The sequence below is a fragment of the Vibrio azureus genome (assembly GCF_002849855.1).
Lineage (GTDB): Bacteria > Pseudomonadota > Gammaproteobacteria > Enterobacterales > Vibrionaceae > Vibrio > Vibrio azureus.
The window spans coordinates 402,309-459,979 of the sequence record NZ_CP018616.1 but is presented as its reverse complement, the minus strand read 5'-3'; the positions used below and the strand labels follow the sequence as shown (position 1 = coordinate 459,979).

At 44.6% G+C, this 57,671-nt stretch carries 49 protein-coding genes and 1 other RNA gene (2 of these 50 cut by a window edge); 12 read left to right on the top strand and 38 right to left on the bottom strand.

The features are described 5' to 3' along the window. The 3 genes from BS333_RS02255 to BS333_RS02245 all read left to right on the top strand — a co-directional run. On the top strand, nt 1-769 hold the 3' portion of the coding sequence (locus BS333_RS02255; protein ID WP_021709908.1) for a cobalamin biosynthesis family protein. 185 nt of this gene lie to the left of the window's left edge; only the last 769 of its 954 coding nucleotides appear in the window; its start codon lies beyond the left edge, outside the window; its stop codon occupies nt 767-769. Then, entirely contained in the window at nt 769-1,602 is an 834-nt protein-coding gene (btuF, locus tag BS333_RS02250; RefSeq protein WP_021709907.1) for a vitamin B12 ABC transporter substrate-binding protein BtuF, read from the top strand. Before BS333_RS02255 ends, btuF begins: the two co-directional genes overlap by 1 nt. Nucleotides 1,603-1,670: 68 nt before the next feature. Continuing rightward, nucleotides 1,671-2,291, top strand: a complete 621-nt coding sequence (locus BS333_RS02245) for a TRIC cation channel family protein (protein WP_021709906.1) — start codon at nt 1,671-1,673, stop codon at nt 2,289-2,291. A gap of 52 nt (nt 2,292-2,343) precedes the next feature. On the opposite strand, the gene BS333_RS02240 is transcribed toward BS333_RS02245, so the two are convergent. From BS333_RS02240 to secA, 6 genes are all read right to left on the bottom strand, one after another. Beyond that, nucleotides 2,344-3,123, bottom strand: a complete 780-nt coding sequence (locus BS333_RS02240; protein WP_021709905.1) for a TSUP family transporter — start codon at nt 3,121-3,123, stop codon at nt 2,344-2,346. Between the two features lie 237 nt (nt 3,124-3,360). Further along, entirely contained in the window at nt 3,361-6,594 is a 3,234-nt protein-coding gene (carB, locus tag BS333_RS02235; protein WP_021709904.1) for a carbamoyl-phosphate synthase large subunit, read from the bottom strand. Nucleotides 6,595-6,610: 16 nt separating this feature from the next. Further along, nucleotides 6,611-7,750 carry a glutamine-hydrolyzing carbamoyl-phosphate synthase small subunit gene (carA, locus tag BS333_RS02230; protein ID WP_021709903.1) on the bottom strand — a complete coding sequence of 380 codons (1,140 nt, stop codon included), beginning with the start codon at nt 7,748-7,750 and terminating at the stop codon, nt 6,611-6,613. Between the two features lie 480 nt (nt 7,751-8,230). Next, nucleotides 8,231-9,040 carry a 4-hydroxy-tetrahydrodipicolinate reductase gene (dapB, locus tag BS333_RS02220; RefSeq protein WP_021709902.1) on the bottom strand — a complete coding sequence of 270 codons (810 nt, stop codon included), beginning with the start codon at nt 9,038-9,040 and terminating at the stop codon, nt 8,231-8,233. Between the two features lie 111 nt (nt 9,041-9,151). Further along, complete coding sequence (gene mutT / locus BS333_RS02215) at nt 9,152-9,550, bottom strand: 8-oxo-dGTP diphosphatase MutT (protein WP_021709901.1); 399 nt, start codon at nt 9,548-9,550, stop codon at nt 9,152-9,154. A 72-nt stretch (nt 9,551-9,622) separates the two neighbouring features. Beyond that, nucleotides 9,623-12,349: a preprotein translocase subunit SecA gene (gene secA / locus BS333_RS02210; RefSeq protein ID WP_021709900.1), complete on the bottom strand. Its 2,727-nt coding sequence runs from the start codon at nt 12,347-12,349 to the stop codon at nt 9,623-9,625. Nucleotides 12,350-12,988: 639 nt separating this feature from the next. On the opposite strand from secA, the gene BS333_RS02205 reads away from it, so the two are divergent. Beyond that, entirely contained in the window at nt 12,989-13,456 is a 468-nt protein-coding gene (locus BS333_RS02205; RefSeq protein WP_021709899.1) for a DUF721 domain-containing protein, read from the top strand. 54 nt (nt 13,457-13,510) lie between these two features. Here BS333_RS02205 and lpxC read toward each other — a convergent pair whose 3' ends face one another. From lpxC to rsmI, 16 genes are all read right to left on the bottom strand, one after another. Continuing rightward, complete coding sequence (gene lpxC / locus BS333_RS02200; protein ID WP_021709898.1) at nt 13,511-14,428, bottom strand: UDP-3-O-acyl-N-acetylglucosamine deacetylase; 918 nt, start codon at nt 14,426-14,428, stop codon at nt 13,511-13,513. 100 nt (nt 14,429-14,528) lie between these two features. After that, nucleotides 14,529-15,755 carry a cell division protein FtsZ gene (gene ftsZ, locus BS333_RS02195; RefSeq protein ID WP_021709897.1) on the bottom strand — a complete coding sequence of 409 codons (1,227 nt, stop codon included), beginning with the start codon at nt 15,753-15,755 and terminating at the stop codon, nt 14,529-14,531. Between the two features lie 30 nt (nt 15,756-15,785). After that, complete coding sequence (gene ftsA / locus BS333_RS02190; protein WP_021709896.1) at nt 15,786-17,048, bottom strand: cell division protein FtsA; 1,263 nt, start codon at nt 17,046-17,048, stop codon at nt 15,786-15,788. Next, complete coding sequence (locus tag BS333_RS02185) at nt 17,041-17,826, bottom strand: cell division protein FtsQ/DivIB (protein WP_021709895.1); 786 nt, start codon at nt 17,824-17,826, stop codon at nt 17,041-17,043. The genes ftsA and BS333_RS02185 overlap by 8 nt, the downstream gene beginning before the upstream one ends. Before the next feature lie 194 nt (nt 17,827-18,020). Then, nucleotides 18,021-19,484: a UDP-N-acetylmuramate--L-alanine ligase gene (murC, locus tag BS333_RS02180; protein WP_021709894.1), complete on the bottom strand. Its 1,464-nt coding sequence runs from the start codon at nt 19,482-19,484 to the stop codon at nt 18,021-18,023. Nucleotides 19,485-19,505: 21 nt separating this feature from the next. After that, entirely contained in the window at nt 19,506-20,573 is a 1,068-nt protein-coding gene (murG, locus tag BS333_RS02175; protein ID WP_021709893.1) for an undecaprenyldiphospho-muramoylpentapeptide beta-N-acetylglucosaminyltransferase, read from the bottom strand. Next, nucleotides 20,560-21,756: a cell division protein FtsW gene (gene ftsW / locus BS333_RS02170; protein ID WP_021709892.1), complete on the bottom strand. Its 1,197-nt coding sequence runs from the start codon at nt 21,754-21,756 to the stop codon at nt 20,560-20,562. Before ftsW ends, murG begins: the two co-directional genes overlap by 14 nt. A 17-nt stretch (nt 21,757-21,773) precedes the next feature. Next, nucleotides 21,774-23,087, bottom strand: a complete 1,314-nt coding sequence (murD, locus tag BS333_RS02165; protein WP_021709891.1) for a UDP-N-acetylmuramoyl-L-alanine--D-glutamate ligase — start codon at nt 23,085-23,087, stop codon at nt 21,774-21,776. 37 nt (nt 23,088-23,124) lie between these two features. Then, on the bottom strand, nt 23,125-24,207 hold the full coding sequence (mraY, locus tag BS333_RS02160) for a phospho-N-acetylmuramoyl-pentapeptide-transferase (protein ID WP_021709890.1): 1,083 nt from the start codon (nt 24,205-24,207) through the stop codon (nt 23,125-23,127). Next, nucleotides 24,207-25,571: a UDP-N-acetylmuramoyl-tripeptide--D-alanyl-D-alanine ligase gene (locus BS333_RS02155; protein WP_021709889.1), complete on the bottom strand. Its 1,365-nt coding sequence runs from the start codon at nt 25,569-25,571 to the stop codon at nt 24,207-24,209. Before BS333_RS02155 ends, mraY begins: the two co-directional genes overlap by 1 nt. Continuing rightward, entirely contained in the window at nt 25,568-27,049 is a 1,482-nt protein-coding gene (gene murE, locus BS333_RS02150) for a UDP-N-acetylmuramoyl-L-alanyl-D-glutamate--2,6-diaminopimelate ligase (RefSeq protein ID WP_021709888.1), read from the bottom strand. Before murE ends, BS333_RS02155 begins: the two co-directional genes overlap by 4 nt. Nucleotides 27,050-27,219: 170 nt before the next feature. After that, nucleotides 27,220-29,028 carry a penicillin-binding transpeptidase domain-containing protein gene (locus tag BS333_RS02145; RefSeq protein ID WP_021709887.1) on the bottom strand — a complete coding sequence of 603 codons (1,809 nt, stop codon included), beginning with the start codon at nt 29,026-29,028 and terminating at the stop codon, nt 27,220-27,222. Then, nucleotides 29,025-29,342, bottom strand: a complete 318-nt coding sequence (gene ftsL / locus BS333_RS02140; protein WP_021709886.1) for a cell division protein FtsL — start codon at nt 29,340-29,342, stop codon at nt 29,025-29,027. Before ftsL ends, BS333_RS02145 begins: the two co-directional genes overlap by 4 nt. A 5-nt stretch (nt 29,343-29,347) precedes the next feature. Further along, nucleotides 29,348-30,298, bottom strand: coding sequence for a 16S rRNA (cytosine(1402)-N(4))-methyltransferase RsmH (gene rsmH, locus BS333_RS02135; protein ID WP_021709885.1), 951 nt, complete (start codon nt 30,296-30,298; stop codon nt 29,348-29,350). Nucleotides 30,299-30,474: 176 nt separating this feature from the next. Next, an RNA gene (gene rnpB, locus BS333_RS02130) (RNase P RNA component class A) lies at nt 30,475-30,917 on the bottom strand. A gap of 202 nt (nt 30,918-31,119) precedes the next feature. Continuing rightward, on the bottom strand, nt 31,120-31,983 hold the full coding sequence (gene rsmI, locus BS333_RS02125; RefSeq protein ID WP_021709883.1) for a 16S rRNA (cytidine(1402)-2'-O)-methyltransferase: 864 nt from the start codon (nt 31,981-31,983) through the stop codon (nt 31,120-31,122). 69 nt (nt 31,984-32,052) lie between these two features. Here rsmI and BS333_RS02120 point away from each other — a divergent pair, with 69 nt between their 5' ends. From BS333_RS02120 to BS333_RS02105, 4 genes are read left to right on the top strand one after another with little or no spacing between them, the layout of a single operon-like run. Continuing rightward, the gene (locus tag BS333_RS02120; protein ID WP_021709882.1) at nt 32,053-33,864 is read left to right on the top strand and encodes a penicillin-binding protein activator; all 1,812 of its coding nucleotides are present in this window, start codon (nt 32,053-32,055) and stop codon (nt 33,862-33,864) included. Next, complete coding sequence (locus BS333_RS02115) at nt 33,851-34,219, top strand: YraN family protein (RefSeq protein ID WP_021709881.1); 369 nt, start codon at nt 33,851-33,853, stop codon at nt 34,217-34,219. The genes BS333_RS02120 and BS333_RS02115 overlap by 14 nt, the downstream gene beginning before the upstream one ends. A gap of 3 nt (nt 34,220-34,222) precedes the next feature. Beyond that, nucleotides 34,223-34,813 carry a phosphoheptose isomerase gene (locus BS333_RS02110; protein ID WP_021709880.1) on the top strand — a complete coding sequence of 197 codons (591 nt, stop codon included), beginning with the start codon at nt 34,223-34,225 and terminating at the stop codon, nt 34,811-34,813. A gap of 20 nt (nt 34,814-34,833) precedes the next feature. Further along, nucleotides 34,834-35,448 (top strand): BON domain-containing protein, encoded by a 615-nt coding sequence (locus BS333_RS02105; RefSeq protein ID WP_021709879.1) that lies wholly within the window; start codon nt 34,834-34,836, stop codon nt 35,446-35,448. A 93-nt stretch (nt 35,449-35,541) separates the two neighbouring features. On the opposite strand, the gene sspB is transcribed toward BS333_RS02105, so the two are convergent. The 8 genes from sspB to zapE all read right to left on the bottom strand — a co-directional run bounded on the left by sspB (nt 35,542) and on the right by zapE (nt 42,101). Next, complete coding sequence (gene sspB / locus BS333_RS02100; protein WP_021709878.1) at nt 35,542-36,021, bottom strand: ClpXP protease specificity-enhancing factor; 480 nt, start codon at nt 36,019-36,021, stop codon at nt 35,542-35,544. 21 nt (nt 36,022-36,042) lie between these two features. Then, entirely contained in the window at nt 36,043-36,678 is a 636-nt protein-coding gene (sspA, locus tag BS333_RS02095; protein WP_021709877.1) for a stringent starvation protein SspA, read from the bottom strand. Between the two features lie 95 nt (nt 36,679-36,773). Further along, entirely contained in the window at nt 36,774-37,511 is a 738-nt protein-coding gene (locus BS333_RS02090; RefSeq protein ID WP_021709876.1) for a cytochrome c1, read from the bottom strand. Further along, entirely contained in the window at nt 37,508-38,773 is a 1,266-nt protein-coding gene (locus BS333_RS02085; RefSeq protein ID WP_021709875.1) for a cytochrome b, read from the bottom strand. Before BS333_RS02085 ends, BS333_RS02090 begins: the two co-directional genes overlap by 4 nt. Continuing rightward, on the bottom strand, nt 38,773-39,363 hold the full coding sequence (gene petA, locus BS333_RS02080) for a ubiquinol-cytochrome c reductase iron-sulfur subunit (RefSeq protein WP_021709874.1): 591 nt from the start codon (nt 39,361-39,363) through the stop codon (nt 38,773-38,775). Before petA ends, BS333_RS02085 begins: the two co-directional genes overlap by 1 nt. A 553-nt stretch (nt 39,364-39,916) precedes the next feature. Then, the gene (gene rpsI, locus BS333_RS02075) at nt 39,917-40,309 is read right to left on the bottom strand and encodes a 30S ribosomal protein S9 (RefSeq protein ID WP_005436094.1); all 393 of its coding nucleotides are present in this window, start codon (nt 40,307-40,309) and stop codon (nt 39,917-39,919) included. 15 nt (nt 40,310-40,324) lie between these two features. Further along, a complete protein-coding gene (gene rplM, locus BS333_RS02070; protein ID WP_005372872.1) occupies nt 40,325-40,753 on the bottom strand; it encodes a 50S ribosomal protein L13 in 429 nt (142 codons plus the stop codon). 244 nt (nt 40,754-40,997) lie between these two features. Next, entirely contained in the window at nt 40,998-42,101 is a 1,104-nt protein-coding gene (gene zapE, locus BS333_RS02060; protein WP_021709873.1) for a cell division protein ZapE, read from the bottom strand. A gap of 465 nt (nt 42,102-42,566) precedes the next feature. Here zapE and zapG point away from each other — a divergent pair, with 465 nt between their 5' ends. The 3 genes from zapG (at nt 42,567) to degS (ending at nt 45,928) form a co-directional block, all read left to right on the top strand. After that, complete coding sequence (gene zapG, locus BS333_RS02055) at nt 42,567-43,010, top strand: Z-ring associated protein ZapG (RefSeq protein ID WP_021709332.1); 444 nt, start codon at nt 42,567-42,569, stop codon at nt 43,008-43,010. A gap of 327 nt (nt 43,011-43,337) precedes the next feature. Then, nucleotides 43,338-44,705: a Do family serine endopeptidase gene (locus BS333_RS02050; protein ID WP_021709333.1), complete on the top strand. Its 1,368-nt coding sequence runs from the start codon at nt 43,338-43,340 to the stop codon at nt 44,703-44,705. Between the two features lie 155 nt (nt 44,706-44,860). Next, nucleotides 44,861-45,928, top strand: coding sequence for an outer membrane-stress sensor serine endopeptidase DegS (degS, locus tag BS333_RS02045; protein WP_021709334.1), 1,068 nt, complete (start codon nt 44,861-44,863; stop codon nt 45,926-45,928). Nucleotides 45,929-45,969: 41 nt separating this feature from the next. Here degS and parC read toward each other — a convergent pair whose 3' ends face one another. From parC to nudF, 6 genes are all read right to left on the bottom strand, one after another. Next, a complete protein-coding gene (parC, locus tag BS333_RS02040; protein WP_021709335.1) occupies nt 45,970-48,258 on the bottom strand; it encodes a DNA topoisomerase IV subunit A in 2,289 nt (762 codons plus the stop codon). Between the two features lie 3 nt (nt 48,259-48,261). After that, nucleotides 48,262-50,142 (bottom strand): DNA topoisomerase IV subunit B, encoded by a 1,881-nt coding sequence (gene parE / locus BS333_RS02035; protein WP_021709336.1) that lies wholly within the window; start codon nt 50,140-50,142, stop codon nt 48,262-48,264. A 241-nt stretch (nt 50,143-50,383) separates the two neighbouring features. Beyond that, nucleotides 50,384-50,968 (bottom strand): esterase YqiA, encoded by a 585-nt coding sequence (gene yqiA, locus BS333_RS02030; protein ID WP_021709337.1) that lies wholly within the window; start codon nt 50,966-50,968, stop codon nt 50,384-50,386. Nucleotides 50,969-51,022: 54 nt separating this feature from the next. Further along, nucleotides 51,023-51,829, bottom strand: a complete 807-nt coding sequence (gene cpdA, locus BS333_RS02025; RefSeq protein WP_021709338.1) for a 3',5'-cyclic-AMP phosphodiesterase — start codon at nt 51,827-51,829, stop codon at nt 51,023-51,025. Nucleotides 51,830-51,891: 62 nt separating this feature from the next. Further along, nucleotides 51,892-52,335, bottom strand: coding sequence for a DUF1249 family protein (locus BS333_RS02020; RefSeq protein WP_021709339.1), 444 nt, complete (start codon nt 52,333-52,335; stop codon nt 51,892-51,894). A gap of 1 nt (nt 52,336) precedes the next feature. Continuing rightward, entirely contained in the window at nt 52,337-52,984 is a 648-nt protein-coding gene (gene nudF, locus BS333_RS02015) for an ADP-ribose diphosphatase (protein ID WP_021709340.1), read from the bottom strand. A gap of 429 nt (nt 52,985-53,413) precedes the next feature. Here nudF and tolC point away from each other — a divergent pair, with 429 nt between their 5' ends. Continuing rightward, the gene (gene tolC, locus BS333_RS02010; protein ID WP_033003624.1) at nt 53,414-54,751 is read left to right on the top strand and encodes an outer membrane channel protein TolC; all 1,338 of its coding nucleotides are present in this window, start codon (nt 53,414-53,416) and stop codon (nt 54,749-54,751) included. A 179-nt stretch (nt 54,752-54,930) separates the two neighbouring features. Here tolC and hldE read toward each other — a convergent pair whose 3' ends face one another. Both hldE and glnE read right to left on the bottom strand, forming a co-directional pair. Next, nucleotides 54,931-56,361, bottom strand: a complete 1,431-nt coding sequence (gene hldE, locus BS333_RS02005; protein WP_021709342.1) for a bifunctional D-glycero-beta-D-manno-heptose-7-phosphate kinase/D-glycero-beta-D-manno-heptose 1-phosphate adenylyltransferase HldE — start codon at nt 56,359-56,361, stop codon at nt 54,931-54,933. 73 nt (nt 56,362-56,434) lie between these two features. Then, nucleotides 56,435-57,671 carry the 3' end of a bifunctional [glutamate--ammonia ligase]-adenylyl-L-tyrosine phosphorylase/[glutamate--ammonia-ligase] adenylyltransferase gene (gene glnE / locus BS333_RS02000; RefSeq protein WP_021709343.1) on the bottom strand. 1,616 nt of this gene lie beyond the right edge of the window, so 1,237 of the gene's 2,853 nt are visible here — the last part of the coding sequence; the start codon falls outside the window, past its right edge; it ends in the stop codon at nt 56,435-56,437.

The following is a 57,671-nucleotide window of genomic DNA, read 5'->3' as shown; positions in this document are numbered from 1 at the left end:
TGGCAGTCTTGCCCTGCTGCTTATGCTACTTCCTTGTCTCATTTTGTTGATCGCAATGAAGCCATTAGTGTGGCAAGCCCCTTTATTTGAACTGGCTTTACTGCTAATTGCTCTCGATTGGCGTAAGAACGAAACATTGACCAAAAAGCTTATTAACGAATTAGCCAATCAAGACAAGGTTCGAGCCAGAACACTCTTAAAACCATACCTCAATCGTGACACCGATACGTTGTCTTTATTAGGTCTAGGTAAAGCTGGCGCAGAAACCATCATAATGGGCTACGGACGAAACGTCGTGTGCGTTTTGTTTTGGTATGGCCTGACTGGTGGCATTGGTGCAATTCTGTACCGTCTCACGGCAGAACTTGCCCGAGCTTGGTCACCCAGTCGCCGTCAATATAACCCATTTGGCAAACCCGCTATCCAAGTGACAGCGGCCCTCGAGCTTGTCCCTTTGCGCCTATTTGCCTTGCTGATTATGGTTGGTAAAAATGGCTTATATGTACTAAAAAACGTGCTCCAACAAGCAAAATCATGGCCTTTACCCGGTCCAAGCTGGCTACTCTGTTCAATTGGAATTAAGCTGCAATTGTCATTGGGAGGGCCGGCATTATATCAAGGTCATCGCTCAGAACGTGCTAAAATTGGCGGCAGAATTGCTCCTTCAGCGATTCACCTTGCACAAATACAAACGTTACTCGTGTGGCGTATTTTTACTTGGATTGTCATCCAAAGCGTATTACTTGGCCTCATTTATCAGGGACTATAATGAACCCACTTTTGTTAGCTTTGCCTGCTATTATCATGTTGTTTTCAGCTCAACCATACGCTCACACAGAAGTGCAAAAAGTGATTAGCCTTTCTCCACACGCAACCGAACTTGCCTATGCTGCGGGATTAGGTGACAAACTGATTGCCGTGAGTGAAATGAGCGATTATCCACAACAAGCCAAACAACTGGAAACCGTCTCCAATTACCAAGGGATTAAACTCGAACGTATTCTTACTCTTAAGCCTGACCTTGTACTTGCTTGGCCGGAAGGTAATCCGACAAAAGAACTGGAGAAATTGGCTCAATTTGGGATACCGATATATGATACCACTGCACATTCTCTAGAAGATATTGCTAAACATATTGAGCAATTGAGTGTTTACACTGAGAAGCCTGAAGTGGGTCAAAAAGCCGCCGCAAATTTTCGAGCCCAATTAGAGTTATTACAAACCAAATACCAGACAAACAACAAAGTTCGCTACTTTTACCAAATAAGCGACAAACCTCTTATGACCGTCACAGGACACCATTGGCCCAGTGAAGTGTTTCACTTTTGTGGTGGCGAGAATATTTTCGAGAGTTCTCTTGCCCCTTATCCACAAGTCAACCTTGAGCAGGTCATTCTCCGCCAACCGGAAGCGCTTTTTGTTTCTCGACAATCCGTCGGACAACAAGGGATCTGGAACAAATGGAAACCTGACCTTATCGCTTTTCAAAATGGCCATGTCTGGTCTCCTAACCGTGACTGGCTTAATCGCCAAACTCCCAGAACCTTACAAGCAGTAAAAGAAGTGTGCGAATATTTTGAGCGTGTTCGGCAAAAACGCTAACGTTTTCGTGGCAAATCTCGTACAATTCCCGTCCATTTTCCACAAGTTGTTTAAAGGTACCAAGTAACATGGACTCCATGCTGCTTTATATGATCGATTTATTCGGTACTGCTATTTTTGCTATTTCAGGTGTATTGCTCGCTGGTCGCCTAAAAATGGATCCTTTCGGTGTGGTCGTTCTTGGCAGCGTCACCGCGATCGGTGGTGGCACAATAAGAGACATGACACTCGGCGCAACCCCCGTTTTTTGGGTCATTAACAATACTTACCTATGGGTCATTTTGATCACCTGTGTCGTCACTATGCTTCTGGTACGCCGCCCTAAACGTTTAGCTTGGTGGGTCTTACCAGTATGTGACGCGATAGGCTTAGCGGTATTTGTTGGGATTGGTGTCGAAAAAGCGCTGGCCTATAACGCTTCCAGCATGGTAGCGGTCATTATGGGAGTCATTACCGGCTGTGGCGGCGGCATAATCCGTGATGTTCTCGCACGTGAAGTCCCCATGGTATTACGTAGCGAAGTATACGCAACAGCCTGCATTTTAGGTGGCGTTTGTCACACAGTCGTGCTGCACTTTACTCAAGACCACTCTGCTGCCTTACTCAGCGGTATCGTCTCTACTTTGCTTATCAGGCTGGCTGCGATTCGTTGGCATTTGTCTTTGCCTATTTTTGCTATTAATCGATAAGATAAAAGGCCTTATCACCTCTTTGAGCAACAGAGATGATAAGGTGAATGGATTAAAATACTGATAAAAACCATTGCTGATGTTGTTGCCAAAGAAGTTTTAATGCCATCAGCATAGACATAATAATCACAATGGGTTTGATCCACTTTTGCCCTTTGGTGACCACGACTTTTGCGCCAAATTGTGCGCCAATAAAGCCACCTATTGCCATCGTCAATCCGATCTCCCAAACCGGCAGGCCTGCCAAAATAAAAAACAGTAACGCAGCAAGATTAGAGGTAAAGTTTAAAACTTTTGTCCGTGCTGTCGCCTCAATTAAAGAACAGTTAGCAAGCACAACAAAGCACACGGTAAATATCGATCCTGTTCCTGGACCAAAAAAGCCATCATAGAAACCAACCCCGCCACCAATAGACAATGCAAACATCGCTTCAGATAGCTTAGCCTTTGTGTCTGTTTGAGTGGTAGCTGGTGCGAGCAAAAAATACAGAGAGATGGCAATTAGTAACGCAGGAATCAAGCTCGTGAGTATACTCGCATCGATATATTGCACCACTTCTGCCCCGATCGCCGATCCGATAAACGTACAGAAAATAGCAAGTCGCATCTGTTTTAGACTGACAACCCCATTGCGTACAAAAAACCAACTCGCAGAAAAACTGCCAAATGAACTTTGCAGCTTATTGGTGGCTAATGCTTGAGTAGGAGTTAAACCTGAGGCTAATAATGCAGGTAATGTGATTAATCCACCGCCCCCAGCCATGGCATCGATAAATCCAGCCACTGATGCCACAAAAAATAACATCGTAAGAATCTCAAAGCTCAATTCCATCTAACCACTCACTAATTATAAAAGTAACAATTGCGAGTACATTAACACTGATTGAGTTAGGAGAAAATGGAAAGTCTAGACACTGATCTATTCCTTTTTTTCATGACTGAACCGAGTCTCGGTTAACTGAAGCGAACAGATTAGAGCAATGATTTAAGACAAAAAAAGCCCGCTCAACTGAGCGGGCAACGAGGTTGTCTATAAGCCCTACTTTACAGGCTTACTGATTTTTATCTATTACGCTTCTAAGCTCGCTTTCACTTTTGCGTGTAGCTCTTGAACCGAAGTTACTGTGCTCTTCGCGTCTGCCGTGTGCGCCATGCATGTTGCGAATGCCGCGTTTAACGTTGTCGTGTAGTTCACTTTCTCAGCAAGCGCACCACGACGTAGAACTTTTGAGTCCTCAATCGCTTGACGGCCAGCGGCAGTATTCACGATGTAGGTGTACTCGTTGTTCTTGATACGGTCAAGAATGTGAGGACGACCTTCGTGTACTTTGTTTACTAGACGTGGGTTAATACCCGCTTCGCCGAGAATAACTGCTGTACCGTGTGTTGCATCCAGCTGGTAACCAAGCTTAGATAGCTTAGACGCAAGGTCAACAACGCGCTCTTTGTCGCCTTCACGAACAGACAGTAGTGCACGACCACCTTCTGGGTAAATGTTGCCACAACCCAGTTCTGCTTTCGCGTAAGCTTCTGCAAACGTTGCACCTACACCCATCACTTCACCAGTAGAGCGCATTTCTGGGCCTAATAGTGGGTCAACACCAGGGAACTTGTTAAAAGGCAGTACGACTTCTTTTACTGAGTAGTACGGTGGGATGATTTCTTTCGTAAAGCCTTGAGCTTCAAGAGATTGACCCGCCATTACACGCGCGGCAATCTTAGCGATTGGCGCACCCGTAGCTTTCGATACGAACGGTACCGTACGCGCTGCACGAGGGTTTACCTCGATTAGGTATACTTGGTTGTTCTTAACCGCAAACTGCGTATTCATCAGACCACGAACACCCAACTCGAACGCCAGCTTTTCAACTTGCTCACGCATTACATCTTGGATTTCTTGGCTTAGCGTGTATGCAGGAAGAGAACATGCCGAGTCACCTGAGTGAACACCTGCTTGTTCGATGTGCTCCATGATACCGCCGATAACCACACGCTCACCGTCACAGATAGCATCGATATCCACTTCAACAGCGTCGTCTAGGAAGCTATCAAGCAGAACTGGCGATTCGTTCGATACGCTTACTGCTTCGTTGAAGTAGCGACGTAGGTCTTGCTCGTCGTATACGATTTCCATCGCTCGACCACCAAGTACGTAAGAAGGGCGTACAACCAGTGGGTAACCGATTTCACGAGATTTCTCTACCGCTTGTTCCATCGTAGTGACTGTTGCGTTCTCTGGCTGTAGAAGGCCTAGACGGTCAACAGCAACTTGGAAACGCTCACGGTCTTCTGCACGGTCGATTGCATCTGGGCTAGTACCGATGATTGGCACGCCAGCCGCTTCAAGTGCGCGAGCCAGTTTAAGTGGTGTTTGACCACCGTACTGAACGATAACGCCTTTTGGCTTCTCAACACGAGCGATTGCTAGTACGTCTTCCAGAGTTACTGGTTCGAAGTACAGACGGTCAGATGTGTCGTAATCTGTTGAAACTGTCTCAGGGTTACAGTTAACCATGATAGTCTCATAACCATCTTCGCGTAGAGCTAGTGATGCATGTACACAACAGTAGTCAAATTCGATACCTTGGCCGATACGGTTTGGACCACCACCAAGAATCATGATCTTGTCTTTGTCTGTTGGGTTTGCTTCACACTCGTCATCGTAAGATGAGTACATGTAAGCTGTATCAGATGAGAACTCAGCCGCACACGTATCAACGCGCTTGTACACTGGGTGAATATCGTACTGGTCACGTAGACGACGGATTTCACTTTCCGCTACACCTAGAATCTTAGATAGGCGCGCATCAGCAAAACCTTTACGTTTCAGCTTGTTAAGTTCTTCTTTATTCAGACCAGCAAAGCCTTTTACTTTTAGCTCTTGCTCAAGTTTCACGAGGTCTTCGATTTGAACGAGGAACCAACGGTCGATTTGCGTTAGGTTGAATACGCCATCTACTGACATACCTGCACGGAATGCATCCGCGATGTACCAAATACGCTCTGCGCCTGCTTCTTTCAGCTCATGACGGATTTTCGTCAGTGCATCTGGCGCATCTAGGTCAACCATCTCGTCAAAGCCTGTCGCGCCAACTTCTAGACCGCGAAGTGCTTTTTGTAGAGATTCTTGTTGGTTACGGCCGATAGCCATCACCTCACCAACGGACTTCATTTGCGTCGTTAGACGGTCGTTAGCACCTGCAAATTTCTCGAAGTTAAAACGAGGAATCTTAGTGACTACGTAGTCGATGGTTGGTTCGAATGATGCTGGCGTAGCACCGCCCGTGATGTCGTTCATTAGCTCATCTAGCGTGAAGCCAACCGCCAGTTTCGCTGCAATCTTAGCGATTGGGAAACCTGTTGCTTTAGATGCTAGAGCAGAAGAGCGAGATACACGTGGGTTCATCTCGATGATAACCATACGGCCATCTTTCGGGTTGATACCAAACTGTACGTTAGAACCACCCGTTTCAACGCCAATCTCACGCAGTACTGCTAGAGATGCGTTACGCATCAACTGGTATTCTTTGTCTGTTAGTGTTTGCGCAGGTGCAACCGTGATTGAGTCACCCGTGTGGATGCCCATTGGGTCGAAGTTTTCAATCGCACATACGATAATACAGTTGTCCGCTTTGTCACGAACCACTTCCATTTCGTACTCTTTCCAACCGATCAGTGATTCATCGATTAGTAGTTCGTTGGTTGGAGATAGGTCTAGACCGCGACGACAGATTTCTTCGAACTCTTCTTTGTTGTATGCGATACCACCGCCAGTACCACCCATAGTAAATGATGGACGGATGATACATGGGAAGCCAACCATATCGAGTACAGCGTAAGCCTCTTCCATCGTTTTTGCAGTATCTGCACGCGGACACTCAAGGCCGATAGACTTCATCGCTTTATCGAAACGAGAACGGTCTTCCGCTTTGTCGATTGCGTCAGCAGTCGCACCAATCATCTCAACACCGAACTCTTCAAGAACACCGTGTTTCTCTAGATCAAGAGCACAGTTAAGTGCCGTCTGACCGCCCATAGTAGGCAATACTGCATCTGGACGTTCTTTTTCAATGATATTGCGTACCACTTCCCATTGAATTGGCTCAATGTAAGTTGCATCCGCCATATCTGGGTCAGTCATAATAGTTGCAGGGTTGGAGTTAACTAGGATAACTCGGTAACCCTCTTCACGCAGTGCTTTACATGCTTGTGCGCCAGAGTAGTCAAACTCACATGCCTGACCGATAACAATCGGACCAGCACCAAGAATAAGAATACTTTGAATGTCAGTACGTTTTGGCATTATCTACTACTCCGAATTAAGCGCTGTGTTTTTTGATTAGTTCGATAAAGTGGTCAAATAGCGGTGCTGCATCGTGTGGACCAGGACTCGCTTCTGGGTGACCTTGGAAGCTAAATGCTGGCTTGTCAGTGCGGTGAATACCTTGCAAAGAGCCATCAAATAGCGATACGTGAGTAGCACGTAGGTTTTCTGGTAGTGTTGCTTCGTCTGCTGCAAAACCGTGGTTTTGCGAGGTAATCATCACAACATTACGCTCCAAGTCTTTAACTGGATGGTTGGCACCATGATGACCAAATTTCATCTTGACCGTTTTTGCACCAGACGCCAGTGCAAGAATTTGGTGACCAAGGCAGATACCAAAGATAGGAATATTTTTGTCTAGGAAAACTTTGGTCGCTTCAATCGCGTAAGTACATGGTTCTGGGTCGCCAGGACCATTTGAAAGGAATACACCGTCTGGGTTTAGTGCAAGCACTTCTTCAGCAGATGTTTCAGCAGGAACAACGGTTAGGCGGCATCCTCGGTCAACCAGCATACGTAAGATGTTTCGCTTGGCACCGAAGTCGTAGGCCACAACGTGATAAGGCAGTTCGCTGTCATCTTGCGCTTCTGGAAGCCCACCTTCAAGCGTCCACGAACCTTGTTTCCACTGATACGCTTCTTTTGTTGTAACCTCTTTCGCAAGATCCATTCCTTTTAAGCCTGGGAATTCTTTCGCCTTCGCAAGTGCCAAAGCTTCATCTAAATTATTGCCCGCTACAAGACAGCCATTTTGAGCACCTTTCTCACGCAGAATACGAGTGAGTTTGCGTGTATCAATGTCAGCAATACCAACAATGTTTTGCGCTTTAAGGTAATCAGAAAGGGATTGTTCATTTCGGAAGTTAGAAGCGATAAGAGGGAGATCGCGAATCACAAGGCCTTGTGCATGAATGGAAGAGGATTCTTCGTCTTCGGAGTTGGTTCCGGTGTTGCCAATGTGAGGATAAGTAAGAGTAACGATTTGTTGAGAATAGGAAGGATCAGTAAGAATTTCTTGATAGCCGGTCATCGAAGTATTAAAAACAACTTCACCAACGGAAATACCCTCTGCGCCAATGGACACTCCGTGAAACACCGTCCCATCTTCTAGGACCAACAGTGCTAGTTTACCCAAGACAACCTCCAGAATAAAAATTCAAAAATAAGATATAAATGTGCAAACCTGCCTAACTTTACCTTGATAACTCACATTAACAGGTATTTTTGACAAATTGGCGATATTCTAATGACACACTTTGAAACTGTCAATAACAACCAAAAAATAAATTGTATTTTTATACGAAGTGGGCACATATCAATACAAAAGCAGTCAAAAACACAAGCTTAATCTATCTAAAATCGTTTTAAATTCATTCTTTTTTGTATTTTACAAATTAACCACACTTTACGAAGCCTCCAAACAGTCAATTTTGAAAGCAAACGATAACAAATCAAAGTTAAGTGTAATTTTTAACAAACTAAACAAAAATAAACACCAAAATACCCAAAATCAAAACCAAACTTAGGTTAAATTGAATACATTTAATCAGTGTTATTTACTAGGGATTTATTTCAGATAAAAAAAACCGGCTAACGCCGGCGAATACTTATGTAATTACAAATTATTGAGCTCAAGCACATCTGTCATGCTGTAAAACCCGGTAGGCTTGTCGTACAACCAGACTGCAGCTTTTACTGCTCCATTAGCAAAAGTCATTCGGTCTGTTGCTTTATGAGTAATTTCAACTCGCTCTCCAATATCAGCAAACATCGCAGTGTGCTCACCAACGATATCACCCGCTCGAATGGTCGCAAAACCAATTTCATCTTTGGTGCGCTCACCAGTAATCCCTTCACGGGCATAGACAGCGACATCATTTAATTTATTACCCATTGCACCTGCAATGGCTTCTCCCATTCCAATTGCAGTACCAGATGGCGCATCTACTTTGTGGCGATGGTGCGCTTCAACAATCTCGATATCACAATAATCACCCATCACTTTGGCCGCTTTTTCTAACAGCTTAAATACTAGGTTGACCCCAACAGAATAATTAGAGGCCATCACGACTGGCACATGTTTCGCTGCTTCATCAATCTGTGCTCGCTCCTCTTCGGTGAAGCCCGTTGTACCAATGACAATACTCTTGCCATATTGTTGACAAAGTGCAAGATTGGCAAGTGTGTTACTCGGGGTGGTAAAATCGATAACAATATCAAAGTTTTCCACTTGCTTAGCTAAATCATCGCTTAGAAAGACATCTAATTTACCTTCACCGCACAGCTCACCGATATCTGCACCAACTAACGAAGATCCTGGACGCTCAGAGCCCGCGGTACATGACGCTTGTGAGTTAAGTTGTGCAGCTTTTACTAGATTGCGGCCCATCCTTCCCGCCGCACCTGCAATTGCAATTCGAACCATGGCAATTTTTCTCCTTTTGTGGACAACGAGTCCGATGCTCGTTCTCTTATATCGCTGAATCTTTTTAAACTAACAATATCCCGAGTTAACCTCAAGGTCGTTCGCGTGGCGTTAGGAAAACTCTTTAACAACCCGTTTTACGATAGGCAGATTTGCTTCAGGGAAGGCATAGTCAGCCAAGGCAGCAACATCGACCCATTGCCCTTGTTGACCTTCGCGACCATAAGGCTGGTTGTCGAATTGAGACACCAGCATAAAATCAAATTTCAGCGACTTATCTGGGTAATCATATTGCAAGTGCTCATATAACGCTTGCTCTGTTACGGTGATACCAATTTCTTCTTCAAGTTCACGATTCATTGCCTGTTCAATCGTTTCATCTTGCTCCACTTTTCCTCCAGGAAATTCCCAAAAGCCCCCTTTGTGTTTATCATCGGGACGTTTAGTGATAAAGATTTGCGATTTGTCTGAGTTTAAGATGATCGCCGCAACTATATGAATTCTTTTCATGAAAATAGTCCTAATACTATTGATACAAAAAGAGCCGCCTAAGCGACTCTTTTAATAATAGGTTCGAAGAAATTAATCAATCTTACCGTGACACTGTTTGTACTTTTTGCCACTACCACATGGGCAAGGCTCATTACGTCCTACTTTACGTTCATCACGAACCACTGGCTGGTTAGTGCCTTGTTCGGCCTCATCAGAAGCAAGTTGATTTTGCGCATCAGCATGTTGAGCATGAGCATGACGAGCCGCTTCTTCAGCTTGTGCTCGACGCTGCTCTTCCATACGCTCTACTTCTTCTTGCTGCTGCACTCTAACACGTGATAGTACGGTAATGACATCCGATTTTAGTGCTTCGAGTAGCTCTTCAAACAATTCAAAAGACTCACGTTTGTACTCTTGTTTCGGGTTCTTTTGAGCATACCCACGAAGATGAATACCTTGACGCAGGTGATCCATCGCAGATAAGTGCTCCTTCCAAAGTGTGTCTAACGTTTGAAGCATCACGGATTTTTCAAAGTTACGCAGTACTTGGGCACCAACAATGTCTTCTTTCGCTTTGTAAGCATCAACGGCTAAATTGAAGATTTTTTCACGTAACGCTTCTTCATATAGCTTGTCATCCGCTTCAAGCCACTGTTTGATTGGTGCATCCAAGTCAAAGTCCGCTTTCAGACGCTCTTGCAGGCCTTCAGTATCCCACATATCTTCTAATGACTGCGGTGGGATGTATTCGTCGATCACAGCGGAAATAACATCTTCACGATTATGCTCAATCATATCGCTGATGTCATCAGTACCCATCAGTTCATCACGAAGCTCGTAAACAACCTTACGTTGATCGTTAGCAACATCATCGTATTCAAGTAACTGTTTACGGATATCGAAGTTACGACCTTCTACTTTACGCTGAGCTTTTTCAATTGAGCGGGAAAGCATCTTAGATTCGATCGCTTCACCTTCTTCCATACCACTTTGAATAATGCTCGCCATGCGGTCCGAAGTGAAGATACGCAGTAATGAGTCTTCCATCGATAAGTAGAAACGAGAAGAACCCGCGTCCCCTTGACGACCTGAACGACCACGTAACTGGTTATCGATACGACGAGATTCGTGACGCTCTGTACCGATAATATGCAAACCACCCGCTTCCAGTACTTGATCGTGGATCTGTTTCCATTCTGCTTTAATCGCGTCGATCTGTTCTTTAGTCGGATCTTGTAATGCTTCAACTTTTGCTTGCCAGCTACCACCCAACACGATATCAGTACCACGACCCGCCATGTTGGTTGCGATCGTTACGGCACCTGGAGTCCCGGCTTCAGCAACAATTTCAGCTTCACGCTCGTGGAACTTGGCGTTGAGTACATTGTGTTTAATCTTTGCTTTTTTTAGTGCATTAGACAACAGTTCTGACTTCTCGATAGAAACCGTACCAACAAGAGAAGGTTGCCCCTTTTCTACACGCGCTTTAATGTCTTCGATGATCGCTGCAAATTTCTCAGCTTCCGTTCGATAAACCATATCTGGCATATCGTTACGTTGCATTGGCTTGTTGGTCGGAATAACAACCGTTTCCAAATTATAAATGGACTGGAATTCAAAGGCTTCTGTATCTGCCGTACCCGTCATACCAGACAGCTTATGGTAGAGACGGAAGTAATTCTGGAAGGTGATCGAAGCCAGCGTCTGGTTTTCGTTTTGAATCTTAACGCCTTCTTTAGCCTCAACCGCTTGGTGTAGACCTTCAGACCAGCGACGACCTGGCATCGTACGGCCAGTATGTTCGTCAACGATAACCACTTCGCCTTCATCGCTAACGATATAGTCAACGTTACGTTCAAACAGAACATGAGCGCGAAGTGCAGCATTAACGTGATGAAGTAGGCTGATATTCGTCGGAGAGTAAAGTGTATCGCCTTCTTCCATCAAACCATTTTTTACGAGTAGCTCTTCAACAAATTCCTGACCGTTTTCGGTTAAGTGAACTTGCTTAGACTTTTCGTCCATGGTGTAGTGACCATCACCACGGTACTCTTCAGAGTCTTCTTTATCTTGAATTTCTAAATGCGGAATCAGCAGGTTGATACGAGTATATAGATCAGAGCTATCTTCAGCAGGACCAGAGATGATAAGAGGCGTACGCGCTTCGTCAATAAGAATCGAGTCTACTTCATCGACAACAGCGAAGAAGCGTTCACGCTGGACACGGTCTTCTGTGCGGAAAGCCATATTATCACGAAGGTAGTCAAAGCCGAACTCGTTGTTCGTTCCGTAAAGGATATCTGCTTGGTATGCTTCTTTCTTAGCCTGAGGAGCCATATTTGGTACGTTGATACCCACCGTCATGCCTAAAAACTCAAACAAAGGACGGTTAGTCTCTGCATCACGCTTAGCAAGGTAATCGTTCACTGTTACAATGTGAACACCTTTACCGGGCAGTGCATTTAAATAGGCCGGTAAGGTTGCTGTGAGTGTTTTACCTTCACCTGTTCGCATTTCAGCAATTTGACCAGCATTGAGCACCATGCCACCAATAAGCTGAACATCAAAATGGCGCATACCATAAACACGTTTAGATGCTTCACGAACGGTAGCAAAGGCTTCTGGTAGAAGATTATCAAGAGTTTCGCCTTTTTCTAGACGCTCACGGAACTCTACCGTTTTGGCTTTAAGTTCTTCGTCAGACAGTGCTTCAAACGTTGGTTCGTAATTATTGATCTCTTTTACAATTTTTCTAAGGCGGCGCAGTGTTCGGTCGTTGCGACTGCCAATCACTTTTGTCAGTAGCTTAGTTATCATTTTTTGTGAATCTCTCTTTCATCAGACCGTTCCCGATCTACTCGTAATGCCTTCAGTCTCTACCAGTTTGTAACTAAGAATACTGAGATAAATCATTATTTCAGATATTGAGTCCAAACATGCGTATTTCAAGGTCAAAAATTGAAACAATGTGGCTTAGTGTAAGGATTTTTCTTCCTGACGACCATAAATAGACGCATTTGTTTGAAGCACTCAGGAGTTTTTAGACAAATTGATGACTGAAGCGCTATTATGACACAAGCTTGAAGAGATAAAGTCAGTATTTTTTAAAAGATAGACTTCATTTATGTAACGCTTATGCTTCATTTACCAAGAGATGCAAATAGCCTGTATACCCAAATAACTCTATTATCCACACCCAACTAATAATATCGCTTAGTACCCAAGTAACCTTAAGATACCGTGTTCAGCGAGAAGACCCTAGTTTTGAGGCGTGGCAAGGATTCGTAGATACCATGGTTCTACATTAAGAATCATTAACAAAGCCTGAGAGCTAAGAATACTCGCCTTTTGGTAGCGACATTAGCTCTAAATCAAGCATCTTGAAGTCATTTGGGTATATACCTATCTGCCGCCCTGCACTAGAATGATAAGGTCCTAGATAATTTATATTGGCTTATGCGTGATCACCGTCCAACCTTAACCGACACTCTTATTGCTGAATCTCAATTTAAGCAGATTCAACAGCATGCCGAAGAGATCTTACAATTAAATCAGGCTTTACAAGCCATACTGCCCAACGGGACGGCAGATCATTGCCGGGTTGCCAATATTCGACATGGTCAGCTCTTAATTGACGTTTCAAGTGCCGCGATCAAAATGAAGATCAATTACGATCGAATGATGATCCTCAACAAGCTTCGGACACAAGGCTACGCTAAGCTCATCAGTATCGACGTAAGAATCAACCCTTCTTTATATCGTAATCATGCAAGTAAAGAGCAAAAAACCAAGCGCCCGCCTTTAAGCCAAGCAGCGGCAGATTCCTTGCTGATTATTGCTGATGTTGCGCCGCCCAAGATACAGGATCGGTTAAAACGACTGGCTGCAATGGCGAAACAAACGGATAAAAAAAAGCCAAGCTAGATGCTTGGCTTTTTTCATGCAATTTATTTTTAGTGCGATTTGAGCAAAGAAGAATTACGCAAGTACCATACTTGGATCGCCAAAAGCAACCGGAGAACCTGCTTCTTCTTCAAAGGTCGTCCATTCCCATGCTTCTTGATCAGCAAGGATGGCACGCAATAATTGGTTGTTCAGGCCATGACCAGATTTATATGCACGGAACTCACCAATGATGGCATGGCCACACATGTAGAGATCACCGATAGCGTCTAGTACTTTGTGAGTAACAAACTCATTATCAAAGCGAAGACCTTCTTCGTTAAGAATGCGATATTCATCAAGTACGATGGCACAATCAAAGCTACCGCCTAAACACAAGTTTTGCGACTGAAGGTTTTCGATATCACGCATGAAACCAAACGTGCGAGCACGTGAAATCTCACGAGCAAAACCTTGAGATGAAAAGTCGAATAAAAGTCTTTGCTCATCCGATTCAATAGCCGGATGGTTAAAGTCGATCTCAAAGTCCATACGGAAGCCGTTAAATGGAACGAACTCGGCCCATTTATCGCCATCTTCAAAACGAACAGGTTTCTTTATACGGATGAAACGTTTAGGCGCGTTTTGTGTCTCAATACCCGCTTGTTGAAGTAGATAAACAAACGGACTTGCACTGCCATCCATAATTGGAATTTCTGGTGCATCAACTTCAACAATAATGTTGTCAATGCCCATGCCCGCAAGCGCTGCGTTAAGGTGTTCAACCGTTGAAATACGTACGCCTTCGTCGTTAACTAGTGCAGTACATAGCATAGTGTCACGAACAGACGCGGGATCAGCTGGAAAATCAACAGGTGGATTCACGTCTGTACGACGGTAAATGATGCCTGTATTTGCAGCAGCTGGGCGCAGAGTAAGCGTGACTTTACGACCAGAGTGGAGACCCACACCAGTTGTTTTCACTATTTCTTTCAGAGTACGTTGTCTGATCATCTGCTTGCCTCTCTAACAATGGCTATAAAACACGGCCGCCTGTAACGCCGACCGTGAATGATACCATTATTTTGAGCTATGTCAAATAAATGGTCAAACATCAATCAGCTTGACGGCGTAGGAACGCAGGAATATCTAAGTATCCGCTTTCTTTTTCTTGCTTCGGTGCAGCTGAACCCTGTCCCGAAGATGCATTACTATTGTTCGCTTGAGGAGTCACCTGCGGCTTCTCTTGCGCTGTATTTTGCTGCAAGCTTTGTGCCGACTTCTCTTCAACCTGTGGTGCCGCTGTCTGCTGTGACACTTGAGGCGCTTGTGATGCTGCTGCTTTAGCTTTACCACCCGCAACTAATGTAATGTCTGGTTTTTTCTCGTTGCCAATACCAGTTGCAACCACAGTAACACGAATTTCATCAGTCATATCTGGGTCAAGTGAGGTACCGATTACAACCGTTGCATTATCGGAAGCAAACGCTTTAACGGTATTACCAACCGTTTCAAACTCATCAAGACGCATATCCAGACCAGCCGTGATGTTCACAAGCACACCACGAGCACCAGCAAGATCGATATCTTCAAGAAGCGGGCTAGAAATTGCCATTTCTGCAGCTTCTTCAGCACGGTCTTCACCTTTTGCAATTCCGCTACCCATCATTGCATGGCCCATTTCAGACATCACTGTTCGAACATCGGCAAAGTCGACGTTAATCATACCAGGACGTGTGATCAATTCTGCGATGCCTTGCACAGCATTCTTCAGAACATCATTCGCACTCGCAAAAGCTTCTAATAGTGTGACACCACGACCTAGGACTTTCAGTAGCTTTTCATTTGGAATCGTAATCAAAGAGTCAACGTGCTTGGAAAGCTCATCGATACCTTGCTCCGCGAAGGCTAAACGTTTCTTACCTTCAAAACTGAACGGCTTTGTCACTACCGCTACCGTCAGAATGCCTAGTTCTTTCGCAACTTCAGCGATAACAGGAGCAGCACCAGTACCAGTACCACCGCCCATACCTGCTGCGATAAATACCATATCGGCACCAGTTAGAGAATCTTTAAGTCTATCTCGATCTTCAAGAGCAGCTTCTCGACCAACTTGTGGGTTTGCACCCGCCCCAAGGCCTTTGGTGATATCGCCACCAATCTGAATGACGTTACCAACGCTTGTCTTACGAAGTGCTTGTGCATCAGTGTTAACGCTGATGAATTCTACACCTTCAATAGACTCACGCACCATGTGCTCAACAGCGTTACCACCGCCACCACCAACTCCAACGACTTTGATTACCGCATCGTCAGACATTTCCATCATCGGTTCAAACATGTGTTATCTCCGTTTACCCTGCAACTCAGGCTAAAACTCTTTTTGTATCCAATTACGCAACCGACCAAACAAGCCAGTAACAGATGAACGCTTAGGTTCATTATAATCGCTATCATCACTTGACTGCATGTCTCTTGCGTAATGTAATAATCCAACTGCCGTCGAATGGTACGGCTCCTTTACGTAGTCAGTTAATCCGCTCACCTCAAGTGGTTTACCGACTCTGACCTGGTTGCGAAATACGCGTTCTGCACATTCTACCACGCCTTCAATTTGCGCAGCACCACCAGTTAAAACAACACCGGCAGCGAGATGATGCTTGATGCCTTCTTCGCGTAGCTTCGTCTGTACTGAGTCGATAGTTTGGTTAACCAATCCCATCAGTTCAGAATATCGAGGTTCAATGACCTCAGAAAGAGTCTGACGTTGTAAGCTCCGGGAAGGTCGCCCTCCAACACTTGGAACATTCACCGTATCATCTTTACTCACTAGCTCGCTCAAAGCGCAACCATATTTAACTTTTATTTCTTCAGCATCGCTCACTGGCGTGCCAAAAGCAAAAGCAATATCGCTTGTGACCGCATTTCCTGCATAAGAAAACACTTCTGTATGTCTCAAGGCGCCTCCGGTCCAGATAGAAACATCCATTGTCCCGGCACCAATATCGACCACACATACACCGAGCTCTCTTTCATCCTCAGTGATGACAGCATTACTTGCCGCTAACCCAGAGAAAACCAGTTGCTCGACTTTGAGGCCACAGCGCTCAACCGCTTTAATAATATTTCGTGCCATATCGTTATGGCATGAGATCAAATGGACGCTGACTTCCATTCTCACTCCAGATAAACCAAGTGGATTTTTAATCCCTTCTTGGTAATCGATAGTAAATTCTTGTGGAATAACATGAAGGATACGTTGCTCATCGCCAATTTTGATCGACTTTGCTGTATGGATAGCATGATCCATATCCTCTTGAGACACTTCTTCGTCAGAAATCGTGCCCATGCCTTTTTCAATTCTGCTCGCGATATGCTTACCAGACAACGAAATAAAGACTCGACTGATTTGACATTCTGCCATTAATTCAGCTTGATCAATTGCACGTTGTACTGATTTTACAACCGATTCCAAGTCATTCACGCCACCTTTGTCCATGCCGCGTGAAGGGCTACTACCTGAACCAATAATATTGATTTGACCGTCAGGTAACACCTCACCCACTAAAGCAGATATGGTTGCAGTGCCTATATCAAGACCAACAATAATGTTGTCATCCGCAGCCTTAGTCATTTGTTCTCTCTTGTCCTAACTCATGTTCAGGAAACCAACCCACTGCGGCTCCTGTGTCATATCGAAGGTCGATATAACTGATTCTTTGAGTATCACTGCCAAGCTTATTGTAGAGCAAAAAAAATCGCTCTATTCGCTCATTCAGAGATTCTTTACCAAGCTCTAGTCGAATTCCGTTATCAAGGATAATTTGCCAAGCTCGTCGCTCATTCAAGACAAGAGACGATATCGACAGCCCTAACTTTTGAAATCTGGGATGAAACTCACGATACGTACGTAACACCTCGGTTTCAGTTTGATGAGGCCCATATAGCTTTACGTTCTCTTCTTTTAACAGCCCAATATCACCGTCAAAAACTAAACCATTTTCATCAAGCAACTCTTGCCCATTCCAAATCGCAATGGGCGTGTGCTCAGTCAAAAAAACCTTGATCGTTTCAGGCCACTGCTTTCGAATAGCAGCATGGGCCACCCAAGGGATAGACTCAACGCTTTGCTGTAATACATCGATATCTTGTGACATGAATGTACCAATATGATCGATTTTACCCAAGGCTATTTGAACATCATCAGCAGTAACAAACTCCAGTTTGCCCTGAAGCACGATCTTAGATAACGGTAATCTCTGATCATCCCACATCCAGCTGATAGCGAAAAACAGTGTTGAGCTGATTAAGCTAACGACAACGCAAAAAAATATCGTACCTAGCACTTTTTCTTGTCGACTAAAGCGACGTTCAATATTTTGTTGCTCTTCATTCAATGCCAAATTCAACAATGCTTCGCTTCCTGATCTTTATTCTGTACTTTTCACCCCTGGTAGGGCCCACCAGAAAGAGCATTGATCTTAACTTTCAAATTATACTGAGCTGTTTAAAACTAGCAATTATTGATAACAATAAATCGCAACGTAATCCGCGTAAATCTTAATTACTGTTACTTTTTAGCTTTTGCGTCTCGCTGTTCATTCAGTTAGTGATTAACACGCATGTTTTCAATGTTTAGCTCAAGTGCAGCAAGTTTCTTTGCAACCTTACTTATATCACCAGCACCTTGCGTTAAAATCAAGTCACCATCTTTAATAACGTTAGCTAAAACTGAAGGTAATTGCTCAATTTCAGGTACAAAAATTGGATCAACTTGACCACGACTGCGAATCGTACGGCATAATGCACGTCCATCAGCACCAGAAATAGGTTTTTCCCCTGCAGCATAAACATCCAACATAATTAAGACATCAACCTGTTGTAAGACATTAGCGAAATCATCGTAGAGGTCTCGAGTTCGGCTGTAGCGATGTGGCTGAAATATCATCACTAGACGTTTATCTTGCCAACCACTTCTTGCTGCATCAATCGTAACACCAACTTCTGTTGGGTGGTGACCATAATCATCTACCAGCATTGCGTGGCCATTACCGGTATCAAACTCACCAAGATGATCAAATCTACGCCCAGTGCCTTCCGTTCCAGCCATCGCCGCTAAAATCGCCTCATCACTGATATCATCTTCCGTTGCTACCGCAATCGCCGCAGAAGCATTTAGAGCATTATGGCGACCGGGGATATTTAGGGTGATATTGAGATCCGCACAGCCTTGACGAACCACGGTAAACTTACCTTGTTGACCTTCTTGGCGGTAGTTTTTAATTTGTACATCCGCATCTTCAGAAAAACCATAGGTGATCACCTGACGACTGATTCGTGGAATCAATTCGCGAATCACAGGATCATCAATACATACAATCGCTTGGCCGTAAAATGGTAGGTTGTGAAGGAAATCAATGAAAGTTTGCTTCAGGGTTTCAAAATCACCACCGTAAGTATCCATATGATCCGCTTCAATATTCGTTACGATGCTCACCATTGGTTGCAAGTGTAAGAATGAAGCGTCACTTTCGTCGGCTTCAGCAATCAAAATACGACTAGAGCCTAAACGGGCATTCGTACCCGCGCTTTTCACCAAACCACCATTTACAAAGGTTGGATCAAGACCGGCCTCTGAATAAATTTGCGTAACCAAAGCCGTCGTAGTCGTTTTTCCATGCGTACCTGCGACAGCAATACCATGACGAAAACGCATTAATTCAGCGAGCATTTCAGCGCGACGAACAATAGGAATGCGCATCTCTCTTGCAGCCATGACTTCTGGGTTTTCTTCATTGATCGCCGTTGATACAACAACAACGCTGGCCTTCGCAACATTGCTGGTTTGATGGCCGATGTAAACCGTCGCCCCTTTTGACACTAAACGTTCAGTAGTCGGGTTTTCAGCGAGATCAGAACCAGTAATTTGATAGCCTTCATTTAAAAGTACTTCCGCAATGCCACTCATTCCAGCACCACCGATTCCAATAAAGTGAATCGATTTCACGCGGCGCATTTCAGGGACCATTGCTCGAATCTGAGCCAAATCTTGTGTATGTTGGATAGTCATTACTCTATTCTCAATAATTTGTTAACGCTGTGCTGTTAAAGCAATAATGGCTTGTGCTACTTTTTCGTCAGCATTCAGTTTTGCTGCTTGACGCGCACATTCCGCCATAGATAACAGTGCGTTACGATCCAGTTGTTGGATCTGCTGAGTCAAAGACTCAACGGTTAAATCCGGTTGTTCTATCATCTTGGCAGCACCACACTCAACAAGATGATCGGCATTCAAGGCTTGTTGGCGATCTTTGTGCATAAAAGGGACAAAAATTGCGCCTAAGCCTGCCGCTGAGATTTCAGATACCGTCAAGGCACCTGAACGACAAACGACAAGGTCAGCCCAAGCATATGCTTGCGCGACATCGTCAATAAATTCGGTAACTTGCGCATCGATCACCCCACAAGTTTGATAAGCAGCTTGCACGTCTTCAACGGCACCTTTACCTGCTTGATGACGAATACAATAGTCAGAGCCCAGAGTAGTCATCACTTTCGGCAAGGTTTGGTTAAGGATTCTCGCCCCTTGACTGCCCCCCATAACCAAAATTCGAATCGGTCCGTTCCTTTCTTCCATCCGTCGCTTCGGCTCTTCCAATGTAACGACATCTTGACGTACAGGGTTGCCGACTACTTCAGCATTAGGAAAAGCACCAGGAAAAGCTTGGAAAACCTTTTTTGCGATCTTCGCTAGCCACTGATTGGTGAGCCCCGCCACTGCATTTTGCTCATGCAGTACAACAGGGATACCACTGAGCCATGCAGCAATGCCTCCAGGGCCGCTCACATAGCCGCCCATTCCCAGCACTGCATCGGGTTGCCAACGTTTGATGTGAGCACGCGCTTGGAAAATCGCATTCACTATTTGTGCTGGAGCCGCTATTAAGCGCTTGATTCCTTGACCTCGAAGACCTTTCACTTTGATGAAGTCGATATCAATACCATGCTTGGGGACCAAGTCTGCTTCCATTCTATCCGCGGTGCCTAACCAACGGATTTCCCAGCCCTGTTCTTGTAACTGCTTGGCAACCGCCAGCCCTGGAAATACGTGACCACCAGTTCCACCAGCCATCACCATTAAACGTTTATTTTTCTTCATGATCTTTTTGTTCTAGCTGTTCCTGAAGCCGTTTCAGACGGCATTCGTGATCAATTCGCAGCAAAATAGACACTGCCACAGACATAATAATAAGACTCGAACCACCGTAGCTGATCAAGGGTAAGGTAAGGCCTTTTGTTGGTACCATACCTGCCGCAGCACCTACGTTGACCAACGTTTGAAATGCGAACCAAATACCTATTCCAAAAGCAAGATAACCACCGAATGTTTCATGTTGTTCGAAAGCTCGCTTACCGATATAAATCGCTTTAAGAACTAAACTGAAGATCAGCAATAGGACGAGCACAACCCCAACAAAACCTAATTCTTCGGCTAACACAGCAAACACGAAGTCAGTATGTGCTTCAGGTAGGTATTCGAGTTTTTGAATCGAATTTCCCAGCCCTTGCCCGAACCATTCGCCTCGGCCAAATGCCATAAGAGATTGTGTTAATTGATAACCACTACCGAAAGGGTCTTCCCAAGGGTCAAGGAAAGAGGTTACGCGTCGTATGCGGTAAGGCTCAACTAAAATCAAGCCAATCACGGCAGCAATCCCGGCACACATTAGAGCCAAAAACTGAGTAAGCTTAGCACCCGCGATAAATAACATACCAAACAGAGTCACCAGCATCACAACGACAGTCCCTAAATCAGGCTGGCCGAGCAGCAACAATGCAAAAAAAGCAAACACCATAATTGGCTTCATAAAGCCGCCAAAAAAGGTTTGTCTGACCTCGTCTTGTTTACGCACCAAGTAACTGGACATAAACACAAATAATGAAAGCTTTGCAATTTCCGCTGGCTGTAAATTAAACAAACCGAGAGGAATCCAGCGAGAGGCACCATTAACGGATTTACCTGCCAGCAGAACAACGATCAACAAGCCAAAAGAGAGCCATAACAAGTAAGGGCTTTTTTTAAACCACTGCTGTAATGGCACTTGAACTACAACCGTAGATACGATGATTGCGAGGAATAAAAACGAGGCATGACGAAACATAAAATGGAATGGTTGTTCGGTCAGTCTCGAGCTGATCGGGAAAGAGGCCGAGGTTACCATCACTAAGCCGGTTAACATCAAACCAAAAGCAATCCATACGAGCTGTCGATCAAAAAGGACCGTTGGTGCTGGCTGCTTAAACCATAGACCAATGCTGCGTTTAACGTGACCTAACCCCACAACAACATCATCCTTATTTACGCATACTTCTCAGCAAGTGTCGCAAAAGCGTCTCCTCTTGCCATAAAATTATCAAACTGATCGAAACTTGAGCAAGCGGGAGACAACATAACCATATCACCGGATACCGTTTGCTCTGAAATCCATTTGACCACCTCTTCCAGAGTGTCAAAACGACGGGCTGAAGAGTGCAAGGGCATAAAACTGTCACCATCAACGCCAAAGCAGCACAACTGCAAATTTAAGTGTGCGAAAATAGGACCAAGGTGGGACACATCCGCGCCTTTATCTATTCCTCCAACAATGAGGAACAAACGGCCGCTCGATTGCAAACCGGACAACGCTGCGATAGTACTGGCGACATTCGTCGCTTTGGAATCATTGACCCATTTCACTCCATTTTTGTCACTCACGACCTGGCATCGATGAGTCAAACCAGAATACTTCCTGAGTGCATCGAGGGCTTTGGTATAATCAATGTCGACCGCTTGCAGTAAGGCAAAAACCACTAAGGCATTGGCAAGGTTATGTCTTCCCACCAACTGAAGCTCATCACTGGCAATGATCCGTTTACCGTGATCAAGTAACCAAGTCCGCTCACCATCTAACTCAAGTCCAAACTCTTGGTTATCGTAACCAAATGAAACAATGGGTAAATCTCGCTCAGGGAAAGTTTCTCGATCGTCGCGATTAACAACAGCTAATGTTGCGTTATCAAAGATGCGTAACTTCGCCTGACGGTAATCCGTCATACCTTGATAACGATCCATATGATCTTCAGAAAGATTAAGGAAAGCCGCAGCTTTTAGTTTTAGGCTTGACGTCGTTTCCAATTGAAAACTCGACAGCTCTAATACGTACAAGTCAGCCTCTTGCTCCAACAAATCCAGTGCTGGCACACCAATATTACCACCTACCGCAACCTTTAAACCGGCTGCGTTTGCCATTACACCCGTTAAATCGGTCACGGTACTCTTACCATTAGAGCCAGTAATCGCAATAACGGGCTTTTGCACGGCCAAAGCAAACAACTCAATGTCCCCTACAACAGGTGTGCCTTTAGCAATCACCGCCTGTATTTCAGGAGTTGCAAGAGAAACACCCGGGTTTATCACCACTAAATCCGCTTGTTGCAGCCATGATTCATTCCAGCCACCGCAATGAAGGTCAATGTGCTTAGGCAATGCCTCACTTCCCGGAGGATGAGCTCTTGTATCGATAACATTGACATGGATGTTTGGTTGACTTTTGGTGAGGTGTTTAACGACAGAAAGCCCGGTAATACCGAGCCCTACGACGACAACCTGATGAATATTTTGCCAAGATTTCATTGCTTTAAGACACCATTGGTTATACTGCTATTGGATATTAACGTACTTTTAGAGTCGCCAGTCCGATCAAAACAAGAACCATGGAAATAATCCAAAAACGCACAATAACTCGTGGCTCCGGCCATCCCTTAAGTTCATAGTGATGATGTATCGGGGCCATGCGGAAAATACGCTGGCCACGCAATTTATACGAGCCCACTTGGAGTATCACGGATAGGGTTTCCATAACAAATACCCCTCCCATGATAACCAGTACTAATTCTTGACGAACCAAAACGGCAATCACGCCTAATGCACCACCAAGCGCGAGTGAACCCACATCCCCCATAAAAACTTGAGCTGGATAGGTGTTGAACCATAAGAAGCCAAGGCCAGCTCCTACAATCGCGGTGCAAACCACCACAAGTTCAGAAGCGTGTGGTAAATATGGAATGTGTAAATACTCAGAGAAGTTAACATTGCCCGTGGCCCACGAGATAACAGCAAAGCCTGCCGCAACAAGTACCGTCGGCATAATAGCCAAACCATCAAGGCCATCGGTCAAGTTCACTGCATTACTGGTACCAACAATCACAAAGTAAGTCAGTAAGATATACATCAAACCAAGTTGGGGCATGATATCTTTAAAAAACGGCACCACGAGCTGGGTTGCTGCGGTATCTTTACCATAAGCATAAAGAGCAAACGCCACAACCAGTGCGATCATCGACTGCCAAAAGTACTTCCAGCGTGCCACCAAACCATCGGTATTTTTGCGCACCACTTTACGATAATCATCCACAAAACCAACCGCAGCGTAGCCTAATAGAACCGCTAAAACTGCCCAAACATAAGGGTTGGACAAGTTGGCCCACAACAGGATAGTGATCGAAATCGCAGCAACAATCATGATGCCCCCCATTGTTGGGGTACCACGCTTACTGAAATGTGACTCAGGACCTTCATTACGCACGACCTGACCAATTTGCAACATTTGTAAACGTCGGATCATGATAGGCCCCATCCACAAAGAAAGGCCAAGTGCAGTTAAAACACTTAAAATTGCTCGAAAAGACAGGTATTCAAACAAGCGAAAAAAAGAAAAATATGGCTGTAGCAGCTCGGCAAGCCAAATAATCATCAATAATACTCCTTCAAAGCAGTCGCGACTTCAAACATACGTGCACCGTTCGCTCCTTTAACCAGAAGCGTGTTCAATTCTGGGCTGGTACGGTCTAAATACTGCTTGATGTAATCAATCATTGTTTTGTGTGTCTCAAAATGGATACCGTTGCACAGCTCACTAATGATCCTTGCATCTTCCCCATAAGTGAGAACATGTTCAAACTTTTGTGGAGCTGCATGTTCCCCGACTTGACGGTGAAGTGCAAGACTTTCCTTACCTAACTCCGCCATATTTCCTAAAATCAACCAACGTTGCCCCTGAAATGCTGCCAGTAAATCTATCGCTGCTTTCATCGCAGGAACACTCGCGTTGTAGCTGTCATCAATAAGTTTAATATTATCTGCTAATGTTTTAACTTCAACACGTCCTTTAACCTTGTTTAGATTTTTCAACCCTTGCTGAATTTGCTGCTCTGAAGCCCCCATATTTAAGGCAATAATCGATGCCGCAATGGCATTGGTAATATTATGTTGGCCAATTATCCCTAACGACAAAGGTACAATGTGAGACTGTTGCTGAATATGTAAGTCAAAGCTCGCTTCACCGTCTTCATTTAGGCTAATGTTTGACGCAAAGAAATCGGCCTCTGGGCTGTTTTGTGAAAAGGTTACTACCGTTTTATCCGCCAATACCTGCTGCCACTTATCGTTTCCTTGACTATCAAGATTAACAATCGCAACGCCTGCGGGAGCCAAACCTTGGTAGATTTCGCCTTTTGCTTGTTTAACACCATCAATTGAGCCAAAACCTTCCAAATGAGCGGCGGCAACATTGTTCACCAAAGCAATATCTGGCTGAACAAGCTGAGTAGTATAAGCAATTTCACCAATGTGGTTTGCGCCTAATTCAATGACGGCATAGTCATCATCAGGCTGTGAACGCAGCAAAGTCAAAGGAACACCAATATCATTGTTAAAGTTACCTGCTGTAAACAATACTTTGCCTTTTAATTGTAGAATGCTGGCAACCATCTCTTTTACGGTCGTCTTACCACAACTACCCGTAATCGCTACAGTGGGAGTTTGACATGCTTTGTGAACCCATGCTGCTAGTTGCCCTAAAGCGACTTTCGTATCTGCCACAACCACCTGTGGAACGTGGGTATCAATGCGTTTTTGTACCAATAAAGCACCAGCACCGGATTCGATTGCTTGTCGGAAAAAGTCATGAGCGTCGAAGCGCTCCCCAACTAAAGCGATAAAAAGTCCATTCGCTTCGATCGCTCGTGTATCGGTAGAAACCGCTTGAATCGAGAGGTCGTTGCCAATCAGTTCGCCGCTGGTGATATCAGCAATTTGAGAAAGCGTTACTGTGATCATGCTCCAATCCCTAATAATGTCATGGCTGACTCGCGGTCAGAATAATGAATGGTGCCCGTGTTGAGAATTTGGTAATCCTCATGGCCTTTCCCCGCAAGCAAGATAATATCTTGAGTTGAAGCCTGTTCCAATGCATAAGACAAGGCTTTAAAACGGTCATGCTGAACAACAGCACAACCAGGTTGAGTTAACCCTGACTGCATATCTCGCATGATTAGACTCGGGTCTTCGCTACGAGGATTATCGTCAGTTAACACGATTTTATCACTCAAACGCTCCGCAATTTCAGCCATCATAGGCCGCTTTCCTGCATCACGATCCCCACCACAACCGAAGATAACCCAAAGTTTTCCTTGGCAATGCACACGCAATGCTTGCAATGCTTTCTCTAGCGCATCAGGTGTATGGGCGTAATCCACCACGACTTTTGCAGTCTCGTCAGTTTGGAACAACTCCATACGGCCAAGAACAGGCTGTAATTGACTGGCCGTCGCCAGCAAATCTTGCTTGCTGAAACCTAAGCTCAGTAAGGTTGTAAGTGCCAACATCAGATTGGCCGCATTGAACTCACCAATCAAAGGGGCATGGAATTTTCCTACACCAAACTTGCCATCAAACTCAATCGTAATTCCAGATTCAGCATAAGTAATGTGGTTTGCATAGACACTTTGCGAAAACTCTGTTGTCGGTTTGAGTGACACTGCTAAAGCATTGGGGAGTTGCTTTGCCCATTCCGCTCCGACAACATCATCGACATTGATCACCGCATGACCACATTGATGTTCAGTAAACAAGGTTAACTTAGCGTTGGCGTACTCTTTCATTGTGCCATGGTAATCAAGATGATCTCGGCTCAAGTTGGTAAAGACACCAGCAGCGAATGAGAGCGCTTTCACTCGGCCTTGAATCAGACCATGGGAGGAAACTTCAAGTGCAGTGTAGTCGGCTTGTTGTTCAGACAACGACGATAATGTTTTTTGGATTTCAACTGCATTACCTGTGGTGTTCGCCGCCTGTTGTAAATTATCGAGAAAGCCATTACCCGTCGTTCCCATTACCGCCGCTTTTGAACCGACCAATTCTATCCATTGTGCTATGAGCTGAGTAATCGTCGTTTTACCGTTGGTTCCCGTGACCCCAATCAAGTCCATCGTAGGGTAAGAGTAAAGCTGGCCAGCAATATGAGATAAACGCTGATCAAGGGCATCAAGATAAACCACGGGCACACCCGCTATCATTTCAATCAGACCGTGCTGTTTGCTCTGACATGATTGAGCAATAACAGCGTTGCTCCCCTGCTCAATTGCGGTAGGAATAAATTTCCGGCCATCAACAACATGGCCTATTACAGCCACAAAGGTGGTACCGGCTTGAACTTTTCGGCTATCAAGCTCTAGGTCAGAAACGAAAACAGACGCTAAACTAGGGCAGTCAACCCAGTTAGATAGTAGCGCGTCCATACTGATGGCTTTAGTCATATTTTTTCTCTTATATTCCCAGTCTTTTGATCGTTTTTTTCAATAGATACTAGGGCCTGTTTCTCTTTCAAAGTTCAATTTTTCCGAGATAAAATCGCTCTAGGCAAAAGGCGCTTCCTAGTTATTCTCAGTAAAAACCCGCCCGAAAGGTCAACGGCCCCTCATACCCATTACTGGAATTTATTTTCGTCTGGTGCCACATTCAATATTTGCAGCGCGCCTTTCATGATCTCAGAAAAAACGGGCGATGCAACTGAGCCCCCATAGTAATCATCACCTTGTGGCTCATTGACCACCACAACCAGTGCTAAACGTGGATCACTGATCGGTGCGACACCCGCGGTATAGTTGATGTACTCATCACTATAACCACCAGCATTCGCTTTACGTGACGTTCCGGTTTTCGCTCCGACTCGATAACCCGCCACTGCAGCACGACGTGCTGAACCACCTTTTTGCGCGACCGTTTCAAGCATATCTAAAACTTGACGGGCGTGTTCTTGGCTGACAACTTGTCGTGACATATCATAGTCATGACTCTCAACAATATGCAGAGGTTCATAGCGACCTAAATTACCAAGTGTGGCGTATGCATGAGCGAGCTGGATAGGAGTGAGCGAAAGTCCGTAACCATAAGCAATCGTTGCCCGTTCGATCGGTGACCATCTGGAACGATTAGGGAAAATACCGGTCACCTCTCCAATCAAGTTAAGTCCTGACAGTTCACCTAAACCTACCGAACTATACAGCCCTAACAATGCTTCGACTGGCATTTGCATGGCTAATTTGGTCACGCCAATGTTACTGGATTTCTTCAATATCGTCGTTAAGCTCGCTTTGCCAACTTTAGATACATCACGAACACGACTGCCGCCTAGTTGAAGAATTCCATTGCCCGTATCAATAACCGTGTCCTTGTTGGCGATGCCATTTTCTAACGCTGCGAGAATAACAAATGGTTTAATCGTCGAGCCTGGCTCCATTGAGTCGGTAATAATGCGATTACGCATCTTATAACTTTGCCAGTCACTTCGATTATTTGGATTATAAGAAGGAGCATTGACCATCGCCAATACCGCTCCCGTTTTTACATCTAAGATAATCGCCGAACCGGAGGTTGCTCGATGGTCGGCAACCGCCTGCTTAATCGCGCGATAAGCCACAGCCTGAATGCGTTGATCGACCGTCAGTTGCAAGGGTTTTCCTTCTTGTTTCTCTTCTAAAGCAATATTTTCGACCACACGACCATGGCGATCTTTGCGGATCACTTTTTTGCCGGCTTCCCCTGTTAACCATTCATCATAACTGCGTTCTGTTCCTTCCAAGCCATGACCATCAATGCCAGTAACCCCGACAAGGTGTGCACTGACTTCCCCTGCAGGATAGTAACGACGCGATTCTGACTTCAAGCCAACACCGGGGATTTTCAGCTCACGAATATAATTGGCCATCGCAGGGCTAACTTGACGCTGGAGATAAATGAAGCGGCGTTTTTGGTTGTTTTTAATCTTATTGATCAGTTTTTGTCGATCTAAACCTAAAACATCAGCAAGTGCATACCAACGGTTGGTTTCTTCCAGAGCGCCTTCCTTAAAGATGGTCTTGGGATCGGCCCACACGGCTTCAACAGGAACGCTGACAGCAAGAGGTTCACCATTACGATCAGAGATAATACCTCGAGCAGATTGGAGCGATTTCACTCGTACCGAGCGCATATCACTTTGCTTGATCAAGTTATCTGGTTCAATAATCTGAATGTAAGCGACACGACCTACCAACAGAGCAAAGGCACAGAAAACAAAAAACAGCATGAGATGAAGACGCCAGCGAATCAGTAGCGAATCAGCCTGTTTTTCAGATATTATGTCAGGCTTTTTAACATCTTTAGCTGCTTGGGACTGATCCGCAGCAGCGGTTTTTTCTTTCGCTGCTGATTTGCGTCTTTTGTTCTGTTTAGATTTGTTTTTTTTTCCGATCATTTTAGCGTAATAACCACTTCTTTATCGCCATCAGGACGCTTCATCTCTAGCTCCTTTTTCGCTAAATCTTGAACTCTGCTGTGTTCAGCAAGCGCCGTTTCTTCCAGCATGAGATTGCGCCATTCGCTATCCAATCGCTCTCGTTCAACCAACGTATGATCTTTCTCTGTGATCGCTTGGCGGGCATGGTGAGTGGCAAACACAACGCCCATTGCTGAAGAAAATATTAATATCATTAACAATAATGACCAACGACCAACAGTGATTAGATCCATTGCAATCAACTTAGCAAGGTTAGGAGTAGGTTTTGTCATAATGGCTAAAGTTTTTCTGCGACTCTCAGTACAGAGCTGCGAGAACGAGGGTTTATGTCAATTTCTTGCTGGCTTGGTTTAATTGCCTTACTCACAGCCTTCATATTCGCACTGCCTAGTGCTCGAATTTGCGCTTCCGTCATAGGGATACCATGTGGCACTTCAGGGCCTTTGCTTTCTTTACGGATAAATCGTTTTACCATACGATCTTCCAAGGAATGAAAACTGATCACCGATAAGCGGCCTTGTGGAGCCAGAATACTTGCTGCACCTTTTAAGGCAGTATCGATTTCTTCTAATTCACTGTTAATGTAAATACGAAACGCTTGGAAAGCACGTGTGGCTGGGTGTTTTTTTTCTTTGAAACTTTTTGGCGCAACATCCGAAATCAATTTTGCTAATTGACCCGTTCTGACCATTGGCTCATTTTCTTCATTTTCACGGTAAGCAACGATGGCTTTTGCGATCCGGCGCGCGTGTTTGTCTTCGCCAAATTCTCGAATTACCCATGTAATATCGTCTAAATCCGCTTCCATTAACCATTGAGAAACCGGGATCCCTGACGTTGGATCCATTCGCATGTCTAACGGGCCGTCTTTCATAAAGCTGAACCCACGCTCCGCATCATCAAGTTGGGGAGATGACACGCCAAGATCCAGCAAGACACCATCCACTTTACCCACTAAATCGAATTGCTCTGCATATTGAGCCATTCCAGAAAAAGGACCATGGATAATCGTAAAACGTGGATCATCAATTTTGCTCGCTTCGGCGATCGCCTGAGGATCACGATCAATGCTGTACAACCTGCCGTGCTCACCTAATTTTGATAACACTGTTCTGCTGTGACCACCTCGGCCAAATGTTCCGTCAATATAAATACCGTCAGGTTTGATGGCTAAACCATCAATGGATTCATTTAATAGCACGGAGATATGTTGAAAAGTTTCGGTCATGGCTTTCTCGTTGAATGGTCTTAAAGCGAATCTTAAGTGTACTGATTTCCGGCATCATCGTCACCCTAAGTGTAAAGGTAGATGCAATTCAGTACTAAGTGTATCGGTGATAACATAAGTTACACCAATAAAATGCAAAAAACCCATCACTACGGTAGTAATGATGGGTCTCGAATTGGAGGAGCCGACACATAAGCCGGGTTCTGTTCCGCTTGCGCGGCGGTAGCCATTCGTCTAGGCCAGCAATCACTCACTGGCTCGAGCAACCTACCCGCCTCCTTACGCGAGCAACGCAATGTGGAGGCCTATTTGGTCTTGCTTCAGGTGGAGTTTACCCTGCTGCGAACTATTACTAGCCGCCCGGTGCGCTCTTACCGCACCCTTTCACCCTTACCTGTGCACCACTATTCGAAAATAGGGGCCATCGGCGGTCTTCTCTCTGCTGCACTTGTCGTAGGCTTGCGCCCCCCAGGCGTTACCTGGCACCTTGCTCTATGAAGCCCGGACTTTCCTCCCCTTTGTCAGTCTCCCGAAGGACGTCAACGTCAGTCTCCTAAAAGGACCTCAACGTCAGTCTCCCGAAGGACATCAACAAAGCAGCGACTACCCAGTCAGCTCCGAGGCGGATTGTATAGAGTTATCGACATAGAGTCTAGTAGGATCACAAATATGATGAAATGAAGTCATCAAATGGCGACAAAACAAACAGACTAGTACTGAACAGCCGACGATTGATACCGACACAAAATACTACCGAGGTAAAAAACTCTTTCGCATCGGCCAATTCATTTCTGCGCACTGACTCAACTGACATCGCGCTCTTAATCCAAATTCTCTAATCCCCATTTATATAGAGCATTTTTCTTAAGGTTATAAATTTCTGCTGCCAATGCCGCTGCTTTCTTAAGTGGTAACTCTTTAGTCAGAATACTCAATGTTCTGGTTGCCTCGTCTGGCAAACTTTCTTGCCCTGAAGTACGATGACCGTGTATCAGTAATACCATTTCACCACGTTGCTGATTATCGTCACTTTTCACCCATGCGATCAATTCACCTAACGGCATACCTTGAATGGTTTCGAATGTTTTGGTTAATTCACGTGCCAAGACGACTTCTCTTTCTGGGCCAAGAACTTCCAACATATCTTGTAAAGAGTCTACAATTCTATGTGGGGACTCATAAAAAATACACGTTCGTTCAACAGCAGCAATTTCTAAGAATTTATCTTTACGACCCTTACTTTTTGGAGGCAAAAAACCTTCAAAGCTAAATCGATCAGAAGGCAGTCCAGAAGCACTCAAGGCAGTAATAACAGCACAAGCTCCTGGAAGTGGAACAACATTCACTCCTGCTTGTCGGCATTGAGTGACTAAATGATAACCAGGATCACTTATTAATGGTGTACCTGCATCAGAAACCAACGCAATTGATTGACCAGACAACAATTTTTCAACTAAAACTTGCGCTTTTTGCTGTTCATTGTGATCATGCAAGGCAAATGTTTTCGTTTGGATATTAAAATGAGATAACAGCTTGCCTGTATGTCGAGTATCCTCAGCAGCGATGATGTCCACATTCGACAGAACTTCAACAGCACGTTGAGTAATATCCGCTAAATTTCCGATTGGAGTCGGTACGATGTAGAGAGTTGGCCTCTCATTCAGCAACTTATTTTTTTCTGTCATTTGTTTACTATCACTTCAACGATTAATATAGAGAAAATTTTGTACAAAAATTATAGAGAACTCACGGCAATGATGAACCATAAGCGCCTAAGTGTACCACGCTTACTTACCCCTGTAGCACTAGCAATGACCCTGACGGCATGTTCTTCAGGCCCACAACGTCCAAATAGTGTAGACATCACGCGCCCACCAACACAGTCTGCCCAAAACTACATGATCCAAGCAGACAGTAGCCAGGGAAGCTTGCAAAGTGACTGGTTAATCATGGCCGCAAAAGCTGCGGTACAAGCAAATCAAATCGAAAGAGCACAATTGCTGGTAAAACGTCTTGCTCGACAATCCTTAAATGAGGTTCAGCAAGCTGAATGGCAACTTATCCAAGCGACCATACAACAAAAACAAGGGCATTACTCGCAAATACTGCAAGTATTGAACTTTCAATCATGGTGGCAATTACCCAGTCAACAGTGGAAAGAGTACTATGCCCTCCGTGCTGATGCCTACCAAAGTTTGAACCAACCTTTCGAAGCCAACCGCCAATTGGTTGCAGAGAGCGACTATGCCTCAACTCAAGAAAGACGTGAAATTTCTAGCCGTATTTGGATGAACTTCAGCCAATATTCAGCTCAAGAGTTAAAAGGGTTGACCACTTCTGCCAACGAGGATGTCCTCAATGGTTGGTTGCAACTTGCAAGCTACGCTAAAACCTACTCAAGCAACCTCACACAATTGAAGAATGCCATTGATGGATGGTTAAACGATCATTCTTCACACCCTGCGAGCCTCTATACTCCAGCAGAAATTCAAAACATCTTGTCATTGGACATTGTAAAACCAAATAACACCGCTTTGTTGCTGCCATTGACTGGAAAGTTTGCTCAACAAGGCCAGCTTATTCGTGACGGCTTTGTGTTTGCTATGATGAATGATGAATACCGTGATCCAACAGCTTCACTGACGGTGATCGATACTAACGGAAATACTGCAGAGCAAATTCAACAGCGTCTGATCAATAAGAATATTGATTTTGTTGTTGGACCACTGCAAAAAAACAAAGTAACACAACTGCAAACTGTTCTTGATGGCTCAAAAACGGGCGTCACGATCCCTAACTTAGCCTTAAATATCCCAGACAGGATTCAGCCAGAAACGAATACATGCTACCTCGCTTTGTCTCCTGAACAAGAAGTGGCACAAGCCGCCAAGTATCTCTTCGAGCAAGGCTACAAGTTCCCGATGATTCTAGCCCCTAAAGGCGCTTATGGACAACGTGTCAGTAACGCTTTCAGTCAAGAATGGGCGAAATACAGTCACTATAACGCAGCCACCGAGTTTTTCGGCAACAAACAACAAATGCAGAAAGACATCAATAAAATATTTGGCCTTCAAGAAAGTAAAAAACGCATCGCTCAAATTGAGGCTCTGACTCATACCGCGGTTGAAAGCACACCTCGCAGCCGTCGTGATGTTGATTCGGTTTATATCGTGGCCAAAAGCTCAGAGCTGACGTTGATCAAGCCATTTATCGAAGTGGCAATAAACCCAGGTGAAAAACCACCAAAAATGTTCTCGAATTCTCGTAGTAACAGCGGTGGCGCAGCTTATGAAGATTTAACTGGTGTCACATACAGTGACATTCCTCTGCTCGTAAACCCAGAGCCAACCATTACTGCTCAAATGAATGAGCTGTGGCCAAATCAGTCAAATACAGAAAAACGCTTTGAAGCAATGGGGATGGATGCTTACAAGCTAATTAATGAACTACCACAAATGAAGCTGCTACCGGGCTACTCTGTCGACGGGCAAACTGGCCGCCTGACGATTGATAATAAATGCGTCGTTCAACGTAAACTAGACTGGGCCGAGCGTGGGGCTCTTTAGCAAGAGGCAGATTGGTAACCAATACGAAGCCTTGGCGAAGCACTATTTGCAGCGCCAAGGCCTACATTTTCTAACCCAAAACTTTTTAACAAAAACCGGAGAAATTGATTTAATTTTCCAACAAGGTAAAACTATCGTCTTTGTTGAGGTAAAATATCGCAAAAATGATCATTTTGGTTCCGCCGCCGAAATGGTCACTCCGACAAAAATGCGTAAGCTAGTCAAAACTGCCCATATTTGGCTCAGCAAGAACAAATATGATATACATCATGCCGATTACCGATTTGATGTGGTCGCAATTCATAACAATGGTGACGACATCAATTGGATACAAAATGCAATCTCTGAAGGATAAACAATGCTAGACAGCATTAAAGACTGTTTTACTGAAAGTATTCAGATTCAAATTGCGGCAGCTGAAGCGTTGCCAGACACGATAACTCATGCCGCTCAAGCCATGGTTTCGAGCTTATTAAACGGCAATAAGATTTTATGCTGCGGTAATGGCGGCAGTGCTTCTAACGCCCAGCAATTTGTTTCATGCCTTTTAAATCGCTTTGAGACTGAACGCCCTAGCCTGCCCGCTATGGCTCTCACCGCAGATAACACTACTCTAACAGCCGTAGCGAATGATTATCACTACCAAGAGATTTTTTCTAAGCAAGTCCGTGCGTTTGGTCAAGCCGGGGATATTTTGCTTGCAATTTCAACCAGCGGTAACAGCAAAAATATTATCAAGGCAATGGAAGCGGCAGTGACTCGCGATATGACTATCATCGCCTTAACGGGGAAAGATGGTGGCGAGATGGCAGGTCTGCTTGGAGAAAACGACGTCGAGATTCGTATTCCATCTCAGCGTACCGCACGTATCCATGAAGTTCACATGGTTACCCTGCATTGTTTATGTGACCTGATTGATCAAGTGCTTTTTCCTGCTCACGAAGAATAAACAACCAAGAGTCTACTCCTATGATACGGAACCTTTTTATTTTATTTACCGCTCTAAGCTTAAGTGGCTGCGCAGGTCTTTTTATCGCTGGAGCGGCAACCACAGCGAATATCGTGACAGACACTCGTACCCCAAAAGAAATATGGCAAGACAACAATATCGAGTTTGAAGTCGCTGCAATGAGCAATAAAGCCCCTTTTGCAGGTCAAACACGAATTGTCGCAAGTTCTTATAACGGCACCTTAGTTCTGATGGGGCAAGCTCCCACTCAAGTGCTCATTAATGATTTTGAAAACCAAGTACGCGATTTAAATGGCGTTAAAAACATCCACAACCAAATCAAGCAAATGGAGCCATTGGGCCTCACTCAAATCAGTAATGACAGCTGGATTACCACCAAAGTGAAATCTGCCTTACTCACCGACGGTGAATTAAATGGCACTAAGGTAAAAGTCATCACGGAAGATGGTGATGTGTTCCTATTTGGCTATGTCTCGCCAGCACAAGGTGATCGCGCCGTTGAGATTGCACGCAATATCTCAGGAGTTAAGCAAGTCATTAAGGGCTTTCAGTATGGCGATACAGGCGCACTTGAAAGCAATGCTCAGCAGCCAAGTTCTCAACCGCCTTTCTAAGCAAGCTTATTGAAAGAGAGAAAATAAAGCCTAAATAAAAAGCAGCGTATCAACGCTGCTTTTTTATTTCATTTCGCTCGCTAACACCTGAGGCTATTTGATCACACGTAAGCTTGGCTTGCCTTTCGGACGAGGTAATTCTTCCTCTTCAAGCTCAACAGGGTTTGGCTCTGAGTCACTCGTCACAGCAGTAAATGCCGGTGATGGTGCGTCGTCAGTAACGTCTTCTTCTTCGATATCCATATAGACATCTTCAGGTTCAAACATCGTACCTGCACCATTCTCACGAGCATAAATAGCCTGTGCTGCGTAGATAGGCACGATCACTGAATGTGGACGGCCACTAAAACGAGCCTGGAAAGTGATCGCTTCATTACCTAATTCAAGATAGCCAACCGCAGCCGGAGCGATATTCAGGATGATCTGCCCATCTTGAACAAACTCAACGGGTACGCGAACTCCCGGCATCGTTGCGTCAACAACCAGATGAGGCGTAAGATCGTTATCAACCAACCAGTCATAAAATGCACGAAGCATGTAGGGACGGCGAGCGGTCATCTTAGATATATCCATAACGTATACAACCTAGTCCGATTAACGAACTAAACGCATTTCACGCTCTGCTTCAGTCAATGAAGCAAGGAATGAATCACGTTCAAATACACGATTCATGTACACTTTGATCTCTTTTGAGCCCGGGCCAACAAGATCGATACCAAGTTGTGGTAAACGCCACAATAGTGGGGCTAAGTAACAATCAATTAGGCTGAACTCTTCGCTCATAAAGTATTCGTATTCCGCAAAAATTGGCGCAAGAGTCAGAAGATCATTACGCAGTTTAGTACGTGCTTTTTCAGATTCTTCAGCATTACCTTTTGCCACTTTTTCAGCAAGTGAGTACCAGTTACGTTCAATACGGTACATCATCAAGCGGCTGTTACCTCGTGCGACAGGGTAAACAGGCATAAGAGGAGGATGCGGGAAACGCTCGTCCAAGTACTCCATGATGATTTTTGAATCGTAAAGAGCTAGCTCACGGTCAACCAAAGTTGGCACTGACTTATATGGGTTTAATTCAACAAGCTCAGCAGGAAGATTTGCTTCATCAACAAGCTCAACTTCAACACTTACGCCCTTTTCAGCTAGTACAATACGAACCTGATGGCTATATAAATCTGATGCACTTGAAAAAAGAGTCATTACAGAACGTTTATTGGCAGCTACAGCCATGGAGCCCTCCAGTACACTTATAAATAAAAATGGAGGCGCTAAGCCTCCATTATCCATTAATTAAAATTAAGAATTAGCACGGCATTATAGCACAATTAATGTACATCACGCCAATACTCTTTTTTCAACAACACTACAATGATGGTGAAGATCACTAAAAATCCCATAACCCACCAGCCAAGAGTATGACGCTCTAACTGAATAGGATCCCCTGCATAAACAAGAAAATTGACGATATCACCTACCGCTTTATCGTACTCGCCTTCAGTCAGTTCTCCCGTGCCATCCGTTTCGGTACCTACAACGACCTGAACTTCCTCACCATTTACTACCTCAGTGGCATAGACAGGTGTAGGAACGCCTTGTAGCTCTTCAAGCACATGAGGCATACCAACACTCGGGAAAACAAGGTTGTTGACACCAAACGGTCGTGAAGGATCGACATAGAACGAGCGTAAATAGGTATAAAGCCAGTCAGCCCCTCGCACACGAGCCACTAAAGTTAAGTCAGGGGGCGGAGCACCAAACCAGTTTCCAGCTTGTTCGGCAGGCATCGCATTCACCATGAGATCGCCTACCTTGGCGGTAGGATCGAAAATCAGGTTTTCTTTCATTAGATCAATCGGAATCTCAAGATCCGTCGCAACACGTTCATAACGCTGATACTGAGTCGAATGGCAAGCAAAGCAATAGTTCATAAATAACTTTGCACCATTTTGTAGCGACGCCTTATCGGAGAGATCAATATTAGCTTTATCTAATGGAAAATTACTCCCTGCCGCCATAGTAAGAGATGGTAACAGAGCAAATAGAATTAAAATCCACTTCTTCATTTAAATGTCACCCTCTCTGGTAATGGTTTGGTTGCTTCATTTTTGCTGTAGAAGAACAGCAACACGAAAAACATGAAGTAACACAAGCTAAAGATCTGAGACAAAATGGTGTACAACGGTGTCGCTGGTAGTGCACCTAATATACCCAGAGCAATAAAGGCAACAGTAAATTGAGCAATATTCAACAGATGTAACTTACTGCGATAGCGATATGAACGAACCTTACATCTATCCAACCAAGGAAGTAGGAACAGAACAACAATCGATGCACCCATCAGAATAACACCAAGCAGTTTATCGGGGACCGCTCTTAGAATGGCGTAAAACGGAGTGAAGTACCAAACTGGAGCAATATGTTCTGGTGTTTTCAGTGGGTTAGCAGCTTCAAAGTTAGGCGGCTCTAGGAAATATCCACCCATTTCTGGGTTGAAAAATAACACATAGCAGAATAGGAACAAGAAACCGGCTACACCAATAAGATCTTTTACCGTGCCATAGGGATGGAAAGGAATCGAATCAATAATGTCGTATTTTTTGGTGTAATCTTTGTGGAATTTAAACTGCGTTTTGTAATCTTCTCCCATAGTCCCTTTAGGCAGCTTAGTATCAATACCATCGGGGTTATTCGAACCTACTTCATGCAATGCGAGTACATGAAGTACCACAAGAAGAAGCAGCACAATCGGCAAAGCAATAACATGTAAAGCGAAGAAACGGTTCAGCGTTGCGCCGGAAATAATATAATCACCCCGGATCCAGAGTGTTAAATCATCACCAATAACAGGAATTGCACCAAACAAAGAGATGATGACCTGAGCACCCCAGTAGGACATTTGCCCCCAAGGTAATAGGTAACCCATAAAGGCTTCAGCCATCAGCACTAGGAAGATCAACATGCCAAATAGCCACAGTAATTCACGGGGTTTTTGGTAAGAGCCGTAAATCAGACCTCGGAACATGTGAAGATAAATCACCACAAAGAAAGCCGATGCTCCTGTTGAGTGCATATAGCGCAGTAACCAACCATAATCGACATCACGCATGATGTATTCAACAGAAGCAAACGCACCTTCACCGGAAGGCACATAGTTCATGGTTAACCAGATGCCGGTTAAAATCTGATTGACCAAAACCAACATTGCCAAAGAACCGAAAAGGTACCAAAAATTGAAATTCTTCGGCATGGGGTATTCAGATAAATGCTTTTTATAGGCATTCATAACGGGAAGACGTTTTTCTACCCAATCGAGTAATACTTGCATTATGCGTCTCCCTCATCAACACCCACCAAGAGTTTATTCTCAGTGAGATACATATGTTTAGGAACGACAAGGTTTAATGGCGCTGGAACACCTTGAAACACTCGACCTGCCATATCAAATTTAGAACCATGACAAGGGCAGAAAAAGCCTGATTTTACGCCTTGAACCTGCTCTGAGAATGTATCAGGCAGGTAGGTCGGCGAACAACCTAAGTGGGTACAGAAACCAACCGCAACAAAATAATCTGGCTTTATAGAGCGATATTCATTCTGTGCGTAAGGAGGTTGCTGCTCCATTTCGGAGTTTGGATCTCGGAGCTGATCATTGATTTTGTTCAAGTTTTCAAGAACAGATTCAGTACGGCGAACTACCCAGACTGGCTTTCCTTGCCACTCAACGCGAATCATTTGACCAGCTTCTATTTTACTGATGTCCACTTCAACCGGTGCTCCTGCTGCTTTTGCTTTTGCACTCGGGTTCCATGATTTGATAAAAGGAACGGCGACGGCGACTGCTCCTAACCCACCAACAACCGCAGTTGTTGCAGTTAGAAAACGCCTACGTCCGTTATTTAAAGGCGCATTGCTCATCCAAACATTCTCCCATTTGCTCCCTTGGGTCATTATCATTCCACTTATAAGAGCATGGCTAACAATAATAAATTTAATTCTATTTATTGAATAGAAATGATAAAGACAACCCTACTTTTTGACAAGGCAAAGCTACCTTTTTGTAACATTTGCGAGGTAAATCGCTCACACCGTCACAAAAGCGGTAAAACAATAAAAATGCGATGTAACTTGTAACAAAAAAGGGCGAGATTGCATATCAAGAAGTGAGAAGTAAGCCCTTGTCTTATCCAAATTTTTCATTGCTTAAATCGCAAAAAAAGCGTTAATAAAGAACAGAACCTGCACAGAGCAAGTTTCCAAATCAGGACAATAATGGCTCACAATCAATGATGCGTATTTTATATTGAGATAACGGTAACGTGTGTATTGAAAGGTATTAAAAGGTTTTGAACGGCCCAAAGGGCGATGGTGAAGAGGGATTTAGAAAAACAAAAAGCTCGGCATAGAGCCGAGCTTTGATGCACAGTTTCCAGAACAAGTCTGAAACAGCATAATTCCCAATAACTGGAAATTAACGCTTAGAGAACTGTGGACGACGACGTGCTTTACGTAGACCAACTTTCTTACGTTCAACGCAACGAGCGTCACGAGTAACGTAACCTGCTGCACGTAGAGTTGGACGTAGAGACTCATCGTACTCCATAAGAGCACGAGTGATGCCGTGACGGATAGCGCCAGCTTGACCTGAAATACCGCCACCTTTAACAGTAACGTATAGGTCTAGCTTTTCAGTTAGTTCAACTAGCTCAAGAGGTTGCTTAACAACCATACGAGAAGTTGGACGACCGAAGTACTCATCAAGGCTACGCTTGTTGATTACGATGTTGCCGCTGCCTGGTTTAATGAAAACACGTGCAGCTGAGCTTTTGCGTCGGCCAGTGCCGTAGTATTGATTCTCTGCCATTTTCGAAATCCCCAATTAGATGTCTAGTACTTGTGGTTGTTGAGCAACATGGTTGTGCTCAGCGCCCGCGTAAACTTTAAGCTTACGGTACATAGCACGGCCTAGAGGACCACGTGGAAGCATGCCTTTAACTGCAAGCTCAAGAGCCATCTCAGGTTTACGATCGATCAACTTTTCAAAAGTGATAGATTTTAGACCACCTGGGAATTCAGAGTGACGGTAGTACACTTTGTTCTTAGCTTTGTTACCAGTTACAGCAACTTTCTCAGCATTGATAACGATGATGTAATCACCAGTGTCAACGTGAGGAGTGTATTCAGCTTTATGTTTGCCACGTAGGCGAGATGCAATTTCACTTGCTAGACGGCCTAGAGTTTTACCCTCTGCGTCTACAACGTACCAGTCGCGTTTTACAGTTTCTGGTTTAGCAACGAAAGTTTTCATGCTAATAATAACCCGTTAATTAAAATTTAAACTTTAAGGAACACATATTTGTGTCCCCACACTGTCTAAGAGCCCAGTCATCACCCCTTCGAGTCGTTGGTACTCTCGACCTTACTCTCGAAATAACTTCGATAATTAGGTCTGCAGTAACGGTGGGTCGCAGGATTATAAAGAAGAGCGAAGAAAAAATCACCTTTTTTTGCGCCAAATCACTAATTTTTTCTTTTCATTTAAAAGTACTGGTTTATCCGAGGTGCTCTTTTGCAAGGTACTCGTAACTCTGCATCTCAACTAATCGAGACAAACAGCGTTTGAATTCAAATTCCAACTGCCCATTGAGATAGAGCGACTCCAGCGGCACCTCTGCAGAGATGATCAATTTGACATGACGCTCATAAAATTCATCAACCAAGGCAATAAAGCGTCTCGCCGCATCATCCATTTTACTATGCATCTGCTTTACATCAGCCAGCAATACTGTGTGGTACAGGCGAGAGAGTTCAATATAATCATTCTGACTTCGTGGGGTTTGACAAAGTTGCTCAAAAGTGGCGAATAGAACTTCATCGTTTGCTTCAACGACAGTGATTTCACGGTGATTAATGTCAATTCGATCGACCGTTGCTTTTCTTTCCCCGGTTAATTGATGGTAATATTTCTTCAAGTTGACGGAGGCCTGCTCATCCAGTGGATAATGGTATATCTCAGCTTGCTGCAAAGTCCGTAAGCGATAATCGATACCACTATCAACATTAATCACTTCACAACGCTGCAAGATCATCTCTATGGCAGGCAAAAAGCGCGCCCTTTGTAGTCCATTTCGGTAGAGATTTTCTGGTTCGATATTAGATGTAGCAACCAAGACCATCTCTCTTTTGAACATTTCTTGTAGTAAGGTCGCTAAGATCATCGCATCGGTAATATCAGAAACAAAAAACTCATCAAAGCAGACGATGTCCGCTTCTTGTTTAAACCGATCCGCCACTATGGATAATGGGTTCTCGACATCCTTAAGACGTTTCATTTCATTATGAACTCGATGCATAAAACGATGAAAATGCACCCTCATTTTTCTCTGTGTCGGCAACAATTCAAAAAAAGTATCCATGAGGTACGTTTTACCTCGTCCCACTCCCCCCCAAAAATAAAGCCCTTTAGGTGGCGCTGGTTTGACTGCTTTTTTACCGAGCAGTTTTTGCCAAGTGGTTAAAGTCGGGGGCGGTGTCGATTGAAACTCTACAATGGCATGATAAAGGTTATCTAACGCGACCACCGCCTGATGTTGCGCTTCATCATGCTGAAATCCATGTTCTGCTATGTCGTTCTGATATTGTTTTAATGGTGTCATGGTTAGTAAATCGTAGTAAGGGGTAAGTTATACCCAAGTGACCTCAAGATGCTTGATTCAGAGCGAGGTCACTGAGTCGAATTCAAGGAAGACAACGAAGCGGAATAGCAGGCTCTTTCTTATTTTTGTAAGAAGAACGGTTGTCTGACGCAAGAAGTCGGCTCAGTGACACGCTCCCAAAGGGCGAGTGACCTTAACTCTCAGGCTTTGTTAACGATTCTCAATGTAGAACGACTATATCTTCGAATCGTTGCCGCGCCTGAAAGTTAAGGTCATCTCGCTGAACACAGCATCTTGAGGTTACTTGGGTATATCGCTTTTATTCGACCAGAAAAAACGTTTTTCTTCTCTAAAGACAGACTGCTTTTTCTTTATCGGTTATGCAAGCCATAGTAACATGGTCGAACACCACGTGTAACTAAGTGGTAAAATACTTGTTAAAACAACTATAAGAAAGGAGCAGTTATGCCTTGGATGTATGCCATTGTAGGGTTGCTAGTTGGTACTGTTGTTGGCGTACTGATCAGCCGACTTACGACACCTGAGTATAAAAAACAAAAGTCAGTCAAAAAAGAATTAGAAGTGGCCAAGTTTACTCTTGAGCAGCAACGCCAAGAATTGGTCGACCACTTTGCACAAACCGCGCAAATGTTAGATACATTAGGTAAAGATTACACCAAGCTTTACCAACATATGGCAAAAACATCGTCAGAGCTGTTGCCAAATTTACCTGAGCAAGATAACCCTTTCGACAAAAAAGCGGCGATGTCGACAGAAACCACTGAAGATGTCAAAGAAGAAGTGGAGAGCCAGCCTAAAGACTATGCAAGTGGTTCGACAGGTTTGCTTAACGAACAACAAAAAGAGCGGATGGATGCGCCAGAAATGATGGCCGCTAAGTCTTCTTAGGAGATTCACTTAGCTGCCTCAACTCACTGGTATAAAAAACTGCGTCACGCCATCAAACTTTACCTTCAAAGTCACTCTGTCTGCTAGCGCTATTGATAGAGTGGCTTTTGAGCCTTACAGAGCTAACTAATCTATCATTACGAAAGTTTTCTATATGTACACCCACTCATAGAAAAAAATTGAACATCAATTTGTATTGAACTTTTTTCCACTCATTTGTCTCTAATCTCTCATTATTGCCACTACAGTTTATTCCTCCTGACCGAATCCATTTGAGAAAAAGTTGGGACAATTTTATGGCAGACCAGTTTTTATAGGAGTTATTGGATGAAAAAACCATTACTTGCACTAACCTGTTTATCTTTAAGCTTGGGGTCAATGCTCACTCCCATCACGGCAACCGCAGCGCTTCCATTCAGTGTGGATGGCCAACAGCTACCTAGCCTTGCTCCGATGTTGGACAAAGTCACACCAGCCGTTGTCAGCATAGCCGTCGAAGGGAAACACGTCGAAACTAAACGTATCCCAGAGCAGTTCCAGTTCTTTTTTGGACCAGACTTCCCCTCCGCTCAAACTCAAGAGCGACCATTTAAAGGCCTAGGTTCGGGAGTAATTGTTAACGCTGATAAAGGCCAAGTGGTCACCAACTACCATGTAATTAAAGGCGCTGATGACATCCGTGTTCGCCTTCATGATGGTCGAGAGTATGACGCTGAACTCATCGGTGGTGATGAAATGTCAGACGTTGCTCTACTTAAACTCGAAAAAGCCAAAGACTTAACTGAAATAAAAATTGCCGATTCTGACAAACTGAATGTCGGTGATTTTGCTGTCGCTATCGGTAACCCATTTGGGTTAGGCCAAACCGTGACTTCTGGAATTGTCTCGGCACTAGGTCGAAGCGGCTTGAATCTAGAGAACTTTGAAAACTTTATTCAAACTGATGCGGCCATTAACAGCGGCAACTCTGGTGGTGCTCTAGTCAACCTAAACGGTGAACTGATTGGCATTAATACTGCTATCCTAGGTCCAAATGGTGGCAACGTCGGCATCGGTTTTGCGATTCCATCTAATATGATGAAGAACCTGACCGAGCAAATTCTCGAATTTGGTGAAGTCAAACGAGGCATGCTAGGTGTTCAAGGTGGCGAAGTCACATCGGAGCTTGCTGAAGCACTCGGATATGAATCGAGTAAGGGCGCTTTTGTTAGTCAAGTGGTTCCGGATAGTGCTGCTGATAAAGCAGGCTTACAGGCCGGTGATATCATTGTCGCGATCAACGGTAAGTCGATCGAAACTTTCTCAGAACTGCGTGCTAAAGTGGCGACATTAGGTGCAGGAAAAGAAGTCAAGCTTGGTGTGGTTCGTGATGGTCAGAAGAAAGACTTCAAGGTCACATTAGGTGAATCGAAGAATATGAAAGCCAAAGCGGAAAGCTTGCATGATGGATTAAAAGGTGCTGAGCTGAGTAATACCTCACAAAGCGATAAGATCCAAGGCGTAAAAGTGACTCACGTAGACGAGAAATCTCCTGCTGCACAATATCAGCTGAAAAAAGGCGATATCATCATTGGCGTCAACCGCAAAAGAGTAAAGAATTTAGCCGAATTAAGAGCCTTAATAGAGAAACAAGATGGCGTACTAGCGATGAATATCCAACGTGGTGATCGTACGCTTTACCTTGTCATACGTTAATTTTATTTTCTTCTCCAACTCAATGAACTAAACGTTTCATTGTCATGATTTGTTAAAAGGGCAGACAATCCACCGTCTTGCCCTTTTGTTATTAGACAATGTAATGCTATTCTTGAATGTTCTATTTATATTGAGTTTGTCGTTTTGGAGAGGTTATGCTTAACTTTTTACTACGTTCTGTTCTGTTAGGCTTAGCGACCGCAGCGGTTCTTTTACTCGCCCTCCCTTCTCTGCGAGGCAACCTATTACCCACAACCTTGGTTACACCTCAACCTCTCAATACTGCATCATTTGAAGTTTCTTTCAACCCTGCTGTAAGAAGAGCAGCACCTGCTGTTGTTAATATCTATAGCCGTAAATATGTTGAAAGCGACCGTAGCAAGCTGTCAACACAAGGTCTAGGTTCTGGTGTGATCGTCAGCGATAAAGGCTACATTATAACTAACTATCATGTTGTTGCTCAGGCTGACCAAATTGTTGTTGCCCTACAAGATGGCCGAGTTGCCGCGGCACAATTAGTTGGCACAGACAAACGGACAGACATTGCCATTTTACGAGTTGAAGGCACAAACTTACCTGTTATCCCTCAGAACCCTGATTACAAACCACGCGTCGGAGACGTCGTCCTAGCGATCGGTAACCCATACAATTTAGGTCAAACAACCACTTTTGGGATCATCTCTGCAACTGGCCGTTCTTCAATTAGCGATGGTCGTCAGGCCTTTATTCAAACCGATGCCGCCATCAATGACGGTAACTCTGGTGGTGCATTAGTCAATACTCAAGGAGAGCTTGTTGGTATCAATACCGCTTCATTTCAGCAAGCAACGGATCTTGAGACCTATGGGATATCTTTTGCAATCCCGGCTCCTTTAGCCAATAAAATCATGCAAAAAATTATTGCAGATGGACGTGTCATTCGAGGTTACATTGGCATTGATGGGCAAGATATTAACTCGGTGACTTCACGTTTGTTAGGTAATGAGCATATCGGCGGTATTGTCGTTTTAGGCATCGACCCTAATGGTCCTGCCAATTTAGCGGGCTTTAAAAAACAAGATATCATCATCAGCATCAATGGCACTAAAGTTCAAGGGCGGCAAAGTGTTATGGACATTGTTACCGACTTACGTCCTGGCACCAGCGTTGACGTTGGAATTATCCGTAAGGGGAAAGAAATGAACTTAACAGTCACTATCGCCGAAGATAAACAAAAATCATAAAAAAATCCCAGCCACGATGGCTGGGATTTTCTCTTTAGCGCTTATTTGCTCTCACTCGGCTCATCGGTGCCTTCTGAGCCCCCCTTCAGGTCTACTTCAATACCAGTCACTCGCTGCAGGCCACGTGGCAGTAAACCACCTCGACGGCCACGTTCCCCGCGGAAGTTATCCAGGTCAGCTTGTTTTAAACCTAGCTTGCGCTTACCCGCATACAGGGTTAAAGAAGCGCCCTGAGGCAGTGCCATCAAATGGGATAAGACTTCTTCACGCTCTTTAGCCTTAGCGGAAGGAATATTAATGATCTTATTCCCTTTCCCTTTCGCCAACTGTGGTAAGTCTTTGATTGGGAAAAGTAGCATACGGCCCTGGTTGGTAATCGCCAAGATTTCATCTGAATCTAAATGAGCAATGGCTTTTGGTGTCATGACCTCAGCGTTTGCTGGTAGCGTAATCAAGGCTTTACCACTGCGGTTCTTAGAAAGTAAATCGGAACCTTTACATACAAAGCCATAACCCGCGTCTGAACCGACTAACCATAACTGCTCTTCTTCGCCCATGATCACTTGGCGAATACTGCTGCCTGCTGTGATATTTAAGCGTCCAGTGATTGGCTCACCTTGACTACGAGCTGATGGCAAAGTGTGTGATTCAATGGCATAGCTTCGGCCATCACTGCCAAACAGAACCGCTTGCTGGTTGCTCTTACCTCGCGCATGTGCGAGGTATTTATCACCTGATTTGTAGCTCAAGCCTTGCGCATCCACTTCGTGGCCTTTTGCATGACGAATCCAGCCTTTTTCAGACAACACAACCGTAATCGGTTCACTTGGCACTAAATCGCGCTCTGTAAGTGCTTTTGCTTCTGCACGCTCAACGATTGGAGAACGACGATCATCACCGTATTTCTCTGCGTCTGCTTTGATTTCTTTCTTCAGTAGTGTGTTCAGACGACGCTCAGAACCTAGTAACTGTTCTAGCTTCTCACGCTCTTTCTCTAGCTCGTCTTGCTCACCACGGATCTTCATCTCTTCGAGTTTGGCGAGATGACGAAGTTTGGTATCCAGAATCGCATCCGCTTGGATATCAGTGATCCCAAAACGCTCCATTAGCACCGCTTTTGGATCGTCTTCAGTACGAATGATCTCAATCACTTCATCTAGGTTTAGATACGCAACCAACAAACCTTCCAAGATGTGTAGGCGCGCCATTACTTTGTCTAGACGGTGTTGCAAGCGGCGACGAACAGTGGTGCGACGGAATTCGATCCATTCAGACAGGATTTGCACCAAACCTTTAACTTGAGGGCGGTTATCCAACCCGATCATGTTTAAGTTTACGCGGTAGCTACGTTCCAGATCCGTTGAAGCAAACAGATGGTTCATCAACAAATCACAATCAATGCGATTCGATTTAGGAACAATCACAATCCGAGTTGGATTCTCATGATCCGATTCATCGCGAAGGTCATCCACCATCGGTAGCTTCTTAGCACGCATTTGGTTTGCAATCTGTTCGAGCAATTTTGCGCCCGAAACTTGATGCGGCAAAGAAGTAATGACGATATCTGTTCCTTCTTTACACCAAACCGCACGCATCTTGACGCTGCCACGACCGTTGCGATAAATCTTCTCAATATCGGCTTGAGGCGAAATAATTTCCGCTTCGGTTGGGTAATCTGGACCTTTTACAAACTGCATCACATCTGGCAGTTCTGCTTTCGGGTTATCGATCAAATGAATGGTTGCTTCAGCGACTTCACACACATTATGAGGTGGAATATCTGTTGCCATACCAACAGCAATACCCGTCACCCCATTAAGCAGAATATGAGGAAGACGTGCTGGTAACATTTGCGGCTCTTTCATTGTGCCATCAAAGTTTGGCTGCCACTCAACCGTGCCTTGACCTAACTCACCAAGTAAAACTTCCGCAAACTTCGACAGTTTTGCCTCGGTATAACGCATTGCTGCGAACGACTTCGGATCATCGGGCGCACCCCAGTTACCTTGCCCATCAACCAATGGGTAACGGTAAGAGAAAGGCTGCGCCATCAATACCATCGCTTCATAACAGGCTGAATCACCATGAGGGTGGTATTTACCCAACACATCACCAACCGTACGTGCGGATTTTTTGTATTTAGCTGATGCCGAAAGACCGAGCTCCGACATGGCGTAAATGATGCGTCGTTGAACCGGTTTCAAGCCATCACCAATATACGGCAATGCTCGGTCCATGATTACGTACATCGAGTAGTTTAGATAAGCGTCTTCTGTGAACTTGCGCATCGGCAACTGTTCAACGCCATCGTAAGTAATTTCTGTAGACATCCGTTAAACCTCTGCCATATCACCGTTATTTTGTAGCCAAGAACGACGATCATCTGCTCGTTTTTTACCAAGCAACATGTCCATCATTTCCATAGTTGCCGCAGAGTCATCAATGGTTAGTTGCACTAAACGGCGTGTATTAGGGTCCATCGTCGTTTCACGCAATTGCAGTGGGTTCATCTCACCCAAACCTTTGAATCGTTGGACATTAATCTTAGCTTTCTTCTTCGACAAACGTTCTAGTACGCCATCTTTTTCATCATCATCTAGGGCATAGAATACTTCTTTTCCACAGTCGATACGATACAGAGGCGGCATCGCGACATAAATATGCCCCGCTTCCACCAATGCACGGAAATGGCGAGTAAATAAGGCACACAATAGCGTTGCGATATGTAAACCATCCGAGTCCGCATCGGCAAGAATACAGATCTTACCGTAACGCAAGCTATCTAGGTTGTCGCTGTCAGGATCGATCCCCAAAGCGACGGAGATGTCGTGCACTTCTTGTGAAGCAAGCACTTGGTCTGCGGATACTTCCCACGTGTTGAGGATCTTACCACGCAGTGGCATCACTGCTTGGAACTCACGATCACGCGCCTGTTTAGCTGAGCCGCCCGCCGAGTCACCTTCTACGAAGAAGATTTCAGTACGATTAAGATCTTGTACCGAACAGTCTGTCAACTTACCTGGCAACGCCGGACCTGATGCAACTTTCTTACGTACTACCTTTTTGCTCGCACGCATGCGGCGGTGTGCGTTAGCAATACAGACCTCTGCAAGCTGTTCTGCTAAATGCGGTTTCTCATTAAGCCAAAGACTAAAGGCGTCTTTTACTACACCAGAAACAAAAGCAGCGGTTTGACGAGAAGAGAGACGCTCCTTAGTTTGTCCAGCGAACTGTGGATCTTGAATCTTGACCGACAAAACATAAGAGCAGCGATCAAAGACATCATCACCAGTAAGCTTCACACCACGTGGCAGCAAGTTACGGAATTCACAGAACTCACGCATAGCATCAAGCAAGCCTTGTCGTAAGCCATTTACATGCGTACCGCCTTGCGCAGTTGGGATAAGGTTTACATAGCTTTCGGTGATCATCTCACCGCCTTCTGGCTGCCAGATGACCGCCCAATTTGCCGCTTCTGTCTCTGCCGAGAATTCGCCCGTAAATGGCGCTTCGGGTAATACTGGGTAACCTTTAACTCCCTCAGCAAGGTAATCTTTTAGGCCATCTTCGTAGTACCATTTATGGTCTTTGTTGTTTACTTTGTCGGTAAAGGTAATTTCTAGACCCGGACACAGTACCGCTTTCGCACGCAAGTTATTAACCAAACGTGTGACTGAGAAATTTGCTGAATCAAAATACTTGCCATCTGGCCAGAAGTGCACACTCGTACCACGGTTACGACGGCCACAGGTACCTGTGACAGTAAGGTCTGACACTTTATCGCCATTTTCAAAGGCAATTTCATATACTTGACCATCACGACGTACCGTCACTTCAACACGTTTAGATAGCGCATTTACGACAGAGATACCGACACCGTGTAGACCACCAGAAAACTGATAGTTTTTATTAGAGAATTTACCACCAGCGTGAAGCTTACATAAGATAAGTTCAACACCTGATACTTTTTCTTCTGGGTGGATATCGACTGGCATGCCCCGACCGTCGTCAATGACTTCCAAAGATTGGTCAGCATGGAGGATAACCTGTACTTTTGAGGCGTGCCCGGCTAGCGCTTCATCGACACTGTTATCGATGACTTCTTGGCCCAAGTGGTTTGGACGCGCTGTATCCGTATACATCCCTGGTCGGCGACGTACTGGCTCCAAACCGTTCAGTACTTCAATAGCACCAGCATTATATTGTTCAGTCATAATACGGAATTTTTCTCAATGTTAGTTTGTTGACCTAATGAGATGCCTAACAACACCCGACTTGATCAACGGAATAAAGCTACCCCGTTTACCTACTCATCGAGAAGACAAGTAAACAGAGCAGTACGGAGCTCATACTCCTAGATTTGTCGCCAAACATAGTCTGGAAGAGCAAGGATTATGTCAAGTAACGGTTGAAACTCATCGTTTAGCTGACGATTTTCCAACCACCTTATCAATATTATAGTGCGAGAAACTTGATGATTTCAGCAGGGTAACGTTCAAAGCCAACAAAACTATGATCACCTCCCTCTTCGACCGTCTGCTGCGCGAGCGCAAACTTCTCCACCGCTTGGCGATAGTTTAAAACTTCATCTTCAGTTTGCTGCAATAGCCAAAAAGATTGCGGCGAGGCAATACGCTCCACATCCAGCGCTTTTAATTCATCAATATGGCAAGCTTCAAGCGTATAGGTTTCATTGGTATAAGGGTTGGTTTGTTGGCCTAAATAATCGGCGAGTAATTCGTAAGGTTTTACCGCTGGATTAACCACTACAGCACGAAAACCATATCGGTCATTCAGCCACATTGATAAGTAACCACCTAGAGAACTGCCGACTAAGCCAATGGTATAATCCTCTTTGTATCGTTCAACGATCTCAATTAAGTCTTGTGCCGCTTGGGTAGGGAAATGAGGTAATTGTGGAATAATTACCTTAATGTCAGGTCTGTGCTGTTCACAGTAATCCTGGATTATATTTGCCTTCACAGAAAGCGGGGAACTATTAAAGCCGTGGATATACAGCAGCAGTGAAGGTTTACGCATGGTTGCCTCACAATAAAAAGTTATGTTGAGGGTCAGTGTCCATCGGGAGAAGGACTAATAACCGCTTGAGGTAAAATCGGGGTGGAATAGGCCGTCAGCCAACCGCTTTACTTCTGTTGTAATATTACCATTGGTATGCAGCTCTAATTCACGCCAACCAGGAGAAGTTACATCTAAAGCAAAGTCATCGGAATTGGGTTTAAATTGAACACAGGTGGAAGGCGTTGCCATCACACGAATACCATTATTCATGACATTCATGTCTTGATGGACGTGACCACACAAAATGCCTTTCACATTTCGGTGCTGGCGAATCACTTGCCAAAATGCATCCGCTTGCTTCAAACAGTGTTGATCAAGCCACGCACTACCAACCAAAAGAGGATGATGATGTAATAAAACCAAGGTGTGGCGCTCAGGGTATTGTGCGAGTTTGGTATCCAGTAACGTCAGTTGTTCTTGGCTAAGCTGCCCATGTGGAACTCCCACTACTTGCGAGTCCAATAATATTAATTGCCAGTGCGAGCCCAACAGCACATGTTCTTCGGCTTTAATTTGGGTTGAGGGTAAAACATGGCCCATATTAGGCTTAAAGTCATGATTGCCCGGTAACCAAAAGCAGGCTTGCTTTAATGGTGCGATTCCTTTGGCAAAACGCAGATAAGATTCAGCACTGTGGTCCTGGGAAATATCTCCGGTTGCCAAGATGTATTCAAATGGCACATTTTGGTTCAGGATCGCCTCAACCACAGCGCGAAAACTGTCGGCGGTTTTCACACTTAACAAACTGCCCTCATCGGCTGCAAAAAGATGAGTGTCTGTAATCTGTAGTAGCCTGATGCTGTCATTCGATAATTGCAAACTAAAAACCTAATTCATCCACGTTATCGTTATTGATTATTGCTGCTTCACCCAAGTAAGCATCAACCTAACGGTAATGGTGTTCTGCTAATGCCACTGCGTAAGCAAAACGTCAACCATTCTCCCAGAAAGGTATTAAGCTGATGTTTTTCATCTTTTTGCATCAGTTTATCATTGGGGTAGTCGTACTTGGCTTTGATGCGAGAGAAAGCACCACTCGAACAGACTTCGGCAACTCTTGCATCATGGTAGAGCCTGACAGACATCGTCGGTAAAGGGAATACAGGGGTGTCATCACTTTGGCATATCTCAACAACCGTGGTGTATTTTGTGACTTCATTCACGGTTAGTTGATAGATCATATCGGCAGCTTGGTAACAACGAATGTCTCCAACAGCGCAAGAAGCTGGTAGCAATGCGTTCAACTTAGCATAGTTAGTCTCGTAAGTTCTCATTAGACCGGCTAAGTCGACATGATATCGCCGTTTTTCCGCTACTTGCACCATTTCATTCTCCGATGTTGGCAGGCTGACCCCACTGTTTTTGTAATGTTTGATAATTTAATTGTAGCCACTGCAGAGCAATAATGGCCGCACTATTTTCAAACACCCCCTCAACCAACCATTGATAAGCCGACTCACGACTTATCACATGAACCTTAATATCTTCATTTTCACTCGCGAGCCCATGAATACCATGCGCTTGATTCGCATCAACTTTACCGACAAACAGATCCAATTTTTCAGAGCAACCGCCTGACGATGGATAATAACAAACAAGTGATTCAAGCTGGTCGATTTTAATTCCTGCTTCTTCCTCTGCCTCACGAAGAACAACGGATGCAGCGGTTTCACCTTGCTCAATCATTCCGGCAACAATTTCCATTTGCCAAGGATGGGCATCTTCAATAGCACCAACTCGAATCTGCTCAATAAGTACCACTTGGTCAGTGACAGGATCATAAGGCAGCACTGCCGCAGCATGGCCGCGTTCGAACATTTCACGTTCAACAACACCGCTCCACCCTCCGGCAAATAGACGGTGCTTAAAGTGGTATTTGACCATTTTAAAAAAGCCTTTAAAAACGGTCTCTTTTGCGATTATTTCCACATCTTGGGAAGTAAAACCACGCTGTCGTTTATCGCCTGTTTGCATTGAGCACCTCTCTGAGTGAATTGGCTAGTGTACTCATTGTTATTCTCTTGCTCAAAGCACTTGATTCAACTTTTTTGTGTAATCTCTAAATTATTTTTGTAAATCGATCATTTTAAGCACTTATTTTGTCAACAAGAGAGCAGACAAAGGAAGGTTTAGAAAATAATAAAGAGGCGTGAAGAAGTCACAAAATGAAAGTAAGAAGTAACAAAAAAGAGAATAGATACTCAGGCCGCAATATCGGTCAGGAAATTTATTGGCTGAAGTACTAGAATCTCATAGCTACTTCTAAAAGGACGAGCTTTCTTGACTGCTTTTCTTGTCGAACAAGATAGTTAAGTGTAAAAAAGTGCAAACACCGAAGTCAACAGCATTCAAACTAAGTTAAAATACTGAGAATTAAATAATCTATAGACCGCGAGAATGGAAATGAAAAAACTGCTTCCACTATTTATCAGCGCAGCATTAGGCAGTCTGAGCGCCACAGCATGGGCAGACTCTTTATCTGAAATCTATGATATAGCAAAACAAAACGACCCACAGTTGCTGAATGCCGCCGCAAAACGTGATCTGGCTTTTGAAGCAATCAACTCCACCCGCAGTGCCTTACTTCCGCAGATTACACTCAGTGCTGGTTACAGCATGACTCGCGGTGATATTGACTATAAGGACTCATCTAATCCTTCGCTCAGTGATAGTACAGATCAAAATCAACTTTCAGCGGGTGTGGCTTTTAGTCAAGAAGTCTATAACCGCAGTTCTTGGATCGCATTAGATACCGCCGAGAAAAGCGCCCGCCAAGCCGATGCTAGCTATGCCGCTGCACAGCAAGGTCTCATCTTGCGTGTCTCCCAAGCGTATTTTGAAGTACTGCGTGCCAATGACAACCTGGTATTTGTCCGTGCAGAGAAAGCCGCGGTTGGACGCCAACTTGAGCAAACCAAACAGCGCTTTGACGTTGGCCTATCCGCCATCACAGACGTTCACGATGCGCAAGCGCAATATGACGCTGTTCTTGCTGACGAGGTATTGGCACAAAACGACTTGATCAACAGCTATGAATCTTTGCGAGAGATCACTGGGCAAGAACACAAAAACTTGGATGTTCTCAATACAAAACGCTTCTCAGCAAGTCCTTCGGAGGAATCCGCACAAACTCTTATCGATGAAGCGAAAAAGAAAAACCTAAGCTTACTGTCATACCGTATTGCTCAGGATATTGCCCGCGATAATATTTCTTTATCCAGCTCTGGTCATCTGCCAAGTTTGTCACTGGATGGCGGTTACAACTACGCTGATACTACGAAAAGTTCAAGAGACAACACCACAGACGGTTTCAATATCGGGCTTAACCTAGCGGTTCCATTGTATACTGGTGGTCGTATCAGCTCTGATGTAAAACAAGCTGAATACAAGTATGTCTCCGCAAGCGAGCAGTTGGAGCAAGAATATCGCAGTGTGACCAAAGAAGTTCGAGCTCAGAATAACAACATTAATGCATCTATTGGTGCCATCAAAGCCTATGAGCAATCCGTCGTATCAGCAAAATCTGCCCTTGAAGCAACGGAAGCGGGCTTTGATGTTGGTACACGTACTATTGTTGATGTTCTAGAAGCAACTCGTCGTTTATACGATGCAAACAAGAGCCTGTCTAATGCTCGTTACGACTACATTCTTGCCCGTCTTCAATTACATCAAGCGGTCGGTAGCCTCAGCGAACAAGATATCTTGGACGTTAATGCTGGCTTGATTGCAGCGAAAAAATAACCTTTGAACCTCAAATAGTTTATTTATCTTCAAGTAAGCTGTGAAGATTTGCGGTTACCCAATCAAAAACGCCAGTTGAACCCTCAACTGGCGTTTTTCTATGTGTTCTCTCGCAGAGTAAAATCACTTAAAACCCAAAAGCCAATCAACTCACCTTCAGGCCAATGATGAGTCTGCGTTTAACCTTTTCCGCCTTTAATCGCGTTGATGATTTCACTGGTGGAACAACCGTCTTCAAAGTTTAAGACACGCACTTCACCACCAGCTGCGATCACTTCTTTACCACCAGCAATGTCTTCAGGTTTATAATCGCCGCCTTTAACAAGCAGACTCGGCAAGACTTCAGAGATCAAACGCTGTGGTGTATCTTCGCCAAATGGCACCACCCAGTCGACTGCGCCCAGCCCAGCGAGCACCGCCATTCGACGATCGGTTGGATTCACAGGACGGCCCGGACCTTTGAGGCGTTTGACTGACTCATCAGTATTCACCGCGACAATTAATCGGTCGCCTAACTCTGCAGCGTGATTGAGGTAAGAAACATGACCTGCGTGCAAAATATCAAAGCAGCCATTGGTCATCACTACTGTTTCACCTTTGGCGCGGGCTTTCTTGACGGCCTCAATTAATGCTGACTCTGAAATCACCCCATAGTCGGTATCTTGACTACCATGTACCGCTTCAGCCAATTCCACCTCAGACAAGGTTGAGGTACCCAGTTTACCCACCACGACGCCTGCCGCTGCATTAGCGAGTGCGCAAGCTTCTTGAAACGATTTACCTGCTGCGATTGACGCAGCCAAAACAGAAATGACCGTATCACCTGCACCGGTTACGTCATACACTTCTTTCGCTTGAGTCGGTAAGTGGAACGGTTTTTGGCCTCTTTGGATCAACGTCATCCCGTGCTCACTGCGAGTCACCAGTAACGCTTCAAAATCGAACTCTTCAACCAAGGCAAGGGCTTTTTCGATAAGCTCTTGCTCAGAAGACACTTTACCAACCACATCCTCGAATTCTTTCATATTAGGCGTTAATAACGTCGCACCACGATAACGTTCAAAGTCAGCCCCTTTTGGATCAACAAAAACAGGCACTTTCGCAGCTCTTGCTTTCTGAATATACGCTTGAACGTGCTCTAATGATCCTTTGGCGTAATCTGACATAATCACCGCTTGAACATTAGGGAGCGTACTTTCCATACGAGATAGTACCGGTTCTGGGTCGGTATTTTCGAACTTATCTTCAAAATCCAAACGAATTAATTGCTGGCTACGACTCATCACCCTGAGTTTGGTAATGGTTGGATAATTAGGTAATGCAACAAAGTCACACTTCACTTTGAGTGAGTTTAAGGTTTCTGTCAGTACTTTGGCAGGTTCATCAATACCAGTAAGACCAACAATATGAGCATGGCCACCCAATGAAGCGATATTCATTGCGACGTTAGCAGCACCGCCCGGGCGTTCTTCATTATTTTCTACTTTAACAACAGGCACTGGGGCTTCTGGTGAAATACGCCCAGTTGGGCCATACCAGTAACGGTCGAGCATGACATCACCGATAATGAGTACGCCAGCACTGTTGTAGTCAGGTAGAATAGGTTTCATTGTTGGTCTCCAAAAATTCAATCAACATAAGTTTAACACAGGCTTTTTGTCGGCAGAACTCCGCACTGTTAAGTTACTGTTTTATAGTCAGCCATTGCTGCCAAGCTTGCTGAACCCACTCTCGCTCTGTAATAAACTTTGTTTGTGCTACATCTGCATCTAAGTTGAGTAAGTTTCGACGATGGATATCATCTCGCATCGATGTGTAGGCTTGTGTTAGGCGCATCGCTTGCTCTTCTTCCATTACTTGCTGAGCAATTAACGTTTCGAAAATACGAACATTATCACACCAACGTGTCAGTTTAGGTTTATCATGACTGAAGTTAAGTACTAGATATTGCGCCAGAAACTCGATATCGGTAATCCCGCCGACATCTTGCTTCAGCATAAAACGCCCCGCTTTTTGACCACCAAGGTGATGACGCATTTTTTCCCGCATTTCAACCACATCGCGCTGTAATTTAGCTTGCTCCCGTGATTTACATAGAACATCGTAACGTATGTTACGAAAGGCGATGGAGAGTGGTTCATCTCCATAAATGACACGAGCGCGCACTAAGGCTTGGTGTTCCCACGTCCATGCTTCTTGATGTTGGTATTCATCAAAAGCCAACGTTGGACTCACCAATAAACCAGATGCACCGGATGGCCGTAAGCGGGTATCAACATCATATAAAATACCTGACGCTGTCCGTGTTGAAAAAATATGAATTATGCGCTGTGCCAGCCTTAGATAAAATTGGCGGCCATCGATTTCCTTTTTACCATCGGTATACACGTCGACGGGGCAATCGTGCATAAAAACAATATCTAAGTCTGAGTTATATCCTAGTTCCCAGCCGCCGACTTTGCCATAGCCGATAACCGCAAACCCTTTCCCTTCCCGTTGTTGGAGGTGGGTGGGCTCACCGTATTTCTCGGATACTTGTAACCAGGCTTGCTGTACCACTGCTTCGACAATCGCTTCGGCTAAATAGGTCAGGTGATCACTGACTTTCATTATCGGCAATGCCCCGGCAATATCCGCTGCTGCAATGCGTAACATACAAATTTGCTTAAATTGTCGTAAAGCATCCATTTGCTGTTCCATGTCATCTTCTGGAATTCGTGCCAGAAAGTCGCGTAGCTCAGTTTGGTAGCTATCCAACGGAATTGGGCGATAAAGATGCTGAGGATCAATCAGTTCATCCAATAAAATGGGGTAACGTGACAACTGCTCCGAAATCATAGGGCTGGCGGTACATAAACGAACTAACTGTACGAGGGCGGCTGGATGCTCATCGAGTAATTCTAAATAGGTTGTACGAGTA

Excerpts from the sequence above, each read along its gene's own strand:
- zapG (WP_021709332.1), top strand. The coding sequence starts at position 42,567 with ATGCCTTGGATGTATGCCATTGTAGGGTTGCTAGTTGGTACTGTTGTT.
- rsmI (WP_021709883.1), bottom strand. The coding sequence starts at position 31,983 with ATGACAGAAAAAAATAAGTTGCTGAATGAGAGGCCAACTCTCTACATC.
- BS333_RS02120 (WP_021709882.1), top strand. The coding sequence starts at position 32,053 with ATGATGAACCATAAGCGCCTAAGTGTACCACGCTTACTTACCCCTGTA.
- tolC (WP_033003624.1), top strand. The coding sequence starts at position 53,414 with ATGAAAAAACTGCTTCCACTATTTATCAGCGCAGCATTAGGCAGTCTG.
- ftsZ (WP_021709897.1), bottom strand. The coding sequence starts at position 15,755 with ATGTTTGAACCGATGATGGAAATGTCTGACGATGCGGTAATCAAAGTC.
- rplM (WP_005372872.1), bottom strand. The coding sequence starts at position 40,753 with ATGAAAACTTTCGTTGCTAAACCAGAAACTGTAAAACGCGACTGGTAC.
- BS333_RS02085 (WP_021709875.1), bottom strand. The coding sequence starts at position 38,773 with ATGCAAGTATTACTCGATTGGGTAGAAAAACGTCTTCCCGTTATGAAT.
- ftsA (WP_021709896.1), bottom strand. The coding sequence starts at position 17,048 with ATGACTAAGGCTGCGGATGACAACATTATTGTTGGTCTTGATATAGGC.
- BS333_RS02105 (WP_021709879.1), top strand. The coding sequence starts at position 34,834 with ATGATACGGAACCTTTTTATTTTATTTACCGCTCTAAGCTTAAGTGGC.
- BS333_RS02155 (WP_021709889.1), bottom strand. The coding sequence starts at position 25,571 with ATGATCACAGTAACGCTTTCTCAAATTGCTGATATCACCAGCGGCGAA.
- zapE (WP_021709873.1), bottom strand. The coding sequence starts at position 42,101 with ATGACACCATTAAAACAATATCAGAACGACATAGCAGAACATGGATTT.
- murD (WP_021709891.1), bottom strand. The coding sequence starts at position 23,087 with ATGAAATCTTGGCAAAATATTCATCAGGTTGTCGTCGTAGGGCTCGGT.
- btuF (WP_021709907.1), top strand. The coding sequence starts at position 769 with ATGAACCCACTTTTGTTAGCTTTGCCTGCTATTATCATGTTGTTTTCA.
- petA (WP_021709874.1), bottom strand. The coding sequence starts at position 39,363 with ATGAGCAATGCGCCTTTAAATAACGGACGTAGGCGTTTTCTAACTGCA.
- degS (WP_021709334.1), top strand. The coding sequence starts at position 44,861 with ATGCTTAACTTTTTACTACGTTCTGTTCTGTTAGGCTTAGCGACCGCA.
- ftsL (WP_021709886.1), bottom strand. The coding sequence starts at position 29,342 with ATGACAAAACCTACTCCTAACCTTGCTAAGTTGATTGCAATGGATCTA.
- mutT (WP_021709901.1), bottom strand. The coding sequence starts at position 9,550 with ATGAAAAGAATTCATATAGTTGCGGCGATCATCTTAAACTCAGACAAA.
- murE (WP_021709888.1), bottom strand. The coding sequence starts at position 27,049 with ATGACTAAAGCCATCAGTATGGACGCGCTACTATCTAACTGGGTTGAC.
- murC (WP_021709894.1), bottom strand. The coding sequence starts at position 19,484 with ATGACTATCCAACATACACAAGATTTGGCTCAGATTCGAGCAATGGTC.
- sspA (WP_021709877.1), bottom strand. The coding sequence starts at position 36,678 with ATGGCTGTAGCTGCCAATAAACGTTCTGTAATGACTCTTTTTTCAAGT.
- BS333_RS02020 (WP_021709339.1), bottom strand. The coding sequence starts at position 52,335 with ATGGTGCAAGTAGCGGAAAAACGGCGATATCATGTCGACTTAGCCGGT.
- parC (WP_021709335.1), bottom strand. The coding sequence starts at position 48,258 with ATGTCTACAGAAATTACTTACGATGGCGTTGAACAGTTGCCGATGCGC.
- BS333_RS02240 (WP_021709905.1), bottom strand. The coding sequence starts at position 3,123 with ATGGAATTGAGCTTTGAGATTCTTACGATGTTATTTTTTGTGGCATCA.
- BS333_RS02090 (WP_021709876.1), bottom strand. The coding sequence starts at position 37,511 with ATGAAGAAGTGGATTTTAATTCTATTTGCTCTGTTACCATCTCTTACT.
- BS333_RS02205 (WP_021709899.1), top strand. The coding sequence starts at position 12,989 with ATGCGTGATCACCGTCCAACCTTAACCGACACTCTTATTGCTGAATCT.
- parE (WP_021709336.1), bottom strand. The coding sequence starts at position 50,142 with ATGACTGAACAATATAATGCTGGTGCTATTGAAGTACTGAACGGTTTG.
- hldE (WP_021709342.1), bottom strand. The coding sequence starts at position 56,361 with ATGAAACCTATTCTACCTGACTACAACAGTGCTGGCGTACTCATTATC.
- BS333_RS02245 (WP_021709906.1), top strand. The coding sequence starts at position 1,671 with ATGGACTCCATGCTGCTTTATATGATCGATTTATTCGGTACTGCTATT.
- sspB (WP_021709878.1), bottom strand. The coding sequence starts at position 36,021 with ATGGATATATCTAAGATGACCGCTCGCCGTCCCTACATGCTTCGTGCA.
- rsmH (WP_021709885.1), bottom strand. The coding sequence starts at position 30,298 with ATGACCGAAACTTTTCAACATATCTCCGTGCTATTAAATGAATCCATT.
- BS333_RS02050 (WP_021709333.1), top strand. The coding sequence starts at position 43,338 with ATGAAAAAACCATTACTTGCACTAACCTGTTTATCTTTAAGCTTGGGG.
- BS333_RS02110 (WP_021709880.1), top strand. The coding sequence starts at position 34,223 with ATGCTAGACAGCATTAAAGACTGTTTTACTGAAAGTATTCAGATTCAA.
- BS333_RS02145 (WP_021709887.1), bottom strand. The coding sequence starts at position 29,028 with ATGATCGGAAAAAAAAACAAATCTAAACAGAACAAAAGACGCAAATCA.
- secA (WP_021709900.1), bottom strand. The coding sequence starts at position 12,349 with ATGATAACTAAGCTACTGACAAAAGTGATTGGCAGTCGCAACGACCGA.
- lpxC (WP_021709898.1), bottom strand. The coding sequence starts at position 14,428 with ATGATCAGACAACGTACTCTGAAAGAAATAGTGAAAACAACTGGTGTG.
- dapB (WP_021709902.1), bottom strand. The coding sequence starts at position 9,040 with ATGGTTCGAATTGCAATTGCAGGTGCGGCGGGAAGGATGGGCCGCAAT.
- rpsI (WP_005436094.1), bottom strand. The coding sequence starts at position 40,309 with ATGGCAGAGAATCAATACTACGGCACTGGCCGACGCAAAAGCTCAGCT.
- murG (WP_021709893.1), bottom strand. The coding sequence starts at position 20,573 with ATGAAGAAAAATAAACGTTTAATGGTGATGGCTGGTGGAACTGGTGGT.
- carB (WP_021709904.1), bottom strand. The coding sequence starts at position 6,594 with ATGCCAAAACGTACTGACATTCAAAGTATTCTTATTCTTGGTGCTGGT.
- mraY (WP_021709890.1), bottom strand. The coding sequence starts at position 24,207 with ATGATTATTTGGCTTGCCGAGCTGCTACAGCCATATTTTTCTTTTTTT.
- nudF (WP_021709340.1), bottom strand. The coding sequence starts at position 52,984 with ATGCAAACAGGCGATAAACGACAGCGTGGTTTTACTTCCCAAGATGTG.
- yqiA (WP_021709337.1), bottom strand. The coding sequence starts at position 50,968 with ATGCGTAAACCTTCACTGCTGCTGTATATCCACGGCTTTAATAGTTCC.